This window comes from uncultured Draconibacterium sp. (assembly GCF_913063105.1).
Taxonomy (GTDB): Bacteria; Bacteroidota; Bacteroidia; order Bacteroidales; family Prolixibacteraceae; genus Draconibacterium.
Genome location: NZ_CAJXYQ010000002.1, coordinates 57,672 through 115,342 on the forward strand (window position 1 = coordinate 57,672; position 57,671 = coordinate 115,342).

47 protein-coding genes (2 of these 47 cut by a window edge) are annotated in these 57,671 nt (G+C 40.4%); 24 read left to right on the plus strand and 23 right to left on the minus strand.

The window, feature by feature from the left end; all coding sequences use genetic code 11:
- Window positions 1-445, minus strand: the 5' portion of a protein-coding gene (locus tag QZ574_RS01935; protein ID WP_297086223.1) for a peptide chain release factor 3. 1,130 nt of this gene lie to the left of the window's left edge; 445 of the gene's 1,575 nt are visible here — the first part of the coding sequence; its start codon is at window positions 443-445; its stop codon lies off the left edge, out of view.
- Between the two features lie 229 nt (window positions 446-674).
- On the opposite strand from QZ574_RS01935, the gene QZ574_RS01940 reads away from it, so the two are divergent.
- The 3 genes from QZ574_RS01940 to ovoA all read left to right on the plus strand — a co-directional run bounded on the left by QZ574_RS01940 (window position 675) and on the right by ovoA (window position 4,323).
- Window positions 675-1,400, plus strand: coding sequence for a helix-turn-helix domain-containing protein (locus tag QZ574_RS01940; RefSeq protein ID WP_297086225.1), 726 nt, complete (start codon window positions 675-677; stop codon window positions 1,398-1,400).
- A gap of 180 nt (window positions 1,401-1,580) precedes the next feature.
- The gene (locus tag QZ574_RS01945; RefSeq protein ID WP_297086227.1) at window positions 1,581-2,120 is read left to right on the plus strand and encodes a GNAT family N-acetyltransferase; all 540 of its coding nucleotides are present in this window, start codon (window positions 1,581-1,583) and stop codon (window positions 2,118-2,120) included.
- A 103-nt stretch (window positions 2,121-2,223) separates the two neighbouring features.
- Entirely contained in the window at window positions 2,224-4,323 is a 2,100-nt protein-coding gene (ovoA, locus tag QZ574_RS01950) for a 5-histidylcysteine sulfoxide synthase (RefSeq protein ID WP_297086229.1), read from the plus strand.
- Between the two features lie 6 nt (window positions 4,324-4,329).
- Here ovoA and QZ574_RS01955 read toward each other — a convergent pair whose 3' ends face one another.
- Window positions 4,330-5,454, minus strand: coding sequence for a gamma-glutamyl-gamma-aminobutyrate hydrolase family protein (locus QZ574_RS01955; protein WP_297086231.1), 1,125 nt, complete (start codon window positions 5,452-5,454; stop codon window positions 4,330-4,332).
- Window positions 5,455-5,809: 355 nt separating this feature from the next.
- Here QZ574_RS01955 and QZ574_RS01960 point away from each other — a divergent pair, with 355 nt between their 5' ends.
- The 3 genes from QZ574_RS01960 to QZ574_RS01965 all read left to right on the plus strand — a co-directional run bounded on the left by QZ574_RS01960 (window position 5,810) and on the right by QZ574_RS01965 (window position 7,272).
- Complete coding sequence (locus tag QZ574_RS01960; protein ID WP_297086233.1) at window positions 5,810-6,628, plus strand: prohibitin family protein; 819 nt, start codon at window positions 5,810-5,812, stop codon at window positions 6,626-6,628.
- 61 nt (window positions 6,629-6,689) lie between these two features.
- Window positions 6,690-6,737, plus strand: a complete 48-nt coding sequence (locus QZ574_RS19410) for a CRISPR-associated DxTHG motif protein (protein WP_363313385.1) — start codon at window positions 6,690-6,692, stop codon at window positions 6,735-6,737.
- 49 nt (window positions 6,738-6,786) lie between these two features.
- On the plus strand, window positions 6,787-7,272 hold the full coding sequence (locus QZ574_RS01965; protein WP_297086235.1) for a PaaI family thioesterase: 486 nt from the start codon (window positions 6,787-6,789) through the stop codon (window positions 7,270-7,272).
- A gap of 54 nt (window positions 7,273-7,326) precedes the next feature.
- Here the strand turns inward: QZ574_RS01965 and QZ574_RS01970 are convergent, their stop codons facing one another.
- A complete protein-coding gene (locus QZ574_RS01970) occupies window positions 7,327-7,506 on the minus strand; it encodes a hypothetical protein (RefSeq protein ID WP_297086236.1) in 180 nt (59 codons plus the stop codon).
- Between the two features lie 151 nt (window positions 7,507-7,657).
- Here QZ574_RS01970 and QZ574_RS01975 point away from each other — a divergent pair, with 151 nt between their 5' ends.
- Window positions 7,658-9,565 carry an OmpA family protein gene (locus QZ574_RS01975; protein ID WP_297086239.1) on the plus strand — a complete coding sequence of 636 codons (1,908 nt, stop codon included), beginning with the start codon at window positions 7,658-7,660 and terminating at the stop codon, window positions 9,563-9,565.
- A 40-nt stretch (window positions 9,566-9,605) separates the two neighbouring features.
- Here the strand turns inward: QZ574_RS01975 and QZ574_RS01980 are convergent, their stop codons facing one another.
- The 7 genes from QZ574_RS01980 to QZ574_RS02010 form a co-directional block, all read right to left on the minus strand.
- On the minus strand, window positions 9,606-11,684 hold the full coding sequence (locus tag QZ574_RS01980; RefSeq protein ID WP_297086241.1) for a TonB-dependent receptor: 2,079 nt from the start codon (window positions 11,682-11,684) through the stop codon (window positions 9,606-9,608).
- A 99-nt stretch (window positions 11,685-11,783) separates the two neighbouring features.
- Window positions 11,784-13,091: an ATP-binding protein gene (locus QZ574_RS01985; RefSeq protein ID WP_297086242.1), complete on the minus strand. Its 1,308-nt coding sequence runs from the start codon at window positions 13,089-13,091 to the stop codon at window positions 11,784-11,786.
- Window positions 13,081-14,235: an alcohol dehydrogenase-like regulatory protein ErcA gene (ercA, locus tag QZ574_RS01990; protein ID WP_297086244.1), complete on the minus strand. Its 1,155-nt coding sequence runs from the start codon at window positions 14,233-14,235 to the stop codon at window positions 13,081-13,083. Before ercA ends, QZ574_RS01985 begins: the two co-directional genes overlap by 11 nt.
- A gap of 175 nt (window positions 14,236-14,410) precedes the next feature.
- Window positions 14,411-14,953: an acetolactate synthase small subunit gene (gene ilvN, locus QZ574_RS01995; RefSeq protein ID WP_297086246.1), complete on the minus strand. Its 543-nt coding sequence runs from the start codon at window positions 14,951-14,953 to the stop codon at window positions 14,411-14,413.
- 36 nt (window positions 14,954-14,989) lie between these two features.
- Window positions 14,990-16,687, minus strand: a complete 1,698-nt coding sequence (gene ilvB / locus QZ574_RS02000; protein WP_297086248.1) for a biosynthetic-type acetolactate synthase large subunit — start codon at window positions 16,685-16,687, stop codon at window positions 14,990-14,992.
- A gap of 79 nt (window positions 16,688-16,766) precedes the next feature.
- A complete protein-coding gene (gene ilvD / locus QZ574_RS02005; RefSeq protein WP_297086250.1) occupies window positions 16,767-18,596 on the minus strand; it encodes a dihydroxy-acid dehydratase in 1,830 nt (609 codons plus the stop codon).
- Between the two features lie 427 nt (window positions 18,597-19,023).
- Entirely contained in the window at window positions 19,024-20,679 is a 1,656-nt protein-coding gene (locus QZ574_RS02010; RefSeq protein WP_297086252.1) for an alpha-L-fucosidase, read from the minus strand.
- 245 nt (window positions 20,680-20,924) lie between these two features.
- Between QZ574_RS02010 and QZ574_RS02015 the strand changes: the two genes are divergently transcribed.
- The 4 genes from QZ574_RS02015 to QZ574_RS02030 all read left to right on the plus strand — a co-directional run bounded on the left by QZ574_RS02015 (window position 20,925) and on the right by QZ574_RS02030 (window position 25,530).
- Window positions 20,925-21,650: a FadR/GntR family transcriptional regulator gene (locus QZ574_RS02015; protein ID WP_297086255.1), complete on the plus strand. Its 726-nt coding sequence runs from the start codon at window positions 20,925-20,927 to the stop codon at window positions 21,648-21,650.
- Between the two features lie 9 nt (window positions 21,651-21,659).
- A complete protein-coding gene (locus tag QZ574_RS02020; RefSeq protein ID WP_297086257.1) occupies window positions 21,660-23,084 on the plus strand; it encodes a transglutaminase domain-containing protein in 1,425 nt (474 codons plus the stop codon).
- A gap of 215 nt (window positions 23,085-23,299) precedes the next feature.
- The gene (locus QZ574_RS02025) at window positions 23,300-24,400 is read left to right on the plus strand and encodes a C40 family peptidase (protein WP_297086259.1); all 1,101 of its coding nucleotides are present in this window, start codon (window positions 23,300-23,302) and stop codon (window positions 24,398-24,400) included.
- The gene (locus QZ574_RS02030) at window positions 24,400-25,530 is read left to right on the plus strand and encodes a dipeptide epimerase (protein ID WP_297086262.1); all 1,131 of its coding nucleotides are present in this window, start codon (window positions 24,400-24,402) and stop codon (window positions 25,528-25,530) included. Before QZ574_RS02025 ends, QZ574_RS02030 begins: the two co-directional genes overlap by 1 nt.
- A gap of 12 nt (window positions 25,531-25,542) precedes the next feature.
- Here QZ574_RS02030 and murQ read toward each other — a convergent pair whose 3' ends face one another.
- Window positions 25,543-26,361 carry an N-acetylmuramic acid 6-phosphate etherase gene (gene murQ, locus QZ574_RS02035; protein WP_297086264.1) on the minus strand — a complete coding sequence of 273 codons (819 nt, stop codon included), beginning with the start codon at window positions 26,359-26,361 and terminating at the stop codon, window positions 25,543-25,545.
- The gene (locus QZ574_RS02040) at window positions 26,358-27,203 is read right to left on the minus strand and encodes an ATPase (RefSeq protein ID WP_297086266.1); all 846 of its coding nucleotides are present in this window, start codon (window positions 27,201-27,203) and stop codon (window positions 26,358-26,360) included. Before QZ574_RS02040 ends, murQ begins: the two co-directional genes overlap by 4 nt.
- A gap of 133 nt (window positions 27,204-27,336) precedes the next feature.
- Between QZ574_RS02040 and QZ574_RS02045 the strand changes: the two genes are divergently transcribed.
- The 6 genes from QZ574_RS02045 (at window position 27,337) to QZ574_RS02070 (ending at window position 38,879) form a co-directional block, all read left to right on the plus strand.
- Complete coding sequence (locus tag QZ574_RS02045; protein ID WP_297086268.1) at window positions 27,337-30,309, plus strand: fibronectin type III domain-containing protein; 2,973 nt, start codon at window positions 27,337-27,339, stop codon at window positions 30,307-30,309.
- Between the two features lie 138 nt (window positions 30,310-30,447).
- A complete protein-coding gene (locus tag QZ574_RS02050; protein ID WP_297086270.1) occupies window positions 30,448-31,920 on the plus strand; it encodes a glycosyltransferase family A protein in 1,473 nt (490 codons plus the stop codon).
- Between the two features lie 104 nt (window positions 31,921-32,024).
- The gene (locus QZ574_RS02055; RefSeq protein WP_297086272.1) at window positions 32,025-32,963 is read left to right on the plus strand and encodes a DUF4922 domain-containing protein; all 939 of its coding nucleotides are present in this window, start codon (window positions 32,025-32,027) and stop codon (window positions 32,961-32,963) included.
- Window positions 32,960-34,291: a SpoIID/LytB domain-containing protein gene (locus QZ574_RS02060; RefSeq protein WP_297086274.1), complete on the plus strand. Its 1,332-nt coding sequence runs from the start codon at window positions 32,960-32,962 to the stop codon at window positions 34,289-34,291. The genes QZ574_RS02055 and QZ574_RS02060 overlap by 4 nt, the downstream gene beginning before the upstream one ends.
- A gap of 98 nt (window positions 34,292-34,389) precedes the next feature.
- Window positions 34,390-36,225, plus strand: coding sequence for an MFS transporter (locus QZ574_RS02065; protein ID WP_297086277.1), 1,836 nt, complete (start codon window positions 34,390-34,392; stop codon window positions 36,223-36,225).
- Between the two features lie 428 nt (window positions 36,226-36,653).
- Complete coding sequence (locus QZ574_RS02070; protein WP_297086279.1) at window positions 36,654-38,879, plus strand: hypothetical protein; 2,226 nt, start codon at window positions 36,654-36,656, stop codon at window positions 38,877-38,879.
- A 17-nt stretch (window positions 38,880-38,896) separates the two neighbouring features.
- Here QZ574_RS02070 and QZ574_RS02075 read toward each other — a convergent pair whose 3' ends face one another.
- Window positions 38,897-40,156, minus strand: a complete 1,260-nt coding sequence (locus QZ574_RS02075; RefSeq protein WP_297086281.1) for a PQQ-binding-like beta-propeller repeat protein — start codon at window positions 40,154-40,156, stop codon at window positions 38,897-38,899.
- 250 nt (window positions 40,157-40,406) lie between these two features.
- Between QZ574_RS02075 and QZ574_RS02080 the strand changes: the two genes are divergently transcribed.
- From QZ574_RS02080 to QZ574_RS02110, 7 genes are all read left to right on the plus strand, one after another.
- Entirely contained in the window at window positions 40,407-41,249 is an 843-nt protein-coding gene (locus QZ574_RS02080; RefSeq protein WP_297086282.1) for a TssN family type VI secretion system protein, read from the plus strand.
- A 1-nt stretch (window position 41,250) separates the two neighbouring features.
- A complete protein-coding gene (gene tssK, locus QZ574_RS02085; protein WP_297086284.1) occupies window positions 41,251-42,393 on the plus strand; it encodes a type VI secretion system baseplate subunit TssK in 1,143 nt (380 codons plus the stop codon).
- An 18-nt stretch (window positions 42,394-42,411) separates the two neighbouring features.
- Entirely contained in the window at window positions 42,412-43,077 is a 666-nt protein-coding gene (locus QZ574_RS02090) for a helix-turn-helix domain-containing protein (RefSeq protein ID WP_297086286.1), read from the plus strand.
- Window positions 43,078-43,111: 34 nt separating this feature from the next.
- A complete protein-coding gene (locus QZ574_RS02095; protein WP_297086288.1) occupies window positions 43,112-44,062 on the plus strand; it encodes a hypothetical protein in 951 nt (316 codons plus the stop codon).
- A gap of 8 nt (window positions 44,063-44,070) precedes the next feature.
- Window positions 44,071-44,499, plus strand: a complete 429-nt coding sequence (locus QZ574_RS02100; RefSeq protein WP_297086289.1) for a GPW/gp25 family protein — start codon at window positions 44,071-44,073, stop codon at window positions 44,497-44,499.
- Window positions 44,500-44,502: 3 nt separating this feature from the next.
- Window positions 44,503-46,356: a type VI secretion system baseplate subunit TssF gene (locus QZ574_RS02105; protein ID WP_297086290.1), complete on the plus strand. Its 1,854-nt coding sequence runs from the start codon at window positions 44,503-44,505 to the stop codon at window positions 46,354-46,356.
- Window positions 46,357-46,521: 165 nt separating this feature from the next.
- On the plus strand, window positions 46,522-46,851 hold the full coding sequence (locus QZ574_RS02110; protein ID WP_297086291.1) for a LysM peptidoglycan-binding domain-containing protein: 330 nt from the start codon (window positions 46,522-46,524) through the stop codon (window positions 46,849-46,851).
- 11 nt (window positions 46,852-46,862) lie between these two features.
- Here the strand turns inward: QZ574_RS02110 and QZ574_RS02115 are convergent, their stop codons facing one another.
- From QZ574_RS02115 to QZ574_RS02160, 10 genes are all read right to left on the minus strand, one after another.
- Window positions 46,863-47,696, minus strand: coding sequence for a Fic family protein (locus tag QZ574_RS02115; RefSeq protein WP_297086292.1), 834 nt, complete (start codon window positions 47,694-47,696; stop codon window positions 46,863-46,865).
- 22 nt (window positions 47,697-47,718) lie between these two features.
- Window positions 47,719-48,021 carry a PAAR domain-containing protein gene (locus tag QZ574_RS02120; RefSeq protein ID WP_297086293.1) on the minus strand — a complete coding sequence of 101 codons (303 nt, stop codon included), beginning with the start codon at window positions 48,019-48,021 and terminating at the stop codon, window positions 47,719-47,721.
- Window positions 48,022-48,023: 2 nt separating this feature from the next.
- Complete coding sequence (gene vgrG, locus QZ574_RS02125) at window positions 48,024-49,862, minus strand: type VI secretion system tip protein VgrG (protein WP_297086294.1); 1,839 nt, start codon at window positions 49,860-49,862, stop codon at window positions 48,024-48,026.
- A 19-nt stretch (window positions 49,863-49,881) separates the two neighbouring features.
- On the minus strand, window positions 49,882-50,292 hold the full coding sequence (gene tssD, locus QZ574_RS02130) for a type VI secretion system tube protein TssD (protein WP_297086295.1): 411 nt from the start codon (window positions 50,290-50,292) through the stop codon (window positions 49,882-49,884).
- Window positions 50,293-50,345: 53 nt separating this feature from the next.
- The gene (tssD, locus tag QZ574_RS02135; RefSeq protein ID WP_297086296.1) at window positions 50,346-50,738 is read right to left on the minus strand and encodes a type VI secretion system tube protein TssD; all 393 of its coding nucleotides are present in this window, start codon (window positions 50,736-50,738) and stop codon (window positions 50,346-50,348) included.
- A gap of 42 nt (window positions 50,739-50,780) precedes the next feature.
- Entirely contained in the window at window positions 50,781-51,173 is a 393-nt protein-coding gene (tssD, locus tag QZ574_RS02140; protein WP_297086297.1) for a type VI secretion system tube protein TssD, read from the minus strand.
- Window positions 51,174-51,216: 43 nt separating this feature from the next.
- Window positions 51,217-52,602, minus strand: coding sequence for a DUF5458 family protein (locus tag QZ574_RS02145; RefSeq protein ID WP_297086298.1), 1,386 nt, complete (start codon window positions 52,600-52,602; stop codon window positions 51,217-51,219).
- 39 nt (window positions 52,603-52,641) lie between these two features.
- Window positions 52,642-53,088 carry a hypothetical protein gene (locus QZ574_RS02150; RefSeq protein ID WP_297086299.1) on the minus strand — a complete coding sequence of 149 codons (447 nt, stop codon included), beginning with the start codon at window positions 53,086-53,088 and terminating at the stop codon, window positions 52,642-52,644.
- 32 nt (window positions 53,089-53,120) lie between these two features.
- Window positions 53,121-55,610 carry an ATP-dependent Clp protease ATP-binding subunit gene (locus tag QZ574_RS02155; RefSeq protein ID WP_297086301.1) on the minus strand — a complete coding sequence of 830 codons (2,490 nt, stop codon included), beginning with the start codon at window positions 55,608-55,610 and terminating at the stop codon, window positions 53,121-53,123.
- A 416-nt stretch (window positions 55,611-56,026) separates the two neighbouring features.
- On the minus strand, window positions 56,027-57,671 hold the 3' portion of the coding sequence (locus QZ574_RS02160; protein WP_297086304.1) for an AMP-binding protein. The gene runs 260 nt beyond the window's last position; the window shows 1,645 of its 1,905 coding nt (coding positions 261-1,905); its start codon lies off the right edge, out of view; it ends in the stop codon at window positions 56,027-56,029.

Here is a 57,671-nt window from a genome sequence, read left to right on the forward strand (position 1 = left end):
ACGGATCTTGCGAGGGGCGGTCCATTTTATTTACAAACACAATAACCGGCGTTTTGCGCATGCGGCAAACGTTCATCAGTTTTTCGGTTTGCGGCTCAACCCCCTTGGCAGCATCAATTACAATAATAACACTGTCAACCGCTGTAAGCGTGCGGAAGGTGTCTTCCTGAAAATCCTGGTGACCGGGCGTATCCAGAATATTAACCTTGTAACCGTTGTATTCGAAACCCATTACCGAGGTGGCCACCGAGATTCCACGCTGGCGTTCAATTTCCATAAAATCGGAAGTGGCTCCCTTTTTAATTTTATTGCTTTTTACGGCTCCGGCTACGCGGATGGCTCCACCAAAAAGTAATAACTTTTCGGTTAGTGTAGTTTTCCCGGCATCAGGGTGGCTTACAATTCCAAAGGTGCGGCGACGTTTTATTTCTTCTAAAAAAGTCATGTCTGTATCGTGTCTTTATTGCGGCGCAAAAATAGAAAAGAACTTTTAATTACCTGCTTATTGTAACACTTTGTGGCAATGCACAGTTAAAAACTTTAAATTAGAGGTAAAATTGTTGACTTTAAAAGCTTTGCAAACAAATGTCGGGGAATTGCCGTGCATAAGTCGCGAAGTTTTTACGGTGAAAAACAGCCTAAGTTGATAACTTGTTCTTACAAACAAAAAGACCATGCAGCAACCAGAATTGGGCAAAAAAATTGCCGAACTCCGAAAACTAAAAGGATTAACCCAGGAAGAACTGGTAGAAAAATGTAAGCTGAATGTGCGTACCCTGCAACGTATTGAAGCCGGCGAAGTAAGGCCAAGGGCTTACACCTTAAATGTGCTTTCCGAAGTGCTGGATTATAACTTTAACGGCGTTTCTGCAAAATTACCGGGGGCATTGCTGCTTTTTGTTCGGAATGTAGCCGACATTATCAACTTAAAAAAACATACCATGAAAAAAGTCAGCATTTTATCATCAACCCTCTTAATTGTATTCCTTGGCGTATTTATGTTTAATTTTAGGAGTGTAAATAAAAGCGAGCAGGCACTCCGTGTTGTGGTTCAAGAGCAGAATACGAACAGTATAAAGTGGTTTAATTCGGGGCAGGTTAAGCAGTTAATGAACGATTATGCAAGCGATGCCTGTTTCTATCGTAACGGTCATCCGGCGTACTGCGGTAAGGAGGAAATAAGCAAAGCCATACAAAAAGCCGTTGATGCAGAAGCCTTTAAGTTAACAGCAATCGATTTAATTTCGCTACATGTAAGTGGCGATGTGGCAATAGAGAAGAGTCTCACCACATCGCAACTATCCAACGGGCAATTTATCCGAACAATAAATATTCAACATTGGCAGCGCAGTAACAAAAAATGGATGATTGTGAATGATATTGATGTGTTACTTTATTAACAATCCTTTTTTATCATGCGTGGTAACCTGGTATCGTCCGGTTAAAATTTGCCCGGTAATTCGAGTCGGTATCGAAATTGACGTGTTGAGCGAAATGTTGAAGTGGTGAAAAAAATAGCTGCTTAGCCCAAACCCTTGTGTAGTTTGTGTGTTTGTATTGGCAAAAACGAATACTTTAACATGACGACTTTAATTATTCGCGCCGATGATTCTGCTAAATATTGGAGCCAATTGGTCGGCCTTTATATTGCTACCTTTTCAAAAGGAAAAAGCTTTCAATATAACAGTGTAGATGAAACCTCGGCTTATCTGAAAATGATATTCAGGGAGGGGTACGGAATACTGGTTTTGGACGAAGAGCAATTGCTTGGAGCCCTTTTGTTAACGCCACTACATTTTGATAAATTGCTCCCCGCTGAAATTGCCGACAACTTTAATATAAAACGTTCGGTTTATGTGGCCGAAATGATGGTGGAAAAAACACAGCAAGGAAAAGGAATAGGCAAAAAAATGTTGAACTACTTTTTTGAGACAGTGGACAGACAGCTTTATACCGATGCCTTTATTCGGGTTTGGATAGAAAACGAAACAGCTTTAGGCTTGTACAAAAAAGTTGGATTTAAGCCATGCGCATCCATTGTTCAAGCCAAGTTACTTGCCGATAAAAGCGGGATGTTCGATTTTAAAAAAGTATACCTGCACAAAAAATTGGAAGGATGAACCCATTAATAATTTTCAGATAATTTAGAGCTGTTTCACTTCCTACATTTCATCAGACTACCTATATTTATGCTTACTCGAATCAGCTATAAAATTGATAAATATGACTACGCTTTATACGCCAACAACCAATCTTTTGGATGGTAATCCCGAACAAAAACGGGCCGAAATCCGCGACTATTTTTTAAAAACCTATGCCCTTGATGAGCAACTTTATACTTTTTTAAAGACAGAAAAAGCCTTTTATCGCCGGGCCGATACTTTGCGGCATCCGCTTATATTTTACTATGGTCACACGGCCGTTTTCTTTATCAATAAACTTATTCTGGCAAAAATTATTGATACCCGTATTAATCCGCGTTTTGAATCGATATTTGCCATTGGTGTGGATGAAATGAGCTGGGACGACCTGGATGAAAGTAATTACGACTGGCCATCGCTTGATGAGGTTGATGCATACAGGCAAAAAGTTAAAAATGTAGTACTTGATGTAATTGATAATACGCCATTGGAATTGCCGGTGAATTGGGAAAACCCATTCTGGATAATAATGATGGGGATAGAGCACGAACGTATTCATATCGAAACTTCTTCGGTGTTAATTCGTCAGCTGCCGCTTGAACTTATTACACCCGATATTTTTGACCTTACGTTGGCAGAACGTGGAGAAGCTCCTGAAAATAGTATGTTGCCCCTAAGCGGAGGGGAAGTGCTTTTGGGTAAACCACAGCAGCATCGGTTTTACGGTTGGGACATGGAATATGGCCGGTACAAAGTTAGGGTTGATGACTTTAAAGCTTCGCAATACCTCGTTTCAAATGGCGAATTTTTACAGTTTATTGCCGATGGTGGTTACCAAACGGAAGAATTCTGGACTACAGAGGGCTGGCAATGGAAAAATTATGAGCAAGCAGCGTTTCCGCGGTTTTGGCGAAAAACAAATGACGAGTATTTTTTACGTTTGGTCGATCAGGAAATTAAGATGCCCTGGAACTGGCCGGTAGAGCTAAACTACCTCGAGGCCAAAGCTTATGCCAACTGGAAAAGCAAGAAGGAGGGAAAAAGCTACCGCTTGCCAACCGAGGCGGAGTGGTATTACCTGGCGCAGCAGTGTGGAATTACTGATGAAAGTTTTCATGAGCAGGACGCCAATATTGCGCTGGCAAAATTTGTTTCACCTTGTCCGGTAAATCAATTTAAAAGCGGCGATTTTTATGATGTAATTGGTAATGTGTGGCAGTGGACCGAAACACCGGTAACCGGTTTTCCGGGGTTTAAAGTGCACCCCATGTACGACGATTTTTCAACACCAACTTTTGATGGTAAACACAACCTGATAAAAGGCGGATCATGGATTTCAACCGGAAACGAAGCCACCTGGCACGCACGCTACGCTTTTCGGCGGCATTTTTATCAGCATGCAGGTTTTCGATTGGTGGAAGCTGAAAAACCACTGCTCATTAGAAACGATTCGTACGAAACCGACCAGGAAGTAACCCAATCGTGTGAATTTAACTACGGACAAACGATTGCCGGTTTTAAAAACTTCCCGAAGCAGATAGCCGAAATTTGTAAAAAATATGCAGGAACCAAAGCCGATAAGAAACTATTGGATTTAAATTGCGATACCGGCAGAACGGTTTTCGAACTGGCTACTTCGTTTCAGGAAATTACCGGGATCGATTTTTCAGCGCGTTTTATTCGTTTGCCCATTCAAATGAAGGAACAGGGCTTTATTCGTTACATCACAAAAGATGAAGGCGAACTGTTGTTTTATCGGGATGTGCAATTAAAAGATTTGGGACTTGCTAAAACCGATAACCTGCAGTTTATGCAGGCCGATGCCAATAATTTAAAAACCATTTATTCGGGTTACGATGTTATTCTGGCCGTTAACCTGTTGGAAGAACTGTATGCTCCCGATCGTTTTTTATCAACAATTCACGAGCGGTTAAATACTAACGGAATACTGATTCTTGCCACAACATACGATTGGGAAAGCAATCCTGTTAAACGTGAACACTGGCCCGGAGGATTTAAAAAAGACGGAGAACCGCTTACTTCTTTTGAAGGGATAAGCACTTTGCTTGAGCGTAATTTTGAGCTTGTTGCGCCGCCAAAGAACTTGCATGCTGCCTACCCTTTATCTTCGCGTAAGTATCAGGTTTCAGTACCCGAAATATCGGTTTGGAAAAAGCGCTGAAGCGACTTAGTTGGCCTTTTTGTACTTCTTCTTTTTTACCGATTTAAAAGCGTCTGAAATGGTGCGCCAGTATGCTTCGTGAAAACGAAGGCCTTGCTTGCCAATGATATCCTTGTAGCTTTGGGCTTCATCATCGGGGTGAAATTTTCGCCGGTACATCTCCTCGTACAGCGCCGGAATTTCGGGGTGAAACTGAACCGCAAAAACATTTTTGTATTTATGGTGTGCCAGCCCTTCAATAATTTTGCCATCGGGCGAAAGGGCAGTTACTTCCAGGTCCTTTCCAATTTTTTCGGCCGCCTGATGATGACTGCTGTAGATTCGGGGAGTACTTCGTTTTGATACTTTTACCGCTTGCCCAAAAAACGGATGGTCGGTAAAATTAATGGTATGCAGATTGCCAAACATAAACAAAGAATCGTCTTTAATTTTATGCCAGTAATTACGGTGCAGGTTGGTGCGGCCAATTCCTACCGTTTCTTCGGGTGTAAAAGCGTCGTATCTTTCTGCAGGTATATCCTGAATAAGTGTGCCGCCGGTAGCCACATTCATGGTTTGCATTCCCAAACAAAATCCGGTAACCACATAGTCGGGGCGTTGCTCTAAAAAAGCTTTAAAATCAGTGTTTTGTAACCCTCCAAGCAGGTGAAACATAAACGAACATTCGTAGAGGTGCCGTTCGGGGTCGGTAACTACCGACAGGGTGTTCTCTTCACCATAAAGTTCCGGTTGAATATCAGGGCCTCCAAAAAATATTACGCCAATCGAGTGTTTAAAAACCGTTGCCAGGTCGTCGCTAATGTCGTTTTCGCGGTAAACGCTTTCGGTATTCAGTTCGCCTTTAATTTCGTGCAGGTAAAAATTATCAAGTTTATTCTCCTCAATGTAATTTTTGGTGGCTTCAAAATCATATTTTTGGTCTTCAAAATAAACGCCCACAAATCTTACTTTGTTTTTAACGTCAAAAAGGTTGGCATCAGTAAGGTACTGAATGGTTTTTATTCGTTGTATGGTAGGGTCGCAAAGAATAATGTACTGCTTACGTTTGTTAAACTCGGTATTAAAAAACGCCTGGGCAAATGCACTTGTCGTTATAATCAGGCTAAAGAGGAGAGTGAGAAGCTTTTTCACTTGAATATAATTAAGTTAATATTTTGTATTTCAAATATATATAATGTCAGTTTAATATTTGCTGGTCGATACCCGTGGAACTCGCATAATTAATTTATTCATGTCCTTTTGTGTTCCTTAGACCATGATCCTTTCATTTGTTTTGAGTTGTTTATTTATAAATGTCACGATGACGTGTAACCACTGAGCCATTATTCATGGTGCACCCATCTTGTTTAGTATATTGCTGTTCTCTCAAAATTATAATATTGTTTAAAACAATACAATGCACTGCAACAAATTAAAAAAACATAATTTTAAGTTCCACAAAACTTAAACTTTGTACATTTGTTTAATCGAAAAAAGAAATACTATTATGAATTTTAACTTTAAATCATCTTATTTAGTACTGGGTGCAATTGTTTTAATTGTTTTGCTGCTGTTTGGTGGCCGCATGTTTAAAATATTAAAACCCGGTGAGAAAGCTGTAATTTTTAAACCCTATACCTCCGGGTTGGATAAAGAGAATATTTACGGCGAAGGCTTCCATATAATTGCGCCATGGAATGAGCTGGAAGTATACAATGTGCGCGAACAGCAGCGCGACGAAACCATGGATGTACTGGATAAAAACGGGCTTTCGGTAAACGTTGATGTTACCGTTCGTTTTAACCCATCGTTTCAAAATATTGGTTTTCTGCACGAACAGTTTGGGGTAAATTATATCAATGTATTGGTCATTCCTGAAGTTCGCTCTTCTGTACGTCAGGTAGCCGGTAGGTATACAGCCGAAGAAATATATTCGACAAAACGTGCCGAGGTGGAACAATCAATAATTACAGAAACCAGGGAAGTACTTAGTGAAAATTTTATTGATATGCGTGCCTTGTTAATCCGTTCGATTAACCTGCCAGCTCAAATTAAGGCTGCAATTGAAAACAAACTGCAACAAGAACAAGAGGCATTGGCCTACGAGTTCCGGCTGAAACGCGAAGAGTCGGAAGCTGAAAGACGTCGTATTGAGGCAGAAGGTATTGCCAATTACAACCGGATTATAAATGCAAGTTTAACCGACCGTATTTTACAACAACGTGGTATTGAAGCCACAACATCATTGGCAGAATCGTCTAACGCAAAAGTGGTTGTTATCGGAAGTGGAAAAGACGGGCTACCACTTATCTTGGGAAATAATTAGTTTTAATAGCATAAATAATAAAAAGCGAGCTGGTAATACCGGCTCGTTTTGGTTCAAATAAATTGTAACCCATTCATTCAACATGTTCGAATTCCTTTTTCACTATTAATTGGCAGTGGCAATAAACGGAGCGAGAACATCACACAATAAACAGTATTATGAAAAAAATCAAAAATCCCTGGAAAGATCCTAAAAACATTGGCGAGTACAACTGCTTTGCCTGCTCGCCATATAACAGCGGAGGTTTGCATCTCGAGTTTTGGGAAGATTGCGAAGAAATTGTGACCAAGTGGAACCCGGAAAGGTGTTATGAAGGTTGGATTGGTGTATTGCATGGCGGAATTCAGGCTACCTTACTTGATGAAATAGGTGGCTGGGTGGTTATGCTAAAATTACACACCACTGGCGTTACCCGCGATTTGCAGGTGCGTTATCTGAAACCGGTGAAAGTATCGAAAGGAGAACTAACTGTTCGTGGTCGTTTGGAGTCTTTTGAAGGACGTATCGCAAAAATCAGTGCCACATTATACGATGGCGAAGGCGAGGAGTGCGCGAAAGCTGATGTTTCGTATTTTGTTTTTCCGGAGAAAATTGCCAAAGCACGCTACCAGTATCCCGGAGTAGAAGCCTTTTACGAAAAATAATTCTGCTGCCACTGTCAGTCAGAAATTGGGTGTTTTGATATGTGTTGGATTAATTTATTCTTCCTCTTCGTCGCTGTAGGATAAATAAGACTCATCCTCGTCTTCTTCATCAAAAGCATCGTAAATGGATGGTTTTTGTTTGGAACCTTTTTGCCACGAACTACCGTGGTTTTTTTGTTTTCTGTCAAATTTGTCCAGATCGGGGAAACGGTTTTTGTTTACTTTCTTTTTCATCACGTCAGCAAACCAATGTTGTTATTATTTAAATTGTTAGCATTACTATTTAATGCAGGAAAAATAGAAAAAAAATAAATAAAACAAAGCAATCGTTTATTATTTTTAGCACATTGTTATTTTGTACGGAAGATTTTATAATATGTTATCAATGAAGAGTTTAAAAATTCTGTTTTTTGTAGTTGTTTGTACCCTGATTTCGGAAGGAATATTGGCCCAGGAGAATAAACGTTTGGATAAACTTTTTGAAGAGGCCCGAAATGATTATGCCGCTAACCGTTATTCGGAGGCCATTAAAACAGGAACCCAGATTTTGCAAAAGGATGCCAATTATGCCCAGGCACATTTATTGCTTGCCGAAATTTATAAGGAAATGGATTCAACACGTCTGGAAATTAAGCATTTGTCCAAAGCGGTTGACCTGGATGATAATCCCCTGATTGATTTTAGATTGGGTGAGGCATTTTATAAACTCGGAATGTATTCAGAGGCACTTAGTTTTTACGAAAAATATAAAGAGAATAAAACTATTCCCGAGAAAAGACAGTTTTTGTTGGCCTGTAAAATTGCCAGTTGCCGTTTTGCAATAAACAGCATTCAGAATCCGGTAGATTTTGAACCCACCAACCTGGGCGAACAAATTAACACGCCTAACGATGAGTACTGGCCCACGCCAACACTTGATGGAAAACACTTGGTATTTACCCGCTTAATGAAGAGCAGTGGAAGGCCTCAGGAAGATTTTTTTATGGCCGAGCTTGATTCGTTTAACTGGGAGAATGCCTTGCCCATAAGTGCAGTTAATACCGATGATAACGAAGGGGCACAAACCTTATCGGCCGATGCGAAGATTTTGTTTTTTACAGCCTGCAACCGAAACGATGGAATGGGAAGCTGTGATATTTATTTTTCGCGCCTGATAAACGGAAAATGGAGCGAACCCCAAAACGCAGGAGCTCCATTAAATACCACATCATGGGAGGGGCAACCTTCACTTTCGTCTGATAACAAATACCTCTATTTTTCGAGTAACCGAAAAGGCGGTAAGGGAAAAAAAGATATCTGGCGAATTGCTTTTAACGGTTTTACCGCAACGGGATTACCCAACTGGGGGACACCCGAAAACCTGGAGGCCTTAAATACATCGGGCGACGAGATTTCGCCTTTTATACATGCCAATAATCACAATTTTTATTTTGCCTCAGATACTCATGTTGGCATGGGCGGACTGGATTTATTTACAGCTACCATAAGCGAAAATGGACAGGTTGCCGAGTTGAAAAACATGGGGTATCCAATAAATACGCACAAAGATGACCTGGGATTAACCATCAGCTCCATTGGTGATATCGCCTATTTTTCGTCGGCCAGGGAATCGGACAATGGCCTGGATATTTTTTCGTTTAATCTGGACCGGGGGCTACAGCCACGCGCAGTAACCTACATTAAGGCAAAAGTTAGCAATAAAACCACTGCCCAGCCTGTTATGGCCGATATTGAATTAGTAAACTTAAATTCATCTCTTGCTGAACCTCGTATTGAAAAAGCAGATATAAACGGCGAAATTATGCTGGCCTTACCGGTTGGCCGAAATTATGCATTTAACGTTTCAGAAGAAGGGTTTATGTTTTATTCGTATGCCATGCGCCTGGCCGATGCCAATTCATTAACCGATCCGTTTATTTTAAATATTAAGCTGGAACCAATTGAAGTGGGAGCCGAAATGGACCTTTACAATATTTATTACGAAACCGACTCTTTTGCCATACTTGCCGAATCGGAACCGGAGTTACAAAAATTAGTGGCTTTTTTACAAAATAATAACAAATTACGCGTAGAGATTCAGGGACACACCGACAGCTCGGGTAAGCCTGAAAGTAACCTGGAGCTATCAAAACTAAGGGCCAAATCGGTTGTTGATTACCTGGCTGAGAATGGAGTAGGGGAAAATCGTTTGCAGTCGGAAGGTTATGGCGATACGCGCCCCGTGGCTACCAACGAAACGGTTGAAGGGCGACGGTTAAACCGTAGAACTACCATAAAGATTATTGCAAAATAAGCAAGTTAAGGTGTTCCGAGCAAAGCCATCTTTTACTTGCTTACTGTTGTGCGGAAAAACCAATTAACAGGCTGATATAAAAATTTCTTGGATTTCCGGGATAATAATAGCGCGGAGGATTGCCACCAAATGAGGGAGCATTTACCGCCAGCATTGATGTGTAATGAATGTCGAAAATATTTTGGATTCCTCCACGCACATCAAATTTAAAGTTTCCTTTTTTAGCCTGATAGCGAAGTTCTGTACTTGTTAGTCCGAAGGCGTCAGAAAAGGTGGTGTTAGCATCATTTACCGGCATTTCTCCATTGTAGCGGTACCAGGCATTTATGGTAAAGTTTTTAAGCGGTACCAAACTGGCACCCAGGTTAAAGGTTTCTTTGGCAGTTCCGGGCAGTAATTTGCCCGAGTAATCGTTTCCGAGATTTACAAAATCGCTAAAATGATAATTGGAAAGGGTGGTACTGCCAAACAGGGTTAGCAGGGCAGCTTTATTGTGCCTGATTGTTACCCACGTAAATTCTGCTTCAACCCCCGGGTGTACTGATTGACCGGCATTTACTCCAATATAGGCATCTTCGCCCGTACGGTGGGCCACCAACAGGTTGTCAACATATATGCGGTAATAACTTGCCGATAGCTTAAAGCGGTTGGTAAACTGTGTTCTGAAACCCGTTTCAAAACTCCAGCCCGACTCGGGTTTAATGTCGGGGTTTATTTCCCCTTCAGGCAACAACGTTTCTTCAAAAGTGGGGGTCGAAAAACCATGACTCACATTTCCGAAAACAGAGCATTCGTTGCTGAGCAACAAATTTACACCAAGTCGTGGTGATAAAACCGGCTTATAACTTCGCTTCCCCGACTGATCACCGTTTTCGTGAAAGTGATCGTTGTATTTAAAGCGGGTGAGGTTGCCGTTCAGGCCTGCTGATATGTAAATCCTGTCTTTAATATTCGATTCAAGCTGAAGAAAAAGATTCTCGTACTGGCGTTTTTCATTGTTATCAGAAAGCAATTGGTTGTTGTCGTTATTGTAGGTTTGCCAGTTGTAATTTTCACGAAACATTTCAAGCCCCGAGGTCATTACCACTCTAAACGCTTCAGTTGCAACTACTTTTTGAATATAGGCTCTCCAACCAATATAATCAGATGATTCTTTTAGGCGGTTAAAAGGGCGCAATTCATCAAGATTACGCATACTGCCAAACATTCCAACCGATATTTTTCCATCGTTAAGCGTAAAACGGTTAAAAGATATTCCAAGCTGCGAGTTGGTGTAATCTTCGTATCCTTTAACAGCAGACCAGTTTGCAGCAGCGCTTTCGGGGCTGTTCAGGTAGGTGTCAAAGTCGAGCGAGCTGGGAATATAAGCCTTCATTTTGGTGGCTTTGGCCAAAAACTGGAGGTTCGATTTTTCAGAAAAATTATAAACAGAGTTGAGCAATATATTTGCACGAGTGGTTGAGTTATTATCCCGATAACCATCGCTTGATAAAAGCGAACCTAACGCATATATTTTTAATTTATTGTTGCTAATACCTGCCGTCAGCGTGTTTTTATAGGTGCCAAACGAGGCCAGTGTACTTTGGTTCTGAACAAAATCCTTCAGCACTGTCTTCGGATGAAAAAGTAAGACCCCGGCCAATCCGGCGCCGTATAAACTTGATGACGGGCCTTTTATGATTTCAACACGTTGAATCGCCGAATTTTCAAGGTCTTCCAAAATGGTCTCGCCATCGCCGGTGGTAAGCGGGATCTCGCCAAAGTAGGCTTTAATTTTATTGGTGCCGTAGGGTGTACGCGAGCCTATTCCGCGGATGGTAAGACGGTTGGTGTTAAATGTGCCGTGGTGCATTAAAATGCCGGGAATACGGTTTAATGCATTAATTGGTGTTAGTGCATCTCCCGATTCTAACTGTTCGTTAATAATAAGATTTACAGGCGCTGGAGTATTAAAAATATTGTAGGGCGAACGAAAGGCAGTAATTGTAATTTCTTCAATTTCATCGCTGATAAGGGTTGTGTCTTGCCGGGTGAAAGGTAATTGCGCCAAAGCATATTTTGTATGCCACAAACATAGAAATGCCAAGAAGGCAAAAACGATAAGCCATTTTGTTTTCATATAAAACGGTTTTCTGTTTCTAAATCAAAGTTAATGAAAAGTCGTGAATTTTATCAGGGGATTGTATTGTGCAGAATCAGTGATACTTTTTTAAGCAAATTATTTTAGTTGTTTTGCAATACAGGCAAATAGTTTGTCTTTAATTATTGGCTTGGTAATGTAATCGTTTAACCCCGCTTGCAAAGCTGTTGATCTGTCGCCTTGCAAAGCAAAAGCTGTTTGGGCAATTATAACTACATCGGTATTAAATTTTCTAATTTCCCGGGTAGCTTCGTATCCATCCATGTCTGGCATTTTAATATCCATCAGAACCAGGTTGATATTCGGATTTTTACGCATTGTTTCAACGGCCTGAATTCCTCCGTTTACAGTCAAAATATCGCTACAGAAGGGTTTTAAAAATATCGATAAAAATAACGTATTAACCTGGTCGTCTTCAACAATCAGCAGTTTTATATCGTTTGGAAGCTGCTCCTTGTTGCCAATATTTTGTTTTTTTTGAGCGTTTGTATCTTGTGCCGGTGTGTTCCAGGGGATTTGAAAGAAGAAGGTAGATCCTTTTCCTTCAGTAGATTCCAACCATATTTTTCCACCCAACATTTCGGCATACGATTGGGCGATAGCTAAGCCTAATCCTGATCCTTCGAGTGCTTTCCGATCGTAAATGTCGCCCTGTATAAATCGTTCGAAAATCGCCTTTTTTCGGTTTTCAGGTATACCTGCCCCCGAGTCTTTTACATAGCAGAAAAAAGAATTCTCCTTTCTCTCACAGCCTATTTCAATTCTTCCTCTTTCGGTATATTTTATGGCGTTTTTTACTAAGTTAGAGAAGATTGAGTTAAATTTGGTCGCATCGGTAATCAAAATATCTTCATTGGCACTAAGCTTGTTAAAGGTATTTAGCTCAAGGTTTTTAGCATAGGCCTGAGGACGAAAAAACTCCAGCAACGATTCGATTTCTTTATAAATTTTAAATTCAGATAAATGAATTTCCATTTGTCCGGCATCAATTTTTGAGATATCGATAATGTCGTTAATGGTATTTAGCATTCGTTCTCCGCTTTGCTGAATTATGCCCAGAAAATGCTGTCTTTGATCTTCGGGTAGCTGAGCATCTCTTAAAAGATCGGTAAATCCCAGAATTCCGTTCATGGGAGTCCTGATTTCATGACTCATGTTAGCCAGAAAAGCAGATTTTAATCGCTCTGATTCTTCCGCCTTTTCTTTAGCTTCTGATAATTGCACCAGCAGGTCCTGGAGCTCTTTGGTTTTATTCTCCAATGCATCGCGCTGCCGTTTAACTTCTTCCAGCTGATCGAGTAATTGCGGGTAGTAGCTTTTTTTGTGGGAGTTCTCGCCAAGTCCGATTATCCTGTTTCGAATCTCTGATTTTTTCTTACCGGGCATTCCTAAATATGTTTTGAATATCAGCTATTTCTGCATCTCGTGGATTGGTAACAATGCACGCATCATTAAATGCTTTTTTGGCAAGATGAGGGATATCCGCATCGTGAATGCCAATTTGATTTAAACCTTCTCGTATTCCGCAGGCATACTTAAACTCCTGGATTGTTTCTACCAGCAGGGCTTTACCTCTTTCAGTACTGGTATGAATCAGGTTTAAATCCATTGCCTTAGCAATTTCAATGTATTTATTGGGTACAGCATCGTAATTAAAATCTACCACATGGTCTAAAAGAATTGCGTTGCAAATACCATGAGCAGCATCTTTAAGCCCGCCCAGGGCATGTGCCATGGCATGCACCAGTCCCAGGCTGGCGTTGGAAAAAGCAATACCTGCAAGTAAGCTGGCCAACATCATTTTGTTGCGGTATTTCAGGTTGTCGGGTGATTTTAAGGTAAGTGGTAAATATTTTTTTATCAGTCGGATGGCTTCCAGCGCGTTCATATCCGTAATGGCCGAACTGGCTGATGAAGCATAGGCTTCAAAAGCATGTACCATGGCATCGATACCGGTTGCAGCAGTTAATTCCGCATTCATTGTTAAGGTGGTTTCTGCATCGATGAGCGAAGTGTCGGGTACAACAGTTTTACTAATAATCGCCATTTTGGTCTTTTCGCTGGAGTTAAGAATTATAGCGAATTGCGAAATATCGGCTGAGGTTCCGGCAGTGGTTGGAATACATACCAATGGAGGCATGGGGTCGGCAATTTTATCAACGCCTTCAAACCTTTCGATAGCATTAAAATTGGTACTAACAATGCCAATGCCTTTTGCTGCATCCATTGCACTTCCACCGCCTATTGCCAGAATTACATTACAGTTTTCCTTCCTGTACATTTGCGCACCTTCCATTACCTCGTGGTCGCGCGGGTTTGGAGAAACATGATCAAAAATGCAATAGGCTACTTTGTTTTCAGTAAATTGTTTTTCAATTTTTGAAACCAGCTTTGTTTCCCTTAAACCTTTGTCGGTAACAACTAAAACTTTTTTTGGGCTGAAGAAATTAACATAACGGCTTGCGAGCTTGATGGCGCCATCACCAAGAATAAATTCAGGGATAAGGCATTTGCGCAACGGAACGTTCATTTTTTTTAGGTCCTGGTTGATTGTGTAAATATGCAAAATATTGAACGAATAAACAACGTTGCTTCTGGTTGAGGATAAATAATCTTTATTTTAATAATTTGTGTAGAGGTAATTTTTGTGAATAAAAAAGCCCGTCAGGATTACTGACGGGCCGGTAGTTACAACTTATTTATGGTTAATCTAAACTGGTGAGGAAGGCATCGCGTTCTTTTAAAAACTCCGATAACCTTTCAATCGGATCTCGGGTAATTGCAACTCGTCCGGAACGGATAAACTGCATTACTTTAAATTGATTCAGTTCTTCGAAAAGTGCCTGTGTATCTTCTTTGTGGCCGGTTTTTTCAATTACCACATAGTCTTTTGTAATCTCCAGAATTTTTGCTCCTGCGCGCCGAACGATTGTTTCAATAGTGTCGCTTTCGTAAATGGGCTCAATAGGTACTTTATACAAGGCAATTTCCTGAAAAATCATCTCGTCGTTGGTGTGGTAAAAAGCTTTTAATACGTCAATTTGTTTTTCAATCTGGCCAACAAGTTTAATAGCCATGGCCTGGGTACATTGCACCACAATGGTAAATTTATAAATGCCTTGTATGGCCGACTCGGATACGGTAAGGCTGTCGATGTTTGTTTTCCGACGTGTAAAAACGTTGGTAATTCGTGTTAGCAATCCAATGTGGTTTTCTGAATAAACCGATATTATATATTCTTGTCTCATTTGTTCAACTTTTAGCGTTTACAATTCTCGAATTTATTAAGGCTCTAAAATTACATCAGAAACAGATGCACCCGTTGGAACCATCGGGAATACATTGTCTTCTTTTTCAATTTTAATTTCAAGCAAGTACGGCCCGTCATGGTCGATCATTTTTTGAATGCTCGATTCCAGATCTTCGCGTTTATCTACGGTGTGGCCTTCAATTCCAAATCCTTTACCAATGGTAATAAAATCGGGGTTATGTAGTTCGGTAAACGAATATCGTTTTTCAAAAAACAATTGTTGCCACTGTCTTACCATCCCGAGGAAGTTATTGTTAAGCAGCATTATTTTAACCGGAAGTTTGTTTTGGGCAATGGTACCCAATTCCTGAATTGTCATTTGGAAACCTCCGTCGCCAACCATAGCAACAACTGTTCTGTCGGGGGCTCCCAGTTGTGCACCCATTGCCGCCGGAAGACAGAATCCCATTGTTCCCAGACCTCCGGATGTTACATTGCTACGCGAATTTTTAAACTTAAAATAGCGCTGAGCAATCATTTGGTGCTGACCAACATCGGTAACCAAAACAGCTTCATGGTTTGTTTTTTCAGAGGCTATTCTTACTGCCTCACCCATGGTTAAGCCCGGTTTTGTGGGGTACAGGTCTTTTTGAATAACCTTTTCATTCTCAATGGCATCGCATTTCCTGAACTCATTTACCCATGCTTCGTGCTTGTTTGGCTGAACGTTGTTGGTAAGCATTTTTAGTGCTTTTCTTGCATCACCAAGTACACTAACATCTGTTTTTATAATCTTGTCAATTTCTGCCGGATCAATCTCTATGTGAATTATTTTGGCATTTTTGGCATACTCGCTTACTTTTCCGGTAACACGGTCGTCGAATCGCATCCCAACAGCAATAATTAAATCGGCCTCGTTGGTAAGTTTGTTGGGGCCGTAATTTCCATGCATTCCCAGCATCCCAACATTTAAAGGGTGTTCGGTAGGCAAGGCTGAAAGTCCCATCAGTGTCCAGGCCGCCGGAATACCTGTTTTTTCAATAAAGTTTTTTAATTCTTCTTCAGCACGGCTTATTATAATTCCGTGACCAAACAATATCAAGGGTTTTTTTGCTGCATCAATTAATTCGGCAGCGGCTTTTACCTCGTGTGGGTCAACGTGTGTTTCGGGCACATAACTACGGATTTTTGTACATTTCTCGTATTTAAAATCCAACTCTCCAAACTGAGCATCTTTGGTGAGGTCGATTAAAACCGGTCCCGGACGGCCTGTGGTGGCAATGTAAAAAGCTTGTGCTATGGCTTCCGGAATTTCTTCGGGTGTAGTAACCTGGTAGTTCCACTTGGTAACCGGAATAGACATCCCAACAATGTCGGATTCCTGAAAAGCATCTGTTCCGAGCAGTGGGGAAGCCACCTGGCCGGTTATGCATACCAGTGGGGTAGAATCAATCATTGCATCAGCAATACCCGTCATCAGGTTTGTTGCTCCGGGGCCCGAGGTTGCAAAGCAAATACCTGCTTTGCCTGTTACGCGGGCATATCCCTGAGCGCCGTGCACAGCACCCTGCTCGTGTCGGGTTAATATATGTTTTACCTCTTTGTCAAAATCATACAAAGCATCGTAAACGGGCATTATTGCTCCGCCCGGATACCCGAATATAGTATCCACTCCTTCTTCCATTAACGACAGGATTAATGCTTGTGAACCGGTAACTTTTTTTGCTGTCATATTCGTCTGTTTTTAGGCCGGCTTTATGTGCCGGTGTTCTGTTTCTCGTTGTTTTTTATCTTTTGCTGTATAATTACAATTAATCAATTAGTCTTACTGCTCCCATATCGGCTGATGAAACCAGGCTGGCATAGGCTTTTAGCGCTTTTGAAACATTGCGTTGGCGTTGTTCCGGTTTCCATGCTTGGGCTCCTTTGGCATTCTCTTCATCTCTGCGTTGTTGCATTTCTTCGTCAGAAATAAGCAGGTTTATGGAACGGGTAGTAATATCAATTTCAATTTTGTCGTTGTTTCGAATTAGTGCAATTGCTCCACCAGCAGCTGCTTCTGGCGAAACATGGCCAATTGATAACCCTGATGTACCACCGGAAAAACGTCCGTCGGTAATTAAGGCACAATGTTTATCCAATTGCATTGATTTTAGGTAAGAGGTGGGGTATAGCATTTCCTGCATACCCGGCCCACCTTTTGGCCCTTCGTAACGAATAACAATTACATCGCCTTTCTGCACGGTGTCGCCGAGTATTCCATTCACAGCATCATCTTGCGAATCGAAAACTCTTGCTGTTCCTGAAAATTTGAAAATTGATGCATCCACTCCCGCTGTTTTTACAATACAACCTTTTTCGGCAATATTTCCGAAAAGAACAGCTAAACCACCATCTTTGTTGTAGGCATTTTCAAAATTGCGGATACATCCTGCTGCACGGTCGGTGTCAAGCTTTTTATACTGGCTTGTTTGTGAGCTCATTACCAGGTTTCTTCCTCCGCCGGGAGCCGATTTGAAACGGTTAATGGCATCTTCGCTTACCGAATCACGTGTGATATCGTAAGCGGCAATAGCTTCGCCCAGAGTCCTTCCATCAATTCGCGATACTTCAGTTTCAAGTAAGCCTCCACGTTCAAGTTCTCCTAAAATAGATAAAATACCACCGGCACGGTTTACATCCTGAATATGATAGTGGCCGTTAGGTGCTACTTTGCAAAGGTTAGGGGTTATACGCGAAAGCTGGTCAATATCTTGCATGGTAAATTCTACTTCAGCCTCGTGGGCAATGGCCAAAAGATGAAGTACTGTATTGGTTGATCCTCCCATCGCAATATCCAGTTTCATGGCGTTTAAAAAGGCATCGCGGCTTGCAATATTTCTTGGAAGTACAGCCTCGTTTCCTTCGAAGTAGTATGATTTTGTGGCTGCAATAATTCGTTGAGCGGCTTCTTCAAATAGCTTCTTACGGTTGGCGTGGGTAGCTACAATGGTGCCATTGCCAGGCAGCGCAAGACCAATTGCTTCAGCCAGGCAGTTCATCGAGTTAGCGGTAAACATACCCGAACACGATCCGCAGGTAGGGCAGGCATTTTGTTCAACCTTCGAAACATAATCGTCGTCTATCGAGGTGTCGGCAGCCATAACCATCGCATCTACCAGGTCGAGGTAACGGTCGTCAACCTCACCGGCTTCCATCGGTCCACCCGAAACAAATATTGCCGGAATGTTTAATCGCATGGCAGCCATGAGCATACCTGGTGTAATTTTATCGCAATTTGAAATGCATACCATGGCGTCAACCTTGTGTGCGTTACACATGTATTCCACACTGTCGGCAATTACATCGCGCGATGGCAGGGAATAAAGCATTCCGTCGTGCCCCATGGCAATACCGTCATCAATGGCAATGGTATTAAACTCGGCCGCAAAGTAGCCTTCTTTTTCAATTAAACCTTTTACGTATTGGCCTATTTCGTGCAAGTGAACATGCCCCGGCACAAATTGTGTAAACGAATTTACTATGGCAATAAGTGGTTTGCCAAAATGTTCTTCTTTCATTCCGTTTGCGCGCCAAAGGCTCCGTGCACCGGCCATCCGGCGTCCTTGTGTGGTAGTGTTGCTTCGTAAAGGATATTGCATACTTATTTGTCTTTTTCTGTCTGTTGTAGCATTAAAAAAGCCTTTCTCTGTTTTGAGAAAGGCTTATAAATATTTTTAACTATCTATACAAATTAATGGCCTTTCTCAGTATTTCCAAGAATGACAACGAGTAGGACAACAATATTGATAGATAAATTTCTCATAATCTTTTGTAAAGTTGAAGCAAATGTAAAAATTATAATTTATTATCAAAATGAATTGAAACTAAAATGTCGGATTTTATACTGATTTTTAAAAAACACTTCATTTTTGTTATGATTTGTAAGATTTATGCTTGTTTTTGTGATAGTTGCCACGATATGACTTAAAATCTTCGCTACATTAATTTTACAACGCTAATCGTTAATGTCTGATTAACCGTGAATTGTTAGTAATATTTCAGTTCTATCAGTAGCTCATTTCTATTTTATTTGGTTTCAATTCTTTTTATTTCGCCAAAAATGCTGGCCTTTGGGTGTTTTACCAATGCCCGGTACTGGTAGGTAACATTTTTAATTTGTACCGGAAGTTTAAACACAAAACTACTGTCATTAATTGCTGCATTTGTTGTTTCCATCCACTCGTCAGAATACAGTTCTTCAACAAATCCGGCATAGGGTCTGTACTGAAAGCAGGCTGTTAGTTTTTCTTCGTCATCGTGCTTTATAATTGTGCCCTTAAACTGAATAAAGCTACTACCTTTGGAATAAATAATTTCGGCATCTTCTGTTTTTACAACGGGTGGAATAAGGGCCGGTTTGCAATTGGTAATTTTTAATACAATTGGGTTATTCCATTTGTGGTTGTTATAAATACGTTGTGCGCGCACACACGATATATGCAATCCATCTTCTTTTTGCTGAAAATAAGTTGTTGCATCGATATCCGGCATGTATTCTACCAATTCGCTTGATTGCCCCAATACTTCAACTTTTGAATTTTCAGATAGCTCTGCCGACCGTATTACAAACTCCCGGCGCTCACCGCGTGGCCATTGGGGTTGTTTGGTTAAAAATGCATACAGACATTTCTCTTTGGGTTTCCAGGTAAACCAAATATTCTCTTCATTTGGAATAATCCATGGTTCTGTTGCATCAATGGCTTCTCCGTTAATAAAATTCCAGGCAGCAATTTCGCGCAATCGATCTTCCTGTGTTTCCGGTATTTCTCCGTTTGGTTTAGGGCCAATGTTTAGCAGCTGATTGCCACCTTTTGCACGTGTTTCAATAAGAATCTCCAATAAACGAAGGCCTGATTTGTAATCCTCGTCGGCCGGTTTGTAGGCCCATTGTGTGCCCATGGTTAGGTTAGCTTCCCACGGATCGGATATGGTAACGCCCGGAAGGGTCTGCTCAGGCGTTTGCATGGCGCCACGTGTAACCACCACATCGGGCTGAAGTTCCCAGGCTACCTGCTTGCATTTTTCAACTAGCGGGCCTTCACCTCCATCGTAAAAAAGAATATCAATATCGCCGTATTTAGCCATAAGTTCAAGCATCTGGAGTTCGTTCAGTTCCAGGTATTTATTCATAATCTGGTTTGGAATGGGGGCAGTAAATCTGCGGCGAACCTGAAGGCCGTTTTCATATAAAAAATTGAAATCTTCCGGCGAGAAATAAAAACCTACCGCCAGGCCTGCGTTGCGTGTAGCCTCAACGTATTCGGCAACCAAATCATTTCTATACGGGGTGTTGCTGATATTGAAATCAGTTGTTTCGGTATCCCACATGCAAAAACCGGAGTGGTGTTTGGTCGTAAATACAATATATTTCATTCCGGCCAGCTTTGCTAAAGTGGCAATTTCATGAGCATCAAATTCTTTTGGGTTAAAGGTTTTGGGAAGTTCTTTGATGTATCGGTTCAGGTAATCATCAGAAGCTCCGGCCATGGAGTGACTGATAACCACACCGAGCTGACTATCGAAACTAAAATGTATGAACATGCCAAAGCCCAGGTTGCGAAACCATTCAACTCTGTCGGGTTTGTTTAAATTAAGCACCTCGTTCTCATGGTTTAGTGATGTTTGTGCCAAAAGGAGTAAAGAAAAGGTACATAACGCGAAAGCTAAGCTAAGTTTCTTCATAATTGAATGGTTGATTGAATTAATGCCGGTTAAATTACTAAAAAATAGTAGTTAGGCAAGGGGGAGCAGGGCCAGCGCATTTTTGCGTGTAAGCCAATGTTTTTATTGTCAGCATATTACATTTTACGGTATTGGCGCTTCTGTTTATAAACCATATCGTTGAAGTTCTATTGTTTTAAATATTATATTTGTAATACATAGGACATGTGGCTAAGTAAAACAAACGTAAACCCAGAGTAACTGAAATGGATGAAATATTCAGCAAAATTGGCAGCAAACTAACTTTAAGCCAAAAAATAGAAAGACGATTGGAAGTTGCTATACGCGAGAAGAAATTACCGGTAGGCTCAAAACTTCCCACAGAAAGAGAACTTTGTGAAAGTTTTGGAGTTAGTCGTACTGCCCTTCGAGAGGCTTTAAGAAGGCTTAGTGCCAGAGGTTTAGTTGAGATAACAAAAGGCAGTGGTATGGTGGTAACCGGATTAAAAATCGACGATGCCATTAAAAACCTGAATTTGTATTACGACATGCAATTTGATCATAACCTGATTGCTCAGATAATAGAAGTTCGTCGGTTGTTTGAACCCGAAATTGCCAGCCTGGCAGCACAGCAACGTACACAAAACGATTTGGCTGATATTCAGGATAATATAGAGTTGTTTAAAGTTTGTAATTCAGATAATATTCAGTTGGAAGCTGATCTTGACAACAAATTTCATTTGCTGATTGCCAAAGCCACCCATAATCCGATCGTACAAATTTCGATGGAGCCAATCTATTCATTGTTGCCACGAATGCGCAACCTGATTTATGCGAATATTGAAGGAGAAAAGGACATTACGCTGGAGTATCATCTAAAAATTTTTGATGCCATAAATAAACAAAAACGCAATGAAGCTTCGGAATTAATGAAAGTTCATTTGCATCGAACCATGGAAATTTATCAGAAATATTTGCATAATACCTATTAGAAAAAATACATGAAGTTTTTTAAGCTACATGCTGTAATCTATGCAATGATAATGGTTGCCGGTTGCCATAATAAACCTGATACTGAATTCAATTTGGATAAATTTTTACAGGAAGGCCGGTTTTCTGAAGCCGAAGAAATTCTGATAACGAAAATAGAATCCGGGCAAAATGACCAAAACTATTCTATTCAGTTGGAAACAATTCGCCGACTGCGAAAAGAGTTTCCTTATACCCGAACCGAGATAAAACAGCAATTAAAAAAGTATTATCCTGAAGTTACCCATGAGCAACTGAACAAATGGGAAGCTGCCAGACAATTGGAAATGCGTGTGATTGATGGAGAGAAACGCTATTTCAAACGTTCAGTTTCTAATTTATTCAGATTAAACAATGAGGCTAAAAAGTTAAAAGAATCTGTTAGCGGAAAAAGTTACGATGGGGTAGATGCCTTTCAAATTAATGAGTTGCCTAAATGGTTTGAAAATAATATTGAACCGGTTAAATCATTTAATCACCAAAAAATAAAGGTGAATTATACGATTGCTTTAAAACCAAACCAGGCTCCTGAAGGAGAAATAGTTAGGTGTTGGTTGCCTTATCCCCGAACAGGTTCGGTGCGTTTGCCCGAAGTAGCGTTTTTAAGTGCAAGCCAGCCGGATTATGTAATAGCCCCAAATGAAACTATGCAGCGAACTATTTATATGGAAAAAAAGGCTGAAAAGGATATGGAAACTGTTTTTTATGTTTCGTATATTTTTCATGCTGCTGCGCAATGGTTTGATGTAAAACCCGAACAGGTTGAGGATTACGACAAAGGTTCAGAACGGTATAAAAAATATACAAAAGAACGTTTACCGCATATTGTTTTTACTGATGAAGTAACTCATCTTGCCCGGGAAATTGTTGGAAAAGAAACGAATCCGGTAAAGCAGGTTGAGTTATTGTATTACTGGTTAAACAATAATATCCCCTGGGCCGGAGCGTTGGAATATTCAGTTATGCCCTGTATCCCATGCTATGTTTTAGAAAATATGCATGGCGATTGTGGTGTGCAAACATTTTTATTTTTAAGCATGGCCCGCAGTCTTGGAATCCCGTGTAAATGGCAGAGCGGATGGTACTTGTTGCCGCAAACCAAAAACTTACACGACTGGGCCGAGGTGTATTACGAAGGCATTGGCTGGGTGCCGGTTGATCCTTCATTTAAGTTGATAAATTCAGAAGATAAACGAATTAAAGAGTTTTATTTGAATGGCCTGGATTGTTATCGCCTTGTTGTTAACGATGATTACGCGCAGGAACTTTATCCCTCTAAAAAACATTACCGAAGTGAACCATACGATTTTCAACGTGGTGAGTTGGAATGGAAGGGAGGAAACCTTTATTTCGATACATGGTCGTACAAAATGGAAGTGGAATACCTGGATGATTAGTCTCTGTTTACCAGTCAATTAGAACGCGGCGAAAAATTGGTAGCTTTGAAAAAGATTTCTCTTCGCATTTGTGTAGAAATAATAATAATATTTATAGATTTGTAATATGTAATACAAATCCTTGCTGCATCATGAAGCACTCTATCAATTACTTTTTCATAATAATATTAGTTATTACGGCTTGTAGCCCATCAAAGAACGTTGATGTTTCTTCAATGATTCAAGATATTCAACAAGCTAATATTCCAGATAAACGATTAGAGTATTTTAATGTTGATGTAGAAACTCAGCAAGGAAAAAATGTCTTGTCGGGAACTACGGTTTCTGAAAAAGCTTATGCAGACCTTCAAAATTTAGCTGAAGAAAAATCGCTAGATTTCAACGTAGAATTGTTGCCTGCTGAAAAGTTCAAAGAAAATCCGTGGGCTATTGTTACGCTTTCGGTTTGTAATGTGCGCGGTGCAGCTAGCCACTCGGCCGAATTGGTAACACAAGCAGTAATGGGAACACCTGTGAAGGTTTATATGGAAAACGGTGGCTGGTTTTTGATACAAACGCCCGATTGTTATTTTGGCTGGGTAGATGCTGCCGGAATTGCTTTAAAAACCAATGCAGAATTGGCAGAATGGAAAGCATTAGAAAAGGTGCTGTATAAAAAACAAAACGGATTTGCTTATGCCGAAGCCGATAACGATAGTGAAATAGAGTTTGACCTGGTTTTAACTAATTTGTTAAGCGTGGTGAATGAAGAAAATGGTTTTTATAAAATTGTCTTAGCTGATGGCCGCAAAGGATTTGTAGACGCAAGCGAGTGTGTTTCTCTCGACATTTGGAAAAAGAAAAGGGTAACAGCAGAAGAGGTATTGGCTACTGCTTTTAAATTTAAGGGTGTTCCGTACTTATGGGGCGGAACCTCTGCCAAAATGGTAGATTGCAGTGGTTTTGTTAAGTCGGGCTTTTATTTGCACGGATTAATTTTGCAGCGCGATGCATCGCAACAAACCTTTTATGGCGAATTGGTTGATACAGAAAAAGGATACGACATATTACAGCCCTGCGATTTGGTTTTCTTTGGAAAAAAAGCAACTGGCAATCAGAAAGAAAGAGTAACCCATGTGGGAATGGTTATCGATGGCTCCGAGTTTATTCATGCCTCGGGAAAAGTTAGAATAAATAGTCTTAACAGAAATAGCGAAAAATATACAGCGTATTACGAAACCGCTTTTGTTCGGGCTCGAAAAGTGCTTGGTAATGTTGATGGTAAAGGCATTGAGTGGGTGATTGACAACGAGTTTTACAAAGAAATTTTACCGTAATGAGGATAGAAAGACGAAACTTTATAAAAAGCATTGGTGCTCTTTCGGGAGGAATGTTATTAGCAAAACAAAGCATTTCTGACAATAAATATTCAATTTTAAAAAACGCAAAAATGAAGCTATCATTTAAACCTTATGAACTTCAGTTAAAGCATGCTTTTACTTTAGCTACCAGTTCGCGAACCACAACACCTGTAATGTTGGTTGAGTTGGAATACGATGGATTGGTTGGTTACGGTGAAGCTTCGATGCCTCCGTATTTGGGAGAATCGCACGAAACGGTGGCAAAATTTCTTAAAAAGGTTGATTTGGCGGCTTTTAACGACCCGTTCAGAATGGATGAAATTCTGGAATATGTCGACAGTGTTGAACCCGGGAATCGGGCAGCAAAAGCTTGTGTTGATATTGCTTTGCACGATTTGGTGGGGAAAATCATGAATCAACCATGGTATAAAATCTGGGGACTGAATCCGGATGATACACCGCTTACTTCATTTACCATTGGTATTGATACTCCGGAAATGATCGTTAAGAAAACCAAAGAAGCGGCCGAGTTTAAAATACTGAAAGTAAAAATGGGGCGCGATAACGATAAGGAATTGGTAGAAACAATCCGGACCGTAACCGATGTGCCTTTGTGTGTGGATGTTAACCAGGGTTGGAAGGATAAACATCAGGCATTAGACATGATACATTGGTTACAGGAAAAAGGAATTGTTTTTGTTGAACAACCCATGCCTGGCGGGCAAGTAGATGATATGGCCTGGCTAACGGCCCATAGCCCGTTACCAACGGTTGCCGACGAGGCTTTTCAACGCATACACGATATTCCGAAAATTAAAGATGTGTACTCAGGAATAAATATAAAACTGATGAAAAGCACCGGGATGCGCGAGGCCAAAAAAATGATTGATGTTGCACGTGCCCTGGATATGAAAGTAATGATCGGTTGCATGACGGAGACTTCGTGTGCAGTTACAGCTGCCTCACAACTATCGCCACTGGTTGACTGGGCCGACCTGGATGGTGCACTTCTAATTAAAAACGACGTGTTTGACGGAATGAAAGTTATTGACGGAAAGGTAACTTTAAATGAATTACCTGGCATTGGTATTCGAAAAATTAATTAGCCGACACTGAGGCTAATTGTTTGGTAGCTGGTTTTTGATGCTGTTAAGAACAGCTCTGACTGAGCCATGAAAAAGTAATAATCGTTGCGCTTCTTCAAAATCGATACCCAACTCATCAACAATCATTTTCGAACCGCGTTCAACCAACTTTTTATTGGTTAATTGCATATCAACCATTTTATTTCCTTTTACTCGTCCAAGCTTAATCATTAAGGTAGTGGTAATCATGTTCAGCACCAGTTTTTGTGCAGTGCCCGCTTTCATTCGTGTGCTACCGGTTAAAAATTCGGGGCCTACAATTGGCTCAATAGCAATAGTGGCCACTTTGGCAATTTCAGAGTCGGGGTTACAAGTAATGCAGGCTGTAAGTAATCCGTTTTTGTTGGCATCTTGCAAGGCTCCAATTACGTAGGGAGTACCACCCGAAGCTGCAATTCCTACCACGGTATCTTTTTCGTTAATGTTATATTGTTGCAAATCTTCCCAGCCGCCGTGTATTTTGTCTTCAGCCGATTCTACGGCTCTTCTAATGGCTGTATCTCCTCCGGCAATCAATCCAATTACCACGCCGTGTGGCATACCAAATGTTGGTGGTATTTCTGATGCATCCAGAATACCCAGACGACCACTGGTGCCTGCTCCCAAATAAAATAAACGCCCTCCCGATTGTATCCGGTCAACAAGCCTGGTTACCAACTCTTCAATTTTTGAAATCTGACTTTTTACTGCAATATGAATTTTGGCGTCTTCGTTATTAATACTGGTCAGAATTTCGCTAACCGACATTTTATCGAGGTTGTCATACAAGGATGTTGATTCAGTTACTTTCATTTTTTGTTTAAATTAGAATGAAAATGTTTTAAGCCCTCAATGGGTTTTTCAACTATCTTACCAATCTGTATTTCCCTTTCAACAGCTACTTCTTTTAAAATATCTGCATAGAAAAATGCAATTGATCCGACAAAGCTTACTCGAACACTTTTGTAGTTTTCGTAACGCTCAACATTTCTGAAAAAGAATTCTGAAAAACCCCTTTTTACCAGGTTTCTGATATAAACATGAGCGATATTTTGCTTTAAAAATTTTGAAAACCCGGCCAGGTATCTGCTTGGATATTCACCGCGGTAAACAGCTGCAAGTACCTCGGGCATGTTAAGTTGTAAATTGCTGTCAGCTCTGTTTTTAAGTTCTTGTGGTAAGGCCCTTTTAAAGTAGTCGTTCAGGAATAATTTTCCGAGGTGTGCACCGCTTCCTTCATCGCCAAGAATAAAACCAAGTGTAGGCACTTTATCTTCAATTATTTCGCCATTGTAGAAGCACGAGTTTGCTCCGGTGCCTAAAATACAGGCAATTCCTGGTTGCTTGCCAAGCAGAGCGCGGGCACCGCCAAGCATATCGTCTTCAATTTCCAGGTGGGCATTCGTAAAAATTAAGGATAAAGCGCGGTGAACAACCTGATCGGTTTTCTTTTTTATGCAACCCGCTCCATAAAAATAGACAGCATTTACTTCTGATACCGGCAGGTGGCCTAATGCAGACGATAATGCCGTAAATACCTGCTCTGAATTCTGAAAGAAGGGGTTGATGCCAGGCGATTCCAGGCTAATCTCTTTATCTTTTCCGATAAATAACCAGTCGGTTTTAGACGAGCCGCTGTCTGCAATAACAATCATAAGTAATTTTTATGAGTTATATTTTATTTGTTAAGTTTATTGAACAATACAAAGCTATAAAAAAAAAGCATATTTGTAATATGTAATACAAATTCTATCTATATTTGTTTAACACGAAAACCTGATTAGCGCAATGTTCGATTCTTACCTGTCAAAAAAAGACCTTTGGCGAGCTTTCAGCCTAAAAACATTTGTTTTGTTATTCCTTGCTTTGGTTATAATTCAACAAAAGGCAGTTGGGCAGGAAACAACAAGTATAAAAGACAAAATAAATGAGCTTTTAAAAGGAAAAACAAGCGCTCATTTTTACGTTGGTGCGGATAATTACCTTAACGGTAAAAAAGTGTTGCTGGATACTATTTTCTGGAATGCAGCCAATGATACCTTGCACCTGCATTTTAACAAAGCGCTTGCCGAAATGCCTTTCCGTGAAAATGATGAAGAAAATGTGTCACGCTTTATCAGGGAACATCTTCCTGATACCCTAAAGAAGATTGAGTTAAAAATTTATGCCAACAAAGTGGAGCTACACGAGTTGGTTCCCAACTATTACAGAGAGGCCTCTGATAGGAGCGAAGACCGGCTTAGCCAATGCGCTCAGCAAAATCGAACGAATGTGGTTCGTAAAAAACTACCGTTTACTATTTCATCCGGACTAACACATGCCAACATTGCACTTTGGAACAGCCACGGTTGGTATTACGAGCCATCACTAGATAGGTGGGAATGGCAGCGTGCACGGCTTTTTACCACTGTTGAAGATATTTTACCAACGGCATTTGTGCTTGGCTACATTGCGCCCATGTTGGAAAATGCCGGCGCCAATGTATTTATACCACGCGAGCGCGACTGGCAAATAAACGAGGTAGTTGTAGATAATAATGCATCAAGTGGCAAAAGTAAATTCAAAAAGCCCAGAGGAAAGAAGCTTGAATCCACCGGCTTTGCGCTGGGAAATCAACTATACAAAAATGAAAATCCGTTTGAACTGGGGACGGCTATTAAATTTGAAAGTTCGAAAAAAGGAAATCGCGCAACTTATATTCCTGAGATTCCCGAAACCGGAGAATATGCGGTGTATGTATCGTATGGAAAAGGAGAAGGAAAAGTGAAGTACCGGGTACATCATTCTGGAGGTGCTACCGATTTTGAGGTTGACCAGCGGATGGGATTTGGCACGTGGATTTATCTCGGTAAGTTCCATTTCAGAAAAGGATATGATAAACGAGGAAGCAGGGTCGAATTAATAGTTCCTGAAGGAAAAAAGCTATGGTTCTCGGCCGATGCGGTGCGTTTTGGTGGTGGCGTGGGTGTTGTTGAGCGAAACGGCAAAACCGGTGAGCGTGCAAAGTTCTTTGAAGCGGCGCGCTACTACCTGCAATATGCCGGAGCACCGGATACCTTAGTGTGGAAATTGAATGCCAATGATGATTATAAAGACGATTATATGAGCCGTGGAGAATGGGTGAATTGGCTGATGGGAGCACCGTATGGCCCCACAAAAAATCGTCAGCATCCTGGCCTGGAAATCCCGATGGATATGGCTTTTGCCTTTCATACCGATGCCGGAATTTTACCCGAAGATGGCATTGTTGGTACATTGGGAATCTATTCAACCGACCGCGATACCAACGTTTTTGCCGGTGGTCAATCAAAATATGCTTCGCGCGACCTAACCGATTTAATTCAAACACAAATTGTAGACGATATAAACGCCATTTATAAATGCCGCTGGACACGCCGAGGTATGTGGAATGCACAGTACAGCGAAGCCTACCGCCCACAGGTGCCTGCCATGTTGCTGGAATTGTTATCGCATCAAAACCTGAATGATGTAAAATATGTGCTTCATCCAAAGTTTCGTTTTGATGTTTCGCGGGCTATTTACAAGGCAATGCTGCGTTTTATAGCCACACAAAATGGTTACAACTATGCAGTGCAGCCTTTACCTGTTAATAAACTAGTGTCGGAATTTACAACTGAAAATGCCGTAAAACTAAGTTGGCAGCCTGTTGTTGACGAACTGGAACCAAGCGCTGCTCCTAAAAAATACATGGTATACAAACGCACCGGCAACAATGGTTTTGATAACGGAACTTTGGTTGAAAAAACGGAGATTGTCATACCGAACCTAAATAAAGGTCAGGTTTACGGATTTAGAGTCACGGCTGTAAATGCGGGGGGCGAAAGTTTTCCATCAGAAATAGTTTCGGTGGGAATAGCTGAAAACAGCAAGGGAAATGTATTAATTGTAAATGGTTTTGACAGGGTAGATAGCCCCGAAATTTTTGAATGCGATTCACTGGCAGGTGTACTTCGCAATCTCGACCATGGTGTAGCCTACCATTACGATATTTCTACCACGGGTAACCAATATGATTTTGACCGTAAATCGCCATGGCTCGACGATGACAGTCCCGGTCATGGTGCTAGTTATGCCAATCTGGAAACCACTGTTTTTAGAGGAAATACATTCGACTTTTCGTACCAGCATGGGGTAAGCTTATTGGCAAACAATTACAGTTTTGTTACTGTAAGCGACGAAGCAGTTGAAGGAAATACCGTGAATTTGCATAAATTTATGTTGGTTGATTTGCTTTATGGTGAAGAAAAAACAAGGATATTCCCCGGCAACGATTCAACAACACACTTTAAAATTTATACTTCAGCCTTGTTGAATGTTTTGGAAGATTACACAAAAGGTGGAGGTAACTTGTTAATTTCAGGTGCTTATATTGGTTCAGAAATACCGAAAAATAAGGACGCCGAAAAACGATTAGGCGATATTTTCGGATTTAAATGGCGTACCAATTATGCTGTAAAAAACGGACAATTTTTTTCCACTTCAAAAGCTATTAATTTTGATGGGGAATTTAATACCGCTTACAATTTGGAACAATATGCCGTTGAGGCACCCGATGGAATTGAACCTATTGACGATAAGGGACAAACAATTTTACGTTACGCAGAAAATATGGTAAGTGCCGGCGTGTTCTACAATGGTAACCATAAAGTTGTTGCACTTGGTTTTCCATTTGAAACGGTAAAAGGCGAATCGGAAAGAAACGCTTTGATGGGTGAAATATTGGAGCTATTGAGTGAGTGATGTGTTTTAAATGAATGATAATGAAGCGAAAGAATGACGATGGATTAGGTTTGAAGCAAGCATCACTGCAATTCTGTCATTCCAACCAAAGAGAGGAAGCTCTTTCTTAGTGATAAATACTAAAAATCTAAAAAAATAATGATAAAAATAAACTGTTTTATACCTGCTGATAGTTTTGTCGGAGTGGCAAACATGATAAACGAATTACAGGCAAATCCATTGGTTGAAACTATCTTTCTTCCTGCAAATTTGGTGGCTGAAGCAGGTGAAAAAGCAAAGGCCTTTTCTTTCGAAGGATTGACAACTACTTCAACTGTTAAACGAATTACTGAAGTTTCGAAAGAGGTTGATTATGTATTGTTACTTACAAAACCATGTTCGGTAAAATTAGGGCAGTTTGCCATTGAACGTTTAGTTGAAACAGCTGAAGCAACGGGTGCCTTAAAAGTTTATGCTGATTATTATGAAGTAAAAGAAGGAAAGCTGGCAGCGCATCCGGTAATTGATTACCAGGAAGGTAGTTTGCGCGACGACTTTAATTTTGGACCACTGGTATTGTACAAGGCCAGTGCGCTGCACACGGCAGTTGCAAAAATAACGCAGGATTTTGAATACGCAGGTTTATATTATTTGCGTTTAAAAGTATCGCAGCATGGTAATTTTTTCCGTATACCCGAATATTTGTATACCATTGACGAAACCGATACCCGAAAAAGTGGTCAGAAAATTTTTGATTATGTTGACCCCAAAAACCGCCAGGTGCAGCTTGAAATGGAGCAGGCTGCCACCGAGCATTTAAAAGATGTTGGCGCCTGGCTAAGCTCTGATTTTAAGCCAGTAGAACTTGATTTAAGAGCGTTTGATAAGAAACTGTCGGTGATAATTCCGGTGCGTAACCGCGAAAAAACAATTGCCGATGCCATGGAATCGGTGTTGATACAAAAAACCGATTTTAATTTTAACCTGATTGTGGTTGATAACCATTCGACCGATAAAACAAGCACTATTATAAAATCTATTGCTGAAAATGATGAGCGTGTTGTGCACATTATCCCCGTTCGTGAAGATTTGGGAATTGGCGGTTGCTGGAACCTTGGAGTTCATGATCCGCGCTGCGGAATGATTGCCATGCAACTGGATAGCGATGATATTTATAAGGATGAGACCACCCTGCAAAAAGTAGCTGATGTTTTTGACGCCGAAAAATGTGCGATGGTGGTTGGAACCTACCAATTGGTAAATTTTGATTTGGAAGAAATTCCTCCGGGTATTATCGACCATAAAGAATGGACGCCTGAGAACGGTAAAAACAATGCCATGCGCATTAATGGTTTAGGCGCGCCGCGTGCATTTTATACACCGGTACTCCGCGATGTAAAAGTGCCAAATACAAGCTATGGCGAAGATTATGCTGTAGGTCTGGCCATTTCGCGTAACTACCAAATTGGCCGTATTTACGACAATATTTATTTGTGCCGTCGCTGGGAAGATAACTCGGATGCTGCCCTGGATATTGTAAAAATGAATGCGCACAACACCTACAAAGACAGGATTCGCACCATTGAGCTTAAAGCCCGTCAAAAGAAAAACCAAAGCAAAAGCCCACTTTAATTCCCCCGGTGGGTGAAAGTTAAATCAAAGAATTTAATGAGAGCGTTCAATTGTATAATAATCAAATTCCTCTCCGCCAGCTGGCGGAAGGTTAGGAGGGGCTCATGTCAATATCAACAGAAATAAAACAATTGCTAACAGCCCAAAAAACAGAATGGGAGCTGGCAGGAAAAAATTTTGCCGAACTTGATAATGCTCAGGTACGCGCATTCGATTTTGATGGATTTGTAATAAAAGTGCAATTTAATCCGGCCCGCATTATTTCGTCGGCTGCCAGGGTGGATCATAAATCTATTGAGGCACGCCCGTGTTTTTTGTGCCAGGCCAATCGCCCAAAGGAGCAGCGAGGTGTAAGCTTTGGAGATTATTCCGTTCTTATTAATCCGTTTCCGATTTTTCCGGAGCATTTTACCATACCTGCCGGCGCACACATACCCCAGCGTATTAAGGGAAACTTTGCCGGTATGCTTAATTTAGCAAAGGCTATGGAAGGCTACACTTTGTTTTACAACGGGCCAAAATGTGGCGCTTCGGCACCTGACCATTTTCATTTTCAGGCAGGTAACAGTGGCTTTATGCCCATTGATAACGAGATTGAAGTATTGAAAGAAAAGTATGGACATGCTTGTCAAAAAAACGAGGTTGCTGTTTGGGCCGTAAAAGATGGTTTAAGAAATTTTGTACTTATGACGTCGGCTAACAACGAAAAACTTTCTGCCACGTTTGATAAGGTTTTCGAAATAATGGCTAAACTCTGCCTGGCAGAAGACGAGCCAATGGTAAATATGCTAACTTCTTTTATTAACGGTGCCTGGAGAGTGCTGATTTTTCCACGTGCACTGCATCGTCCGTGGCAATATGGGGCAGAAGGTGATGATAATATCCTTTTAAGTCCGGCTTCGGTTGATATGGGAGGTGTTTTAATTACCCCGCTGGAAAAGGATTTCAAAAAGATAACAAAGGCAGACATAAAAGATATTTTTGGGCAGGTACTTTTATCTGTAGAAAAGTTTGACGAGTTGATAAGTTTACTAAAATTATGAAAACACCGGAAATTGCAGTTGGTATCATGAGTTCCAACAAAATAGAATTTATTTTGGAAGGAAAATTTCGTTTAAAGGGGCATAAAAATTTATGGGAGGGCCCTCAGGTTGTGGAGCTCGATAAGGGGATGATAAAGTTGGCTGGGGACTCTTTGGCGAACAACGAACTTCACTTTTTTCCGCTCGATTCGCAAAGCTCCGGATTTGAACTGAAAGATGTTACCATTGGCGTAAATTTCCACTGGGAGCAAAAAGAAAATCAGAAATTTCAGGGGGCTTTAAAGTTGCTTGTTGAAAAGGAAAAAATAACGGCAATCAATGTTTTGTCAATTGAGCATTACCTGATTAGTGTAATTTCGTCGGAAATGAGCGCCAACAGTTCACTTGATTTGTTGAAGGCCCATTCAATTATATCGCGTAGCTGGTTAATTGCTCAAATTGAAAAACAAGACAAGCTAAGCGAAAGAGCAGAAACCTATGAAAGCACTTTTGAAACCGACGATGAATATATAAAATGGTACGACCGCGAAGACCATGTTAACTTTCATGTTTGTGCCGACGACCATTGCCAGCGTTACCAGGGAACAACCCGTTCGCACAACCCAAATGTGGTGAAGGCGGTGAGTGAGACTGCAGGTGTGGTGCTTTCTTACAACGGGGAAATCTGCGATGCGCGTTTCTCGAAATGTTGCGGTGGAATTGCTGAACTTTTTGAAAATTGCTGGGAGCCGGTAAATCATCCCTACTTAACGGCTGTGATAGATAACCCGTCAGCTCCAAAAGGTTTTGAAACAGATCTTACTGTAGAAGAAAATGCAGTTCCGTGGTTAAAAAATGCACCGGAAGCTTTTTGTAATACCGATGATAAAGAGGTGCTGAAACAGGTGCTGAACGAGTACGACTGGACAGCCAAAGATTTTTACCGCTGGACAGTGGAATATAAACAAGATGAACTTTCTGCTTTGATTTTGAAACGTTCGGGGCATGATTTCGGAAAAATTCTGGACCTGATTCCGGTAGAACGTGGAGCTTCGGGGAGATTAATTAAATTGAAAATTGTTGGTTCGAAAAAGACTATAACCGTTGGGAAAGAGTTGGAAATCCGCAGGTGGCTGAGCGAGTCGCATTTGTACAGTTCGGCTTTTTTAGTTGAAAAGGAAAATGTGGTGGATGGTATTCCTCAAATGTTTATTTTGCAGGGAGCCGGCTGGGGACACGGAGTTGGCCTTTGCCAGATCGGTGCGGCGGTAATGGGCAACAAAGGATACAGATACGATGAAATCCTGCATCATTATTTTAAAAATATAACTTTGGAGAAGAGGTATTAAAGGTTATACTCCGCTCACCGTAAGGTCATGCGGAGCGGGGCCGTTTTTGTCGTGCAGAGCGGAGTCGAAGCATACTTTTACTAATAGAAAGAATTATTATGTCAGCTAAACAAAAATCACCCTGGTTCTGGGTACCTTCACTTTATTTTGCCGAAGGAATTCCATACATTATTGTAATGACCCTCTCGGTAATTATGTATAAACGACTGGGAATCTCGAATACCGATATCGCTTTGTATACCAGTTGGTTGTACTTGCCTTGGGTAATAAAACCACTGTGGAGCCCCATTATAGATATCCTGAAAACCAAACGGTTCTGGATTGTAATTATGCAACTGGTGATTGGAGTTGGTTTGGCAGGTGTGGCCTTTACTATTCCGGTAGAAAAATTTTTCCAATACACGTTGGCCTTTTTTTGGTTGCTGGCTTTTAGTTCGGCTACCCACGATATTGCTGCCGATGGTTTTTATATGCTGGGCTTGTCGCAAGGCGACCAGGCATTTTTTGTAGGCATCCGCAGTACTTTTTATCGTTTTGCCATGCTTACCGGTCAGGGACTTTTGGTAATTCTGGCCGGTGCGTTGGAAACCGCAACCGGCTTAGAACCTTTGAAGGTTGAAGTATCTGCACAAAACATTCCCGGTAAAGAGCTTACGTTTAATCCCAATAAATTTAAAAGTTTAAATGAAGCGGGTGAAATGTATTTTGCTTCTGAAGAGGAGTTGAAAGTGCCAATAGGTTTGATTTCGAAAACTGAAGCTGCTGACCTGGAAAAGAAAGTAGAGGAATGGAATATTCAAAATAACTTTTATGCCAGCGAAACTCACGTTGTAAAAACGCAAGCAGGTTGGTGGAGCAGAAGTGTGTCTGGTCCGTTAAAAGCAACCTTAAAAGCAAAGTTTAATAAAGAAGAAGTACAGCTTAGCGATGAAGTAGGAAATCTGGCAATAATTCCAATTCAGCTATCGAAAAAGCCCAATGCCGGCGAAGAAGTAGTGCTAAACTTTGGTTACGAAAAAGGCGATGCCAGTATAAAGCTGGCCAAAACTTACCGTTACGAGTTTAACGAAAACAACTGGGACAAGCCGGCTTTTGCAGTGGTTCAGCTCGATTCGAAACTGAAAAAAGCTACGCAAACCACTTTTGTTGGCCGTTCGGGGAATATAAAATTTGCCTGGTCGGTGGTGTTTGGCTGCATTGCCGCAATGTTTGTTCTGTTCTTTTTGTACCACCGCTTTTTTTTACCGCGTCCTGTTGCTGATGTTTCGAATAAAACCGAGGGTAAAAGTGTTTTGGCTGAATTTATGGGAACCTTTGCCGCATTCTTCCGCAAAAAAGAAATTGCTTCAATAATGTTGTTCCTGTTGCTTTATCGCCTGGCCGAGTCGCAATTGGTTAAAATGGCCTCGCCGTTTTTATTGGATGCCCGCGAAGCAGGAGGACTTGGAATTACAACCGGCGACCTTGGTTTAGTGTATGGAACTGCCGGAATGATTGCCCTCACCGTCGGCGGTATTCTTGGCGGAATTGTTGCCTCGCGCAAAGGGCTAAAATACTGGATGTGGTGGATGGCGCTGGCTATAAACCTGCCTAACTTCTGTTACTTGTTATTGTCGTGGTTTTTGCCTCATTCGCTGTGGTGGATTTCGGCCGCTGTAGTAATAGAGCAATTTGGCTACGGCTTCGGCTTTACTGCTTATATGCTCTTTTCTATCTACGTTTCGGAAGGAAAACATAAAACCGCTCACTACGCCATTGCAACCGGTTTTATGGCACTTGGTATGATGATTCCGGGAATGTTAAGCGGTTGGTTACAGGAAATAATCGGCTACCAAAATTTCTTTGTGTGGGTGATGATCTGTACCATTCCAATCTTTTTGGTACTGCCGTTTGTTAAGGTTAATTCGAAGTTTGGAATAAAAGGAAAAGAATAATTTTTATACTCGGCTAATAGTTAGGCACTTATGGTTATTCGTAAAAGGATATCATCTCTCTAAAAAAGCTCAGCCAGATGACATCCCTTTATTGTCCTGCAGGCTAATGATCCGTCCTGCGTGTTTTATACTCATCCTGCAAGGTTTTTACCCCTCCTGCGCCGCAGGAACCCAAAAAGATGCCGCAGGACGCGCAAAAGCGGTGCAGGATTGCGAAAAAGTGTTGCAGGGCGACCGAAACTTCAGCAGGGCGCGAAAAAAGTTAGCAGGAACGCAAAAAATGCCGCAGGACTGGAAATTACCTTGCAGAACGGTAATTTCTTGAAACTTTGTCAGACCCCAAAGCACGTTTTACGACAAATCCGCCGATAACAATTGTTGGAAAGCTTTTTGATTATCTTCTGTTATTCAAGTAACTTTGATAAGCTATGAACGACAAAGATTTAAACATACAATACAACGAAATTTGCCAAAACCTTGCAGAGCGAAAGTTGAAACCGGCATTCGATCAGCTTGAAAAACTCATTCGCGAAAGTGGATTATTGATTCACCTTGACGAATGGCGAAACCTGGAACAGAACTACAGCTACATGTTAAAATACACGGTGGAAGGAATTCAGGACCCCGAGCGGCAGAAAGTGTATCAAAAACTTATTGTATCGGTATTTAAACTGTGCGATAAAATTAACGATGAAATTTTACTGAAGTCATCGCCAAAGCTGGGCTACGAAAAGAAAAGGGGATTTTCTGGCGGAAGCTTAAATTTTAACACTTTAATTAACGAATTAGAAGATTATTATTTGCAGGAAGAATTGCTTGCCCTGGTTGACGATTCTGAAGTACAAAATTCAACAAAACGAATATCTGCCAGCGAGCATCAGCAAAAACTGGTTTCATTATTCTATTTTATTTGGTTTCAGAATGAATTGAAGAACGAACACCGGGATTTCTTAAACGCGCTGTTAAGTAGTGAGTTAATAGAAAAATCGTATAAGTCATTTATCCTGTCGGCAGTGGTTTTAAGTTTGCTCCGTTACTTCGACGAGGCAAAATTTGGCGTGTTATTTAATGCCTGCGAACATTCAGATTTGGAAGTAAACCAACGCGCTATTGTTGGATTGCTGATTGGTTTTTATAAATACAACAGCCGCCTGTTTTATTATCCTAACGTAACAGCCCGATTAAATTTATTAAACGAAAAACCGGGGTTTAAGGAAAATCTCGAACGTGTTATTTTGCAGCTAATCAGAAGTAAGGAAACCGAAAAAATTCAGAAAAAAATCACGGATGAGCTCATTCCTGAAATGATTAAAATTAGTCCGAATTTAAAAGATAAAATAAACCTCGATAGTTTAATGGACGACTCGTTGGGCGACGATGAAAACCCCGAGTGGGAAAAGCTATTTGAAGATTCACCCGGTTTAATGAATAAAATGGAGGAGTTTTCGGAAATGCAAATGGAAGGAGCTGATGTTTTTATGGGCTCGTTTGCCATGCTTAAAATGTTTCCGTTTTTTAGTGAGTTTGCCAACTGGTTTATGCCTTTTTTTGCCGAAAATCCGGAAATAGATTTTATGGTTGACAAAAAAGACCCCCTAACCAACCGTTTTATAAAAGCAATTGATGCCGCCCCAATACTTTGTAATTCTGATAAGTATTCGTTTTGTTTCAGCATACAAAACTTGCCCGCCGAAAATCGTGAATTTCTGGCCGAAGGAATGCAGGCTGAAATGCAGCAGTTTGAAGAAATGCAAAACGATGAGGTGTTAAGCGATCCGGGAAAAAGAGCCGGGTACATTTCAAATTTATATATCCAGGATTTGTATCGCTTTTTTAAACTGCATCCACGCAAAAATGATTTTGAAGATATTTTTAACTGGCGTTTTGATTTTCATAATAAGTTGGCCCTGGAAGAAATTGTGAAAGCAGATGCTGAAGTAGTACGAAATATTGCCGAATATTATTTCTCGAAAAATTATTATGCTGAAGCCGCCGAGGTGTTTGCTTATTTGCTGAGCCTTGAGAAAAGTGGCGAACTCTACCAAAAAACGGGCTATTGTTATCAGCAACTTGGCGATTTTAAAAAGGCCTTAGAGGCCTATAAAAATGCTGAATTATTTGAGTTGAACAGAAAATGGAACCTCAACAAAATTGCACTTTGTTACCGTAACCTAAAAATGCCCGATAAGGCATTGGCATATTACCGCGAAGGGGAAAAACTTGACGAAGACAATTTAAATGTACAGTTGAATATTGGGCATTGCCTGCTTGAACTGGAACGGTTTGATGAGGCTTTAAAAACTTATTTCAAGGTGGAATACCTTACTCCCGGTAATAAAAAAGTGTGGAAACCCATTGGTTGGTGCTCCTTGGTTGCCGGTAAGTTCGAGCAAGCCGAAAAATATTTCAAAAAGCTTATAAATGAAGCTCCCAATAAGCACGACCTAATGAATATGGGGCATGTGCAATGGGCGTTGGGCAAACGTAAACAAGCGCTTGATTATTATAAACAATCAATAGTGAAAACAGAATTTACCGAACGCGAATTTTTTGAAGTTTTTCAGGAAGACCTGCCATACCTAATTCAGTTGGGAGTGGATAAAGATGACGTGCCAATTATGCTCGACCAGCTGCGGTACTTTGTAGAGGAGTAGATGGAAACTGGTAAACTTTACGACACTTTGTAAGCCAATAAAGCATCGCCATGCCTGATTAATAAAACCCCATTTGCCAAAACCGGGTGTGCAAAATGCTGCCCTGTTCCTCTTGTAACTTTTGCCTGGCCTGTTACTTTAAATTCATTGTTTGCAAAGCTAACAAGGTTTAAATCGCCATTCATACCATAACAAATAAACTTATTGTCGGCATAAATAATGCTGCCGGTAGCTGCTTTTACTTCGGCATCAACCGCCCCGGTTGCCGTATTTATAGCTAAAAGTTTATTGCCTTTAACCATTGTAAACAGGTGGTTGCCATATACAACATAGCCGTTAAAGTTATTTTTTATGACTGTATTTTTCCATACTTCGGTAAGTTTACCGTCGGCCGATAAATCCAACCTTATGGCACCATCCTCCTTCTCATTCCCGATAAAATAAATACTTCCGTTGGCATAAAGCGGCGAGTTGCAATGCTCTCCATCGTATTGGTAGTGCTCTATAAAGTACGAATCCAATACCTGGCCGTTATCGGCATCAAGAGTGTATAAATAGTGTCTGGAATGGGTAACCAGCACTTTTTTTTCAGGTAGCTGCACCAATATTGGCGAACAGTACGAAAAGGTGTCGCGCATGGCAGGAACCGACCAAATGGTATTGCCCGTTTTCCAGTCGAGAGCTACGGTGTTGTTTTGCTCGCCACCCGGGAAACAGTATACTTTGCCATCATCAACAAGTACTGATTCTGAATAACCAAAATAGTTTTCCAAGCCGTTCAGGTCTTTAATAATGTCCACCGCCCACAATTCTTTACCGTTTTCGGCTTCAAAACAGCCTATTCTTCCTTTACCCGATGTGGCAAAAACCATTTGTTCAACAATTGTTGGTGTAGAACGTGCCCCGGGGTAAGTAGCAGAAAATCCCTCGCCCATAAATTCCAGGCCGTTACTTGCCTCCCAAAGCAGGTTCCCGTTCAGGTCGATAGCGAAAACGACACTGGTACTGTCTTTTTCGCCGTTCACAAATATGGTATTGTTGTAAACCGCAGGTGATGCATATCCTTTACCAATACCCTCGTAGACCCAAAGTAGTTCCAAACCATTAGCCTCCCAGTGGTTTAACAGGCTTGTACCGTCATAAACACCTGTTCGGTGCTCGCCACGCCACTGTGCTATTTCTGCGGTATTTGAACGATCAGTTGATTTACATGAAGATAAAATGGATAGAATGGTTAGGGCAGGAAGCAATTGGTAAAATAGGAACCTGGTTGTCATAGCTGAGATTTTGGTTGTTTCAATTATCTGTATCCGGTGATTGTTTTAAATTACAAAAAATATATTGGCAGAGAAGCTATTGGCAGAGAAGCGTATTTTATTTGAATTTCTTCATCCTTTAAAACAGGCAATTTGTAAAAACCATATTGTACAGCAGTTGCTCAAACATAAAATTAGTTGACAAATACACATTTTTCCTGTAAATTTATAGAACTAAGCATTGGTATAAACCAAATTAAACGATAATCCGATGGTATCTAAACTGCTCCTCTTTATCTTTATTCTTCTGGCACTGATTTTTTTGGGATTGTTACTAAAAAACAAGAATGTAAAAGCAGGTTTTCTTAAATCAATTCTTTATGCGCTTGTACTGGCCGTTTTGATGGCTGCAGGTGGCTTTTTAGGATTAAATAATCTTCTTGAATTATCGTATTACTTTGTGTACATCTTTTTGGGTGCATGGATGCTGTTATTAGGTGTCACGCATGTATTCCTGCTAAAAAACCTGGTTTCGTGGACTGATGAAAAATCGTTTGGTACCGAATTGCTGTTTACCTTTTTTGCAGCTCTGCTGGGAGGAATAGGTTTGCAGCTTGTTTTGGGCCTGATAGGTTTCAAATTTTTAGTAGCGGTTAATTTAAGCACCTTGCTCTTATTTGTGCTGCCTTATGTTTTTTATGGAAGCGTACTGCGTTATCTGGCTATTCCTGTAAAAATACTCCGAAAATGGTATTATCCGGTTGATACACATATTGAAGACCCATCAGACCGGGAAATGGAAATGCCCCTGGTGGTTGGTTTCGAGTTTAAAAAGAAACACGACGATAAAAGCATGACCAGCTTTAGGGCAAAAGCGCCAAAAGAAATGGTGTTTGGCAAGCTTTTTTACTATTTTATCAACGACTACAACCACCGAAATCCGGATGAGAAAATAGAGTTCCTAAACCAAAAGGAAAAACCTTGGGGATGGATTTTTTATATTAAACCGAAGTGGTTTAGCAAGATCAAGTACATTGATCCGGAAGAAACCAACAGTTTTAACCTGATTAAAGAGAATTCCATTATTGTTTGTAAACGCTTAATAGAGAAATAAAATGAGTACCAGCAACCAGCATTTTCCTGTTAACTGGATTGACGGGATGAAAATAAATAAAGATCATTTTATTGCTACTGATTTAAACATTAGTCAACAGGTAAAAAATACTTACCTGGCATTTGTCAATCCGTTTAACTATGGTTTGCTTTTGGAGAATAATGTGGGTGGTAAGCACTCTCAAATTTTACTTGATATTGATGCGCAGAATACCGTGCATGCAAAAGTAGTAAACTGCAGTGCCGTAACCCGGGGTGGTATCCGTATTGATATAAAAGATAATTACTTTGCCGGGCAAGACCTGGAAACAAGCATTCCAAAAATTAGTGTGGCTGAACAGGAAGTAAAAACGCAAGATTTGTACATTGCACTAAGTGCCAATCCTTATCAACGAAAGCCCTTTGGTATTCCTGATGAGAACGAAACACCACCGCGCATGCCTTTTGTTTTACCGGGCTATACCTTGTCGTTGCACCCCGTTTCACAAATTGATAGTATTCGAACAGGAAATACCCTGGTGGTAGGAAAAATAATTTTTAAAGGCGAAAAACCGGAATTGGATGAAGATTATATCCCTCCATGTCAAACCATTTACAGTCATCCAAAACTTGCCGAATACCATGCACAACTGTTAAAAGTTATCGGACAAATTGAAATTGATATTGTTAGCATATTAAAACGAATACAGGATAAGCGACAAAGTACCACAATTGCTGAAACCGTTGCAGATGTTGCCAATTCGCTTTTGTTATTTCTGGATGTAAATGTGATTGAGTTTCGAAATATGGCAAAATATTACCCGCCTGTTTTTATTTTCGAACAGATGGCTGCTCTTGCACGAAATCTAAATAATTCAATAAACAAGCAGTCAACAGCCAATCGCGAAGAGTTACTAAATTATATTCAGGACTGGAGTAACCTAAAACAAGGAGAATTTGAAGAAATGCTTGCAAAAGCTATTGATTACCATTACGATCATGATGATATCCATGCCTCGATAAATGGATTGGCCCCTTTTGTTAATGCCATTTCAAAAATTTGTAATACCCTAAGCAACCTCGATTTTATTGGAAAGAAAAAAGACCGACAGATATTTGTAAAAGAACAGAAAGAAAAGCCCGGATCAAGTTTCCTGGTTGACTAAATTTAAAACTATACTTATATGGAAGCACTAAATAAGCAGGAAAGGACAGAAGCAGTATTAAAAATGCTATTATTTTTTGTTTTGGCAATTATAATTGTTGCCATACCTATGTATTACCTTTTTCGCTTGCCCGAAATAGAAGCAGAATGGAACAAAGAGCAATACGACGACGTGTTAAAAAAACTGGCCGACAGCGAACGGTTTGAGCAACAGTTTTTACAAAAAACCGATTCGGCCATTGCCCTGTTTACTGCCTACCAGAAAGAAGAGGATGAAGTTGCTCGTGACAAAATTCAGTTGCGCTATTCCAATGCCACCAATCAAATGGAAGATTATTTGCAACAGATTGAACAAGATAGTGTTAGGGCTGATTTGTATGATAACATTATTTACACCTTCAATAATTTGTTTAGTGCCTGGAACGCAAAAGTTGAGGTTGAGCAACAACTAGCCGAGGTATTGCACCAGAGTAAAAATAAGCAACAGGAACTTCGCGGAATAATTTCAGAACATTCGCAAAAAATTGAAGAAGAAGAATCCAAATCGTTTCAGGAAAAAGAAATTGAGCTGATAGCTGATGCGCTGCAAAAACATGGTGGTAGCAAACGTTTGGCAGCTAAAGAATTAGGTACTACAGAGCGAAAGTTGCGTAAAAGAATGAAAGAACTTGGCATGATTGATTAACTTTTTTCGATAAAACCATCACGCAAACTTATGCATGATTGACCATGAAGAAATAAAAGAAGTAGTTCAGAATATTTTTCAAGATATACGTGCGGAAACCGTGCTGGCCGATTTGTTGGCTAATGGAATGAACTATGATGATGTGCTTGTGCGGTATAAAGGACTTTTTAAACGCCGGTATGCCCGCGATATTGATCATGTTTTGGAAGCCGATCTTGCTAATTACCAGCGGGTTTTTGAGTTTTATATAAATCGAGACGGTCTTTACGATGCATTACCCCAAGGATTATTTCATAAAAAGTCGGGGCATGAATTGGATAAAGGCCGGAAATTTTCTGAAGATTCTAAAGAATTAAAACGTGAAGAAAACGAAGCCCGGCTGTTTTTTCTTCCTTTTGAAAACGAAATTTTTTATCAGCGGGTAAAGCTCGAACAAGAAGAGCAAAAAGTATTAAGTCGTTTTAGCGAAAAAATTTTTAATGATATTTACCCCGAACTATGGAATCTTCACCGGTCAATCGACCGGGAGTATATCTTCAAAATGGTTTTGTATTTGCACCTGGCACATAAAATTGCAGGAAACCTGCCGCTAACGGCAAAATGTTTAGAATCGATTATTGGCGAACCAACAAAAGTGGTAAAGAAAGAGGCCTCCGGTACCGATGGTTTTATAAATATGCAACCTAAACAAATGAGTGGGTTTTCGCTTGGAAAAGCAATGCTGGGAGTGAACTCAGTAACTGCCTACTGCCACCAAATGCAGCAGCTTGAAATCGAATTTCAAATAGGGCCATTACAGTTTGTCCGGCCTAAGGACTTTTTGCAAGATGCCCCTGTTTATCGGTTTCTTCAATGTTTCTACAGGTATTTTATTCCGGCTGAATTTGAAGTGCATACCCGCATAATTGTTGATGCCAGTATGCAAAATTTTAGCCTTAAAAATGCGCAAACCGGCCCGGTTTTAGGGTACGAAACTGCCATATAGTTAATAGCATGATTAGCGAATACTACAAATTGCCACTGAAGCCCGGACAACTGGTTAAAAAAATGGATCATGATAAATGTTCGTTGGTAGAATCGGTTGCCGGAATGGTACACCTTATTGCGGTTACCTGTTTCGGCGAATGCAAACACGACCAAACATTTGGGTGCGAGATTTGGGAGCACGATTTTGAAAATATTAGTAATCCGCAACAATACCGTGAAAAGCTCACAAAATCGGTGCAAAAAACAATTGAAAAGCAAGAGCCACGCTTAAGCAATATTGTTGTAGATATTCAAATAGAACAGATTGATTATCGGCTCATTCAACGAAGGATAAAAAGCCGGATTACAATGAAAGTTGACGGTAGGTTACGAACAACCAATGAGCCTTTTTCGCATTTCGATCAGTTTTTTATAGGCCCACTATCTTATTTTTAAATTATGCAAGAATCAAAAGAAAAAATAAGCAGCCGGATGCTTAAAAATGCATCACGAATTTGGGGATTTCAAGATACTCAATCGGAAAGTGCATTCGATCCTGTGGTTGGATTAATATTAAGTGCTTTGGCTGCCGAACTGGCAAAAATTTCAACAGAAATTCATACGGTTGAATCCAGAATTCTGGAAAAATTGGTAGAACTGCTTACCCCCGAGCCTATTACCGGGCCTTCGCCTGCACATGCTGTAATGCAGGCACAATCGTACGAAGCCGACCAATATATTGATGAAACCTACCAGTTTTATTTAAATAAAAGATTTGTGGTTAGAGGCGATCACAGTAAAAATGAAAAACCCGTATTTTTTACCCCTACCGGGCGTTACCGAATTTTTGATGGAAAGCTGAAATATATGGTTTCAGCTGCAAAAATGTATCAGTTTAACGAAGGCCTTGAAAAAGAAGTTATTGCTTTGGCACGCCAGTCAAATACCTTTAAAGTAGACGAATTTTGGCTCGGAATTGAATTAAATGAAGCGGTGGAATCATTGGAAAATCTTTCCTTATTTTTTGATTTACGCAACGAATCGTACAAAAAAAGTTTCTACGATTCCTTATCAAAAGCATATTGGAAGATTAACGAAAAAACAATTGGATTTACTGAAGGCCTCGTAAATAATAAACCCGAGGCCGATAGTTTAACCAGCTTGTTTTTAATGGAACAAGATGTTAGTTATAAAATTATTAAACATATAAACAGCTACTACAACAAACAATTTCAAACCATTGATGGCAAGGTGCAAAACAGCTTTGAAGCTTATCAATATAATGTTCCTGATGAGTTTTTTGATTGGTTTACCCATAGTGTTGTGCAGAAAATAGAGAATGGTTTATTGTGGTTAAAAGTAAAATTTCCGCAGGTGCTGCCAGCCGATGTGATTGATGATTTGACTTGTTCTATAAACTGCTTTCCGGTTATAAATCGCCACCTCGAGGAGTTTACCCAATCGGCTCGTAACTATGTAAATATTCTTCCCTTGCTTACCGAGGATGTTTTTTTTGATGTAAAATCAGTTGTAAGCTCCGAGGGTAAGCAATTTTCGAGAAAGTCTTTTTCGGGTATTAATGCGATTGAAGAAGGGACATATATTTTAAGAAACGGGGGAGTAGGAAGGTTTGACTCACGTGATTCTGCCGAGGTAATCAACTACCTTTTGGAGTTGCTTCGTGACGAAAGTGCTGCTTTTTCAATTATTGGAGCAGATATGATTACCACAGAGCTAAAAGAGTTAAGCCAGACAATAGCCCGTTTGGAAAGCCGATTGAAAGAAAGCCATGTTTTAAAAAAGAATATTCCATACCTGTTGTTAAAATCAAAAACCGAAGACGATACTATCTTTGTGGAATTCTGGACCACAAACGGAAGCTTTGGCAATAAAATTAAAGCCGGATCGCGTTTATTCGTTTATGAGGGAGCAGGATTATCGCCCGAGTCGTTGGTTTTCGTTTCTCCTACGCTTGGAGGCAGGGAAAGCCTGGAAACCGAAGATAGGGTTAATGCTTACCGTAAAGCTTTGCTTTCGCACGGAAGGATTGTAACAAAAGAAGACATTAGGGCACTCTGCTACGAGCATTTTGGCAACGAAATTAAGTCGGTTACCATAAAAAAAGGCTTGGAAACCGGACAAGGAACCCAAAGCGGATTTTCACAAACTCTCGATATCTTTATAACCATGGTAAAACCACCTTCCGTAGATGATGACACGGACCTTAAATTTATGAAAGATGATTTCTTATTAAAGCTTGAGGAACAATCGGCTAATGTTTTACCGTACCGTTGCTTCATAAATTATTCGTAAGCAAAGCGAAACGTGAAATCTTGTGCATTTCTGAGCAATTAATTTTAGTCAGCCCCTGAATTGTATCCGTTGAATAATTTATGTAATGGTAAGTGTTTAGTATTGTTGTTGTTAGGTTGTTTTTGAAAGCAGGTTTTTGTAACTTGTATTAACCAAAACAAACCAATGAAACAACTACTGTTTATAGCCGTATTTTTCATTTTTATTGTTGCCTGTTCATCAACAAAAAATGCTGCTGATACTGAAACAACTATTGCAAAAACACCCGATTATACCAGTGATACAACATTAGATGTTACTACAACAGCTAATGAGGTTGGGGAAGGTGAAAAAACGTACGAACCAATTTTTCATTCTGTAAAAAAAGGGGAAAGCCTTTGGGTAATTGCTCAAAAATACGGTGTTACGGTTAAAGCCATTGTTGATGCCAACAATATTGAAAATCCAAACCTGATAAAGGTGGGGCAGGAATTAAAAATTCCGGAAAAAGAATGAGCTTTTAGAAATTAACCCATTGTCATTCTTAACAAATCGTTTTGCACACCATACGAAAATGGCTTAAACTGGCAGTCGCCTTTTAGCAGGGTTATGGCGTAAGCAAGTCTCGAAATTCTCTTATTACCATCTCTGAATGGTTGCACTGAGCCTATGGCACCAAAATAGAATAAGGCATAATTTTCCCATTTTGCATCGCCTTGACTGGGCCAGCGGGCAAGGTCTTTATCCTTTAAAAACCATCTAAGCAAATACCTTCCTCCAACACTTGATGGATAATTTACTCCAAGTGTAATATTTCTGTATTCTTTACTCATGCCGGGTACCACTTTTTTGTGGGCATCAACAATAAAATGGTCATTGCGCCCCAATGGTGGAAGCGATTTATTTAAAACACAGTTCTCGTATAAAATAGTACGCACAGCAGGTTTTAAACTGGCATCCATTCCGGAGGTTACCATCCAATCACATGCTTTTCTAATTTCCTGCATCGGATTTCCTTTACTGCCGGTTGCAGTTGGCAGTTTCGATCTTAAACTACCCGAGGCCGCATGGTTCCATAACTGGTCGACATAAATTTTGCGGTTATCAATATTGCGCTTTTCCAGTGTAAGAAATGTTGAAACCTGCCCGGTAAAACTCTCAAGAGAGCTTGGGCTGTGGGTAAGCGGATTTTTTGTCTTTGGAAATTTTTCCCAAATCATACCAACAATATACGTTGCATACTGTCTGCCAATAAGAGTTTTTAAGCGCATATACTCGGGCAACGCTTCTGCAATTTTATAATATTCGTTTCGTGTAATCTCAATCGTTTTTTTCTTTGAGAATAAATCCAGTAATCCCATAATCTAAATTTTTATGAACATTTTAGCCTATTAAAACAGTGGGCCATCCCATAACAATTTTTCCACCGTGGGCAGTACTGTCACCCAATCGGGCAGCAGGACGCCCTCCAATCAAAACTGTTGTCGATCCCTGGGCAATGGGATCAGGTGGTCCAACGCATATACAAGTATCGCCAACAACAGCAGCAGGTAACCCGCCAATAAGTACATTGGGTACACCAGGCCCCATAACTGGGCCGCCTACGTGTGGTATTGGCGAAGGAAATGCCGGTGTTTGTGCCGGGCATGCATGCATATCCATAATTCTGGCAGCTGGTTGTCCCATGGTTAGTTTATTTTTACAAGAGCTCCTAAAATATTAATCATTGCTCCATTTAAATTTGCTGATTTTCCTCCGTTGATATTCGCATCAGTAGCTGCAGAAAGGCTTACTGAGGCACCTGAATTTACACTATAAGCGCCACCGTAAGAAAATGCTCCGGCACTACCGATGGTAGTATTCATACTCTTACCGCCGGTAATTGTCATCGCTCCTCCGGCAGTAAACGACAAATCGCCCGTTACTGTAATTGAAAGGTTTTTCATACAGTTCAGGGTTATACCATCAGGAGAAAGTTCGATAGAATTTTTATTCTCGTCTTCAATTATAATTTTTTTCTGACTATCATCCAACGTGAATTTCTTTTTTTGCGGTGTTTGAATAGTTGTTGCACCGGAGCCTTCATCAAATTGCAAACTTAGTCCGTTAAAAATAATGCCTTTTATATTGTTGGCTTTTTGCGGAAAATCGTCTTGTGGTTTGCCGTTGCCATTATAAACACTCCCAATAACAAAAGGGCGTTCCGGATTGTGCCCCTCAAAACCTACTAATACCTCGTCGCCAATATCCGGTGTAAAGTACATCCCTCGTCCAACTCCCGAATGCGGATTGGCGACCCTAATCCAGGGACTTTGCCCGTTGTTTTGCTGCCATACAAATCTTACCCTTATTCGGCCCAGCTTTTCAGGGTCTTTATTGTCGGTAACGATGGCTGTTTGTGGTTCGCAAACTACAGGTATTTCAGGATTGGTATAGTCCGGAACTGTTGCTTCTGCTGATACTCCTTTAAACTCATTTTTATAGTTTCCGGAGTTATCACAGAGGTGTTTTAATTCGGTAACAATGTATTCTCCATAATCGGTTGCGCCGCTTTTAACCACTTTTAAAGCCTTAATTTTTATTTTACCGCCTAATTTTACCAAAGGGTTTAGGCTATGGCCGTTTATCGTTGACATACCTGCGGCCTGCGCATTTTCTTTGAGCTCGGCCATTTCTGTTAACTGTTTGGCATAGGCATCTTTACTTACATTTAGGTGATTTATAAATGTTTGCGGCTCAAAAATGCCATGTTTGGCCGATTGGTCGTGGGCTACAGCACCAATTTCGTTTTGTTGCTTTTTGCCTTTTGATTTTGTTGCCTTATTTTCAATTGTTTGGTTTTTGTGGTAATCAAAAAATTTGTAATTGAAATTAAGTGGTTTTAAGCTAATTTTAAAATCAAAACTGGTTTGGTCAAGTCCTAAAGTCAATTCGGTAGCTGGTTTTGAGTTTAGCTTTCCAAAATGCAATTCGGTACCGTCATAGAACATCCATTCGCCAAATTTTGTAGCCAATCTTCGCAGAAAAGTATAGCTACTTTCGTTGTATTGCACTGTATATTCAAATTGTGTAGTGTTGCGTGTGTTTACCGTTGATTTTAACAAGTCGCGCGGATAAGGTTTGAGTACTTCTTCCACAATTTGTTTCAAATTTTTGGCTTCAAACGATCGGCATCCGGGAATATCGTCAAGAAGAAATTCGGGGCTTTTAGCCGATAAAGCAATGCTTTCATTATCAAGATACGACGACTTTAGCCCGTGCACATGAGTAATGAGGCCTTTAAAAACAATCCTTCCCGGTTCGCTTCCATCGCCTTTTGGGCTCACATCAATATTTATTACAATTGGCGAGCCAATAAAGGTTTTAGACTTATTAATTACAAAACTATCCAGTTCTTCCAGGGCATCAAGCCGGGCAACCACTTTTACCGAGTTCATGCCATATATGCTCTGGTTAATTTCAAGCGAAGTGTAGTCTTTTAGCTCAACTCCTTCAATTTCAATTTTCACCGCTGATGCAAGAGCCATCTTTTACACTTTTATTGGATTAATAATTTTTGAAACCTGTCCACGAATTCTCCATTTGTTCACCGGCAATAATCATTTTCTGTGCTGAAATTGTTATTCTGATGGTAACACTCGAAACTTCCTTAAATACTTCTTTATAATAAATGAGGTAGGCATTTTCAAATTCAATTGTTTTTACTGATTTCCCTTCAGGAGGGCCGATGAAAATGATTTTGCCGTTTTTTACCACATTATTAAACATCCAGTGCAGCAATTCGCCATCGTTTTCAATATCAAGAAGGACATTGATTTTTCCCCCTTTCATTCTGCCGCTAATTTGTCCTGTTGTGCTGTCGACACTTTGTAAAAATTCAAAATCACATTCGATGATTCGGATACCTTTTTGTTCTTTTCGGTGTCCTGATATATGTAGACGGGCTGATAAGGACATAATTATATTGCTTTAACAGGTTTTCGCATTAAGTTTTACCGAATGAAACTTTTTTAGGATTTCCATTCGTTAATAATTTCGCCATTGCCCATTATTATTACCTGGGCTACCAGCGTTATCGAAGTTATCATGGCCCCCGACCCCCCGGAGTGGTCGAAGGTTTCGCTAAACGACGAGATAAATGCATTTTTGAAACTAAGTTCTCTCATGGTAGCTTCCTCGTTACGTTTTATGTAAGTAATGGTGCCGTCTTTTAACATTTCGCCAATGCTGATGTGCTCAAAAAACAGGTTGTTTGCATTGGATTCCATGCTTATACTTATTTCGCCACCAACAGTTGACGATGTAGGCCTGCCCATTTCGTCAACGGCCCGGTAAACATTATAGCTGGAACTTAATACTCTAAATTCCTGGCCGGTAGTTTTAAATATTGCTTTAAATGACATAATTTTCAGATTTAAGTTGTTTCAAAAAAAGATGGTACCCGGCTAATCATCCAGCCATTCGTTGCTGTGCAATGCATTGCCCATTTGAATTTCTTTGGCAGAAAGAGAGATCGTGATCATTCCGTTTCCTGATTCGCCAAACGACTCGCTAAAATCGGTAACAAAAGCTTCCTTAAATTCGAATTCTTTTAGTTTACCTTCTTCTTCACTTTTCATGATGGTTATTTTGCCATCTTTACGCATAAAACTGTCGCACATCCATTCCAAAAACTCATTTTGTGCTGTTGATTCGAGTGTAAAATGGATTTCTCCGCCCTGAACTTCAGAAGCAGGTTGACCGGTGTGGTCGGTTAGCTGACGGAGGCTGTAGCTAAAGCTTTGTAACGGATGGGTTTTTCCATCCACTTCTACTGAAATATTCGACTTTGCTAACATAACTTGGTTATTTTAAGATTTATACAATAAGCTATCAATCAAATTAGTTTTGTTCATAATCTGAATCCCATTCGGTGCCATCATCGCCTTTTTGTCCATCCATTTTTATCATGAAATTTTTGGCCGGGAAATAAGGTGTCATATGAATATCAAGATAGATACGGTCTTTTTGCACGGGGTCTTGCTCGAAACGTTTTACCGAAAAGTTTTCAATAAGTTTGCCGGGGCCGGTAATGCTGTCGAGAAATTTAACAATTTGCGAAAGAATTTCTTTTCGTGTTTTTACATTAAAATTCTCAAAAGCCCTGCGGTTCAGAAAATCCATCATTACTTTGGTAACGTAGTCGAAAACCCGAACAACAGAGTAGGTTTGCAGGCCAAGGTTGTCGCCATTAAAAAGTGTTTTTGCCGAAAAAGCCATTACTTTGCCATATTCGTTAACCATGGGCACTAATCCCATTTTTTCAAGATTGGCAATTTCACTTTTTTTCAGGTCGAAGGCCACACCATCTACTTCGTTAAGACCACCATGTTTTTTACCCGCCGCCACCTGCGACATTAGTGTGTTGTAAATAGTTCCGGCCAGAGCTCCTGACGGTGGAACAAATAGCTCTTCATCTTCGCCAATTTCGTCAATTTTATCTCTTCCAACCAGCCAGTTACAGGCCATCATTACGTTCGACCGATACATGTCGCCACCGGTTAAGTTGGCCATTTCAAACAGGTCCATCACATCGTCAGGATTATCGAGGTGTTCAAAATCAGTTACGAGCATTACCTTATTGTCGTGTGCTATTTTTGCCCATTTCTCAACCACCTTGTTCGATCCAAGGTAGCCTGGTACTACTAAAATCCCATAATTATCGCGTAGGTCAAGGCGGTCGAAATTGTTTACCAACTCGGCCTGCACGGCATCAATAAAACGGGTGTCGTCGAGGTCTTTTAACTGATCGAGGTCGGCATTTAATACCGATAGGTTTTTAAGTTTGGTGCTTTCTGTATTTTTGAAAAACAGTGCTGCCGAGCGATAGGAACGTTCCAGGTCCTTAGTGGCTTCAATGGCTTTTGCCATATTTGATTTGTAAGTTTTTTCGGCTACTTCAATATTTTTTTCGCTGGCTTCAACCATATCCGAAATACTGTTCGAAGATTCCAGAACGGCTGCCCAAAGTTGAAGTGTTTTTTTCAACTCGTCGCGTTCGTTTTTATAGGCTGATTCGGACAGGAAAATACGTTTTCTGGCTTTTCGTTCCGGATTCATGTTTTCAACACCTTTAAAGGCCATTTCCAGAAGATCGAAACCACCGCTTCCGGCTAATTTATCGAGACCGGTTTTTAATTGTTCCGCCGGATTTTCAATTCCTTTTACATTTTCTGCTACTTTTTCTTTGTATTGAGCAATATTTTGTGCGCTCTCTAATTCTGCCATAACTTTAATTTTTAAGTGTTAATAATTTTGGGTCAGTAATTACTTCGCTTCTTCCAGTTCTTTTATTAAAGCATACATAACACCAAGCAAATCGGCTTTTGTGTCCGGATTTTCTAGTGTTTTTCGCAATAGTTTGTTGCTTTTCAGCTGCTTAATAATTTTCTGGTATTGCTCTTTTTCAATATTTAAATCTTTTAGAAACTCACTTTGCGCAGTTATTCCTTTCATTCCAAAATCTGATAATCCTCTGAATGACAGGCTTTCTTCTTTGCCAACCCCTTCGCTGTCTTCAAACTCCACGTCAACTTTTGGCTTGTAATGCTCAAAAACATCATCGATGGTTTGCAGTCCCTCCACAATCTGTGGCTTGATAGGTGCATCGCCGGTAAGTTTTTCACAAAATAAAGTTCGGTTTTGCGGTATTTCGGCAAATGCTTCACTGGCATCGCCTTTTACTTCTGTTCCGCCTATTCCATACTCTTGCATAATCGTTTATTTTAAGTTAGAAATTATTGTATTTACGCTAATGTTTCCCATTTCAAATCCTTGTTCTCATCAAGTGATAGCTGAAGTTTTGATCCTTTGGAAATTTCTCCTGCAATTATTTTTTTAGAAAGTGGTCGGCGGAGTTTATTCCGGATGACCCCCAGAAGGGGACGTGCACCAAATTTCGGTGTAAATCCCGATTTTGCCAGCACTTCTTTTGCTTCTTGCTGAATGATTAATTCAATGCCTTGTGCAGCAAGTGATTTGTAGAGGTTTTTTAAATGGATATCAAAAATTTTCACCACATTTTCTTCGCTGATTGGAGCAAAAGGAATGATTTCTGTCAGTCTGCCTAAAAACTCGGGGCGGAAATAATTTTCCATAATTTCGGCCAGCTTGTCTGATGGCGGAACGTTGCCTTTGGCAAATTCATCAACAATGTATGAACTGCCTATATTCGAGGTAAAGAGAATAACAGCATTTGAAAAATCGCCTTCTTTTCCTAAACGGTCATGCAGTTTGCCTTCATCAAGAATTTGCAAAAAAATGTCGAATACCGAAGTATGTGCTTTCTCAATCTCATCAAAAAGTACAATGGCATAGGGTTTTTGCCGAATTTTATTAACCAGCAAACCGCCTTCTTCGTACCCCACGTAACCCGGAGGTGCGCCATAAAGCAGGGCAGCTGAGTGTTCTTCTTTAAATTCCGACATATCGAAGCGAATTAGTGCAGTTTCGTCGTTAAACAGAAATTCGGCCAGTGTTTTTGCCAGTTCGGTTTTTCCTGTTCCTGTAGGCCCTAAAAAGAAAAACGAACCGATAGGTTGCCCGGGTTTGCTTAATCCCGAGCGTGATTCGCGAATCGCTTCTGCAATACTTTTAATTCCATGATTTTGGCCAACCACACGCTTTTGCAAATGGCTTTCAATGTTAAGCAGGCGTTCTTTCTCCTGGGTCTGCACTTTCCCAATTGGTACTCCCGTTTTATGGGCCACCACGGCGGCCAAATCCGATTTCTCGAGCGTGTCGTTTGTTTCTTTTGCAATGGCAGAAAGGTTTTCCAGGGTTTTATTCAGCATGCTTTGCATTTCCGCTATGCTCGATGCCGATTCAACATGCTGTTCTTCATTTAGTTTAATGAGTATAACAGGGCTAAGTCGTTCTTTTAACTGCGAATTAAACCATAAAATTTCCTTTTTGAGTTCTTCTTCAGATAAGGCATTTTTATTCCCGATGTAATCCGATAATTCATTTCTTAACGATTCTATTTCGGCTTGGCTCGTATCCTGCATCATTTTAACAACAGCCATTGAACGGTCGATGAGGTCTATAGCAGCATCCGGCAGGCAGCGCTCTTTCAGGTAGCGTTTTGATAGCAGTACTGCCTCTTCAAGGTTTTCTTTATTTACTTTTATTTTATGATGTTCTTCGTAAACCGGAATTATTTTTTCGAGCATGCGCAGACATCCGGCAGTATCGGGTTCTTCAATTTTAAGTATTTCAAACTTTCTTTTGAAGGCCTCGTCGTTTTCGATGGTTTTGGTATAATTATCGATAGAGGTGGTGCCGATTACGGTTAGTTTGCCTTTGTCGAGCTCGGGTTTTAGTAGGTTTGCTGCTCCTGATGCCCCTGCCTGGTTATCAAGCAGCATGTGTATTTCATCAATAAAAAGAATCGCTTTTTCGTACTGCTCTATTTCTTTAATAATATTTTTTAGCCGGTCTTCCACTTCTCCTTTGTACGATGCCCCTGCTATAAGTGAGCCAAAATCAAGTTCAAATATTTTTACGTTTTTTAGGTTTTCAGGAACTTTGTCGGCAACAATATTTTGTGCAAATCCGTGCACCAGAGCGGTTTTTCCAACGCCCGGGTCGCCCATAATAATTACATTGGGTTTCGATCTTCGGCCCAGTATTTCGGCCATCATTCTAATTTCTTTATCGCGGCTTACAACAGGATCGAGTTTACCCTGCTGTGCTTCTGTTGTTAAATCGGTGCAATATTTTAACAGTGCTGTTTGTTTTTTTGTGGACCTTTTAGTGGTCCCTTCTTCCTGTTTTTTTTCATCAGCACCAATTACATTTTCTAGGTTTGCTTGTTCAATTACCTGGTCGAGCAATTCCTGTTCCTTCAGGTTAAACGTTTTTAACTGTTCATAGGTAAAACCAACACCCGGAATGGTTAATGCAATAAGCACACATTCGGGTGTAATTGTATCTTCCGAGATTTTCAGTCGTACATTATCGGCTTCGTTAAAAACAGCTTTTACATCAATATCGGCCTTGGGCTGATCGCTTATTTTACTTGCTTTCGGATAAGTTTCAATGCGCATTTCGGCCCATTCTTCCATGTAATAAAAATCTTTTTTCATGGCTTCCAGCAGGGGAATTAATCCAATTTCTTTGTGCAGCAAGGCTTTGAGCAGGTGTGCCGGAGAGAATTCAGCATTCATAAATTCTTTGGCAATAGCCTGGGCAATGTTTATAGCTTGTTTTAGTTTGTCGGAAAGTACAAAGTCCATTTCAGGTTGTTTTATAGTTTACCATTGCAACCCTGGCTTTGGATGTACTTAATTGGATGATTGATATTTTATAAACCGATTGACAGAAAAACCAATTTGCTGTTTTTATTTTCTATCAAAATGTGGTGCAGAGAACTTCAAAAAGAAGTAAAGTAGTGTCCGTATTAAGTACAATTTACGGCATTATTCAATCATTGTCAAGTTATTGACAGGAAATAGTTACCAAAATTTAAAACATTGTTTAATGGTGATGAAATTGGATTGTCAGATTATTCAAGACAAAGCACATGCAGTAGTTTGCACCTTATAAGAATGGGGCCGGTAAACAGTAGAGAAGATGGATAAATCCGACTACCGATTTGTACCTTACTTTTTTAGGTTCAGAACAAATCGGTAGTAGTATTACTTTCCAGCAACTAGCTTAGCCATTTTTTTAGGGCGGTACTATTTAATTCGTTCTGAATATTTTTGGCTTCAGGCGTATATAAAAATTCCAGTTCACTGGCGAAATGGGCACTCACTTTATCGCGAACCATTTTCATGGTGGCATTCAACATTTTATTATCGGTTGTAAAAGCCTCGGGCAAAATAGCTACAGTAGCAGGTAGCCATCGTTCGGGGAACGATCCTTCGAATTTGCCACCCTTTTTATATTCGTTAATTTCGTTCTGAATAATATCTATACCAGCCCGAACTGCCTCATCGCTTTCTTTCTCAATTCCGCGGTTTTTAAGTTCCCGGTTAATGGCTTCCATTTCTGGTACTATCATTCCAACCGTATAAGGATTTTGATTGTTGTAAAGCATTACCTGCTGGATGTAAGGCGATTGATCTACCAGCGCTTCTTCAATGCCTTCCGGACTGTATTTCTCGCCGTCGTTACCAATAAGCAAACTTTTAAAACGGCCCAAAACATACAAGAAACCATCGTCGGCCATATAGCCCATATCGCCCGTGTGTAACCAGCCATTAACTAGAGTTTCAGAAGTGGCAGTGGGGTTATTCCAATAGCCTTTCATTACATTATCGCCTTTTACGGCAATTTCGCCTTTTTGTCCGTTTGGCAGTTCGTTTCCGTCCTCGTCAATTATTTTTATTTCCAGGTTTTTTACCAATTTTCCTGATGAACCAAATATAACATCATGCGGCACGTTTGATGAAATTACAGGTGCAGCCTCAGTAAGGCCGTACCCTTGGCAAATAGGTAAGCCAACGGCATAAAAGAACCGTTGTAATTCAACATCGAGCAGAGCACCACCCCCGATAAAAAACTTCAGGTTCCCACCAAAGCCGGCGCGCACTTTCGAAAAAAGAATCTGGTCGAATAGCCAGTACAGTGGTTTAAGTAAAAAGCGCCAGCCTTTTCCCCTGTTATTGCCATATCCGTTGTGTGCATAAGCAACTTTTAGCGCAAACTGAAAAACTTTATATAAAAACTCTCCTTTTTTGCGTATTCCTGCTTCAATGTTTTTTCTGAAAGTTTTTGAATAGGCAGGAACACTCATCATTAAAGTTGGTTTTATTTCCTGGATGTTTTTAGGAATATTGCGCAATGTTTCCATGGGAGAGTTGCCTATTTCAACCGAGGCAATACTGGCTCCTTTGTACATAAAAACATAAAGGCAGGTGGTGTGTGCAAAAGCATGGTCCCAGGGTAAAATGGCCAGCGTTATCCATTCTGATTGCATATCGAGCAAAGAGTTGGATTGTACCACATTTGCAGCGTAATTAAGATGGGTAAGCATAATTCCTTTTGGGTCGGCTGTAGTTCCCGATGTGTATGAAATATTGGCAACATCATCTGCTTCTATGGCCTTCCAAACCGATTCAGTTAGCTGCTTGTTTTCTTTGCGGTAACTGGCACCATTTCTTAAAAGCTCGTCATAGTTAATATCATTTTCACCCGGATTTTCTTTCCCGTCAATATAAATTACTTTTTCCAGGTCGGGCAGTTCATCCCGAATTTCTTCTACCTTTTCGGCATGCAATTTTGATACAAAGATATACTTGCTGCCACTGTGTTTAATACGAAAAGCCAGTTCGTTATTTTGTAAGCGAATA

Bases quoted from the DNA above. Each gene is read 5' to 3' on its own strand.
- QZ574_RS02040 (WP_297086266.1), bottom strand. From the start codon at position 27,203: ATGATTGTTATTGCAGACAGCGGCTCGTCTAAAACCGACTGGTTATTT.
- QZ574_RS02105 (WP_297086290.1), top strand. From the start codon at position 44,503: ATGCAAGAATCAAAAGAAAAAATAAGCAGCCGGATGCTTAAAAATGCA.
- QZ574_RS01945 (WP_297086227.1), top strand. From the start codon at position 1,581: ATGACGACTTTAATTATTCGCGCCGATGATTCTGCTAAATATTGGAGC.
- vgrG (WP_297086294.1), bottom strand. From the start codon at position 49,862: ATGGCTCTTGCATCAGCGGTGAAAATTGAAATTGAAGGAGTTGAGCTA.
- QZ574_RS01970 (WP_297086236.1), bottom strand. From the start codon at position 7,506: ATGAAAAAGAAAGTAAACAAAAACCGTTTCCCCGATCTGGACAAATTT.
- ovoA (WP_297086229.1), top strand. From the start codon at position 2,224: ATGACTACGCTTTATACGCCAACAACCAATCTTTTGGATGGTAATCCC.
- QZ574_RS02115 (WP_297086292.1), bottom strand. From the start codon at position 47,696: ATGGGATTACTGGATTTATTCTCAAAGAAAAAAACGATTGAGATTACA.
- QZ574_RS02015 (WP_297086255.1), top strand. From the start codon at position 20,925: ATGGATGAAATATTCAGCAAAATTGGCAGCAAACTAACTTTAAGCCAA.
- QZ574_RS02095 (WP_297086288.1), top strand. From the start codon at position 43,112: ATGATTGACCATGAAGAAATAAAAGAAGTAGTTCAGAATATTTTTCAA.
- QZ574_RS02145 (WP_297086298.1), bottom strand. From the start codon at position 52,602: ATGGCAGAATTAGAGAGCGCACAAAATATTGCTCAATACAAAGAAAAA.
- QZ574_RS02010 (WP_297086252.1), bottom strand. From the start codon at position 20,679: ATGAAGAAACTTAGCTTAGCTTTCGCGTTATGTACCTTTTCTTTACTC.
- QZ574_RS02025 (WP_297086259.1), top strand. From the start codon at position 23,300: ATGATTCAAGATATTCAACAAGCTAATATTCCAGATAAACGATTAGAG.
- QZ574_RS02150 (WP_297086299.1), bottom strand. From the start codon at position 53,088: ATGCAAGAGTATGGAATAGGCGGAACAGAAGTAAAAGGCGATGCCAGT.
- QZ574_RS02055 (WP_297086272.1), top strand. From the start codon at position 32,025: ATGTCAATATCAACAGAAATAAAACAATTGCTAACAGCCCAAAAAACA.
- QZ574_RS01975 (WP_297086239.1), top strand. From the start codon at position 7,658: ATGAAGAGTTTAAAAATTCTGTTTTTTGTAGTTGTTTGTACCCTGATT.
- QZ574_RS01985 (WP_297086242.1), bottom strand. From the start codon at position 13,091: ATGCCCGGTAAGAAAAAATCAGAGATTCGAAACAGGATAATCGGACTT.
- ilvN (WP_297086246.1), bottom strand. From the start codon at position 14,953: ATGAGACAAGAATATATAATATCGGTTTATTCAGAAAACCACATTGGA.
- ilvD (WP_297086250.1), bottom strand. From the start codon at position 18,596: ATGCAATATCCTTTACGAAGCAACACTACCACACAAGGACGCCGGATG.
- QZ574_RS02090 (WP_297086286.1), top strand. From the start codon at position 42,412: ATGGAAGCACTAAATAAGCAGGAAAGGACAGAAGCAGTATTAAAAATG.
- tssD (WP_297086296.1), bottom strand. From the start codon at position 50,738: ATGTCATTTAAAGCAATATTTAAAACTACCGGCCAGGAATTTAGAGTA.
- QZ574_RS01965 (WP_297086235.1), top strand. From the start codon at position 6,787: ATGAAAAAAATCAAAAATCCCTGGAAAGATCCTAAAAACATTGGCGAG.
- ilvB (WP_297086248.1), bottom strand. From the start codon at position 16,687: ATGACAGCAAAAAAAGTTACCGGTTCACAAGCATTAATCCTGTCGTTA.
- QZ574_RS02065 (WP_297086277.1), top strand. From the start codon at position 34,390: ATGTCAGCTAAACAAAAATCACCCTGGTTCTGGGTACCTTCACTTTAT.
- tssD (WP_297086295.1), bottom strand. From the start codon at position 50,292: ATGTCCTTATCAGCCCGTCTACATATATCAGGACACCGAAAAGAACAA.
- tssD (WP_297086297.1), bottom strand. From the start codon at position 51,173: ATGTTAGCAAAGTCGAATATTTCAGTAGAAGTGGATGGAAAAACCCAT.
- QZ574_RS02120 (WP_297086293.1), bottom strand. From the start codon at position 48,021: ATGGGACAACCAGCTGCCAGAATTATGGATATGCATGCATGCCCGGCA.
- QZ574_RS02100 (WP_297086289.1), top strand. From the start codon at position 44,071: ATGATTAGCGAATACTACAAATTGCCACTGAAGCCCGGACAACTGGTT.
- QZ574_RS02110 (WP_297086291.1), top strand. From the start codon at position 46,522: ATGAAACAACTACTGTTTATAGCCGTATTTTTCATTTTTATTGTTGCC.
- QZ574_RS02045 (WP_297086268.1), top strand. From the start codon at position 27,337: ATGTTCGATTCTTACCTGTCAAAAAAAGACCTTTGGCGAGCTTTCAGC.
- QZ574_RS01960 (WP_297086233.1), top strand. From the start codon at position 5,810: ATGAATTTTAACTTTAAATCATCTTATTTAGTACTGGGTGCAATTGTT.
- QZ574_RS02080 (WP_297086282.1), top strand. From the start codon at position 40,407: ATGGTATCTAAACTGCTCCTCTTTATCTTTATTCTTCTGGCACTGATT.
- QZ574_RS02030 (WP_297086262.1), top strand. From the start codon at position 24,400: ATGAGGATAGAAAGACGAAACTTTATAAAAAGCATTGGTGCTCTTTCG.
- QZ574_RS02155 (WP_297086301.1), bottom strand. From the start codon at position 55,610: ATGGACTTTGTACTTTCCGACAAACTAAAACAAGCTATAAACATTGCC.
- QZ574_RS01940 (WP_297086225.1), top strand. From the start codon at position 675: ATGCAGCAACCAGAATTGGGCAAAAAAATTGCCGAACTCCGAAAACTA.
- QZ574_RS02020 (WP_297086257.1), top strand. From the start codon at position 21,660: ATGAAGTTTTTTAAGCTACATGCTGTAATCTATGCAATGATAATGGTT.
- QZ574_RS02070 (WP_297086279.1), top strand. From the start codon at position 36,654: ATGAACGACAAAGATTTAAACATACAATACAACGAAATTTGCCAAAAC.
- QZ574_RS02075 (WP_297086281.1), bottom strand. From the start codon at position 40,156: ATGACAACCAGGTTCCTATTTTACCAATTGCTTCCTGCCCTAACCATT.
- QZ574_RS02050 (WP_297086270.1), top strand. From the start codon at position 30,448: ATGATAAAAATAAACTGTTTTATACCTGCTGATAGTTTTGTCGGAGTG.
- murQ (WP_297086264.1), bottom strand. From the start codon at position 26,361: ATGAAAGTAACTGAATCAACATCCTTGTATGACAACCTCGATAAAATG.
- ercA (WP_297086244.1), bottom strand. From the start codon at position 14,235: ATGAACGTTCCGTTGCGCAAATGCCTTATCCCTGAATTTATTCTTGGT.
- QZ574_RS02060 (WP_297086274.1), top strand. From the start codon at position 32,960: ATGAAAACACCGGAAATTGCAGTTGGTATCATGAGTTCCAACAAAATA.
- QZ574_RS01980 (WP_297086241.1), bottom strand. From the start codon at position 11,684: ATGAAAACAAAATGGCTTATCGTTTTTGCCTTCTTGGCATTTCTATGT.
- tssK (WP_297086284.1), top strand. From the start codon at position 41,251: ATGAGTACCAGCAACCAGCATTTTCCTGTTAACTGGATTGACGGGATG.